General features: G+C 57.9%; 42 protein-coding genes, 1 tRNA gene and 1 riboswitch (1 of these 44 running past the window's edge). Of the genes, 16 read left to right on the forward strand and 27 right to left on the reverse strand.

Annotation, left to right across the window (positions count from 1 at the left end):
- Positions 1-150: 150 nt before the first annotated feature.
- The 5 genes from B0W55_RS10520 to ltaE form a co-directional block, all read right to left on the reverse strand.
- A tRNA-Ser gene (locus B0W55_RS10520) sits at positions 151-241 on the reverse strand.
- Between the two features lie 62 nt (positions 242-303).
- Positions 304-492: a carbon storage regulator CsrA gene (csrA, locus tag B0W55_RS10525; protein ID WP_002554426.1), complete on the reverse strand. Its 189-nt coding sequence runs from the start codon at positions 490-492 to the stop codon at positions 304-306.
- Between the two features lie 188 nt (positions 493-680).
- Entirely contained in the window at positions 681-1,922 is a 1,242-nt protein-coding gene (locus B0W55_RS10530; protein ID WP_077045934.1) for an aspartate kinase, read from the reverse strand.
- Positions 1,923-2,013: 91 nt separating this feature from the next.
- Positions 2,014-4,638 carry an alanine--tRNA ligase gene (gene alaS / locus B0W55_RS10535; protein WP_077045935.1) on the reverse strand — a complete coding sequence of 875 codons (2,625 nt, stop codon included), beginning with the start codon at positions 4,636-4,638 and terminating at the stop codon, positions 2,014-2,016.
- A gap of 146 nt (positions 4,639-4,784) precedes the next feature.
- On the reverse strand, positions 4,785-5,789 hold the full coding sequence (gene ltaE, locus B0W55_RS10540; protein WP_077045936.1) for a low-specificity L-threonine aldolase: 1,005 nt from the start codon (positions 5,787-5,789) through the stop codon (positions 4,785-4,787).
- Positions 5,790-5,986: 197 nt separating this feature from the next.
- Positions 5,987-6,158: riboswitch (FMN riboswitch) on the forward strand.
- A 103-nt stretch (positions 6,159-6,261) separates the two neighbouring features.
- Here ltaE and B0W55_RS10545 point away from each other — a divergent pair.
- Entirely contained in the window at positions 6,262-6,774 is a 513-nt protein-coding gene (locus B0W55_RS10545) for a 6,7-dimethyl-8-ribityllumazine synthase (RefSeq protein WP_077045937.1), read from the forward strand.
- Between the two features lie 129 nt (positions 6,775-6,903).
- Here the strand turns inward: B0W55_RS10545 and astE are convergent, their stop codons facing one another.
- The 7 genes from astE to B0W55_RS10580 form a co-directional block, all read right to left on the reverse strand.
- Positions 6,904-7,914: a succinylglutamate desuccinylase gene (astE, locus tag B0W55_RS10550; protein ID WP_077045938.1), complete on the reverse strand. Its 1,011-nt coding sequence runs from the start codon at positions 7,912-7,914 to the stop codon at positions 6,904-6,906.
- Positions 7,915-7,926: 12 nt separating this feature from the next.
- Complete coding sequence (locus B0W55_RS10555; RefSeq protein ID WP_077045939.1) at positions 7,927-8,217, reverse strand: topoisomerase II; 291 nt, start codon at positions 8,215-8,217, stop codon at positions 7,927-7,929.
- A gap of 61 nt (positions 8,218-8,278) precedes the next feature.
- The gene (astB, locus tag B0W55_RS10560) at positions 8,279-9,625 is read right to left on the reverse strand and encodes an N-succinylarginine dihydrolase (protein WP_077045940.1); all 1,347 of its coding nucleotides are present in this window, start codon (positions 9,623-9,625) and stop codon (positions 8,279-8,281) included.
- Positions 9,626-9,764: 139 nt separating this feature from the next.
- Positions 9,765-11,234: a succinylglutamate-semialdehyde dehydrogenase gene (gene astD / locus B0W55_RS10565; RefSeq protein WP_175645492.1), complete on the reverse strand. Its 1,470-nt coding sequence runs from the start codon at positions 11,232-11,234 to the stop codon at positions 9,765-9,767.
- Positions 11,231-12,256 (reverse strand): arginine N-succinyltransferase, encoded by a 1,026-nt coding sequence (gene astA, locus B0W55_RS10570; protein WP_077045942.1) that lies wholly within the window; start codon positions 12,254-12,256, stop codon positions 11,231-11,233. Before astA ends, astD begins: the two co-directional genes overlap by 4 nt.
- Before the next feature lie 69 nt (positions 12,257-12,325).
- The gene (gene aruF, locus B0W55_RS10575) at positions 12,326-13,345 is read right to left on the reverse strand and encodes an arginine/ornithine succinyltransferase subunit alpha (protein WP_077045943.1); all 1,020 of its coding nucleotides are present in this window, start codon (positions 13,343-13,345) and stop codon (positions 12,326-12,328) included.
- 212 nt (positions 13,346-13,557) lie between these two features.
- Positions 13,558-14,778 (reverse strand): aspartate aminotransferase family protein, encoded by a 1,221-nt coding sequence (locus B0W55_RS10580; RefSeq protein ID WP_077045944.1) that lies wholly within the window; start codon positions 14,776-14,778, stop codon positions 13,558-13,560.
- A gap of 306 nt (positions 14,779-15,084) precedes the next feature.
- On the opposite strand from B0W55_RS10580, the gene B0W55_RS10585 reads away from it, so the two are divergent.
- Entirely contained in the window at positions 15,085-22,779 is a 7,695-nt protein-coding gene (locus tag B0W55_RS10585) for a dermonecrotic toxin domain-containing protein (protein WP_077045945.1), read from the forward strand.
- Between the two features lie 130 nt (positions 22,780-22,909).
- On the opposite strand, the gene argR is transcribed toward B0W55_RS10585, so the two are convergent.
- From argR to acs, 7 genes are all read right to left on the reverse strand, one after another.
- Positions 22,910-23,902 carry a transcriptional regulator ArgR gene (gene argR / locus B0W55_RS10590; RefSeq protein ID WP_077045946.1) on the reverse strand — a complete coding sequence of 331 codons (993 nt, stop codon included), beginning with the start codon at positions 23,900-23,902 and terminating at the stop codon, positions 22,910-22,912.
- A gap of 259 nt (positions 23,903-24,161) precedes the next feature.
- A complete protein-coding gene (locus tag B0W55_RS10595) occupies positions 24,162-24,926 on the reverse strand; it encodes an ABC transporter ATP-binding protein (RefSeq protein ID WP_077045947.1) in 765 nt (254 codons plus the stop codon).
- A gap of 28 nt (positions 24,927-24,954) precedes the next feature.
- Entirely contained in the window at positions 24,955-26,067 is a 1,113-nt protein-coding gene (locus B0W55_RS10600; protein ID WP_077045948.1) for a M14 family metallopeptidase, read from the reverse strand.
- A gap of 1 nt (position 26,068) precedes the next feature.
- Positions 26,069-26,767: an ABC transporter permease gene (locus tag B0W55_RS10605; RefSeq protein ID WP_077045949.1), complete on the reverse strand. Its 699-nt coding sequence runs from the start codon at positions 26,765-26,767 to the stop codon at positions 26,069-26,071.
- Complete coding sequence (locus B0W55_RS10610; protein ID WP_077045950.1) at positions 26,764-27,453, reverse strand: ABC transporter permease; 690 nt, start codon at positions 27,451-27,453, stop codon at positions 26,764-26,766. The genes B0W55_RS10605 and B0W55_RS10610 overlap by 4 nt, the downstream gene beginning before the upstream one ends.
- Before the next feature lie 90 nt (positions 27,454-27,543).
- The gene (locus B0W55_RS10615) at positions 27,544-28,323 is read right to left on the reverse strand and encodes an ABC transporter substrate-binding protein (protein ID WP_077045951.1); all 780 of its coding nucleotides are present in this window, start codon (positions 28,321-28,323) and stop codon (positions 27,544-27,546) included.
- Between the two features lie 772 nt (positions 28,324-29,095).
- Entirely contained in the window at positions 29,096-31,051 is a 1,956-nt protein-coding gene (gene acs / locus B0W55_RS10620) for an acetate--CoA ligase (protein WP_077045952.1), read from the reverse strand.
- Between the two features lie 594 nt (positions 31,052-31,645).
- Here acs and B0W55_RS10625 point away from each other — a divergent pair.
- Complete coding sequence (locus B0W55_RS10625) at positions 31,646-31,909, forward strand: DUF2790 domain-containing protein (RefSeq protein WP_077045953.1); 264 nt, start codon at positions 31,646-31,648, stop codon at positions 31,907-31,909.
- A gap of 542 nt (positions 31,910-32,451) precedes the next feature.
- The gene (locus B0W55_RS10630) at positions 32,452-33,699 is read left to right on the forward strand and encodes a ribonucleotide-diphosphate reductase subunit beta (RefSeq protein WP_077045954.1); all 1,248 of its coding nucleotides are present in this window, start codon (positions 32,452-32,454) and stop codon (positions 33,697-33,699) included.
- A gap of 96 nt (positions 33,700-33,795) precedes the next feature.
- Here the strand turns inward: B0W55_RS10630 and B0W55_RS10635 are convergent, their stop codons facing one another.
- The 3 genes from B0W55_RS10635 to dcm form a co-directional block, all read right to left on the reverse strand.
- On the reverse strand, positions 33,796-34,311 hold the full coding sequence (locus B0W55_RS10635) for a very short patch repair endonuclease (RefSeq protein ID WP_371807264.1): 516 nt from the start codon (positions 34,309-34,311) through the stop codon (positions 33,796-33,798).
- Positions 34,312-34,337: 26 nt separating this feature from the next.
- On the reverse strand, positions 34,338-35,549 hold the full coding sequence (locus B0W55_RS10640) for a type II restriction endonuclease (protein ID WP_077045955.1): 1,212 nt from the start codon (positions 35,547-35,549) through the stop codon (positions 34,338-34,340).
- A gap of 164 nt (positions 35,550-35,713) precedes the next feature.
- Positions 35,714-37,150: a DNA (cytosine-5-)-methyltransferase gene (gene dcm / locus B0W55_RS10645; RefSeq protein WP_077045956.1), complete on the reverse strand. Its 1,437-nt coding sequence runs from the start codon at positions 37,148-37,150 to the stop codon at positions 35,714-35,716.
- A 579-nt stretch (positions 37,151-37,729) separates the two neighbouring features.
- Here dcm and B0W55_RS10650 point away from each other — a divergent pair.
- The 5 genes from B0W55_RS10650 (at position 37,730) to B0W55_RS10670 (ending at position 45,896) form a co-directional block, all read left to right on the forward strand.
- Positions 37,730-38,239, forward strand: a complete 510-nt coding sequence (locus B0W55_RS10650) for a Bro-N domain-containing protein (RefSeq protein WP_077045957.1) — start codon at positions 37,730-37,732, stop codon at positions 38,237-38,239.
- A 454-nt stretch (positions 38,240-38,693) separates the two neighbouring features.
- Positions 38,694-40,160 carry an ATP-binding protein gene (locus B0W55_RS10655; RefSeq protein WP_175645490.1) on the forward strand — a complete coding sequence of 489 codons (1,467 nt, stop codon included), beginning with the start codon at positions 38,694-38,696 and terminating at the stop codon, positions 40,158-40,160.
- Positions 40,161-42,848, forward strand: coding sequence for a Z1 domain-containing protein (locus tag B0W55_RS10660; protein WP_077045959.1), 2,688 nt, complete (start codon positions 40,161-40,163; stop codon positions 42,846-42,848). It begins immediately after the preceding gene.
- The gene (locus tag B0W55_RS10665; RefSeq protein ID WP_077045960.1) at positions 42,841-43,824 is read left to right on the forward strand and encodes a PD-(D/E)XK motif protein; all 984 of its coding nucleotides are present in this window, start codon (positions 42,841-42,843) and stop codon (positions 43,822-43,824) included. Before B0W55_RS10660 ends, B0W55_RS10665 begins: the two co-directional genes overlap by 8 nt.
- Positions 43,821-45,896: an AIPR family protein gene (locus tag B0W55_RS10670; protein ID WP_077045961.1), complete on the forward strand. Its 2,076-nt coding sequence runs from the start codon at positions 43,821-43,823 to the stop codon at positions 45,894-45,896. The genes B0W55_RS10665 and B0W55_RS10670 overlap by 4 nt, the downstream gene beginning before the upstream one ends.
- 192 nt (positions 45,897-46,088) lie before the next feature.
- Here B0W55_RS10670 and B0W55_RS10675 read toward each other — a convergent pair whose 3' ends face one another.
- Positions 46,089-47,174: a hypothetical protein gene (locus B0W55_RS10675; RefSeq protein ID WP_077045962.1), complete on the reverse strand. Its 1,086-nt coding sequence runs from the start codon at positions 47,172-47,174 to the stop codon at positions 46,089-46,091.
- A gap of 247 nt (positions 47,175-47,421) precedes the next feature.
- Here B0W55_RS10675 and B0W55_RS30965 point away from each other — a divergent pair, with 247 nt between their 5' ends.
- Both B0W55_RS30965 and B0W55_RS10685 read left to right on the forward strand, forming a co-directional pair.
- Positions 47,422-48,207: an HNH endonuclease signature motif containing protein gene (locus B0W55_RS30965; RefSeq protein ID WP_077045963.1), complete on the forward strand. Its 786-nt coding sequence runs from the start codon at positions 47,422-47,424 to the stop codon at positions 48,205-48,207.
- 189 nt (positions 48,208-48,396) lie between these two features.
- On the forward strand, positions 48,397-49,359 hold the full coding sequence (locus tag B0W55_RS10685; protein ID WP_077045964.1) for a hypothetical protein: 963 nt from the start codon (positions 48,397-48,399) through the stop codon (positions 49,357-49,359).
- Between the two features lie 9 nt (positions 49,360-49,368).
- Here the strand turns inward: B0W55_RS10685 and B0W55_RS10690 are convergent, their stop codons facing one another.
- Entirely contained in the window at positions 49,369-50,058 is a 690-nt protein-coding gene (locus tag B0W55_RS10690) for a hypothetical protein (protein WP_077045965.1), read from the reverse strand.
- A 49-nt stretch (positions 50,059-50,107) separates the two neighbouring features.
- A complete protein-coding gene (gene bglX / locus B0W55_RS10695) occupies positions 50,108-52,405 on the reverse strand; it encodes a beta-glucosidase BglX (protein WP_077045966.1) in 2,298 nt (765 codons plus the stop codon).
- 224 nt (positions 52,406-52,629) lie between these two features.
- On the opposite strand from bglX, the gene B0W55_RS10700 reads away from it, so the two are divergent.
- Genes B0W55_RS10700 through B0W55_RS10710 form a run of 3 tightly spaced genes read left to right on the forward strand, consistent with a single transcriptional unit; the run spans position 52,630 to position 53,668 of the window.
- Positions 52,630-52,947, forward strand: a complete 318-nt coding sequence (locus B0W55_RS10700; RefSeq protein ID WP_077045967.1) for a helix-turn-helix transcriptional regulator — start codon at positions 52,630-52,632, stop codon at positions 52,945-52,947.
- 45 nt (positions 52,948-52,992) lie between these two features.
- The gene (locus B0W55_RS10705; RefSeq protein WP_077045968.1) at positions 52,993-53,355 is read left to right on the forward strand and encodes a type II toxin-antitoxin system RelE/ParE family toxin; all 363 of its coding nucleotides are present in this window, start codon (positions 52,993-52,995) and stop codon (positions 53,353-53,355) included.
- The gene (locus B0W55_RS10710) at positions 53,348-53,668 is read left to right on the forward strand and encodes a helix-turn-helix domain-containing protein (RefSeq protein ID WP_077045969.1); all 321 of its coding nucleotides are present in this window, start codon (positions 53,348-53,350) and stop codon (positions 53,666-53,668) included. The genes B0W55_RS10705 and B0W55_RS10710 overlap by 8 nt, the downstream gene beginning before the upstream one ends.
- Here the strand turns inward: B0W55_RS10710 and B0W55_RS10715 are convergent.
- Both B0W55_RS10715 and B0W55_RS10720 read right to left on the reverse strand, forming a co-directional pair.
- Positions 53,661-55,169 carry an amidase family protein gene (locus B0W55_RS10715; RefSeq protein ID WP_077045970.1) on the reverse strand — a complete coding sequence of 503 codons (1,509 nt, stop codon included), beginning with the start codon at positions 55,167-55,169 and terminating at the stop codon, positions 53,661-53,663. The two genes, B0W55_RS10710 and B0W55_RS10715, sit on opposite strands and share 8 nt — an antisense overlap.
- 203 nt (positions 55,170-55,372) lie before the next feature.
- Entirely contained in the window at positions 55,373-56,431 is a 1,059-nt protein-coding gene (locus B0W55_RS10720; RefSeq protein ID WP_077045971.1) for an MBL fold metallo-hydrolase, read from the reverse strand.
- A 214-nt stretch (positions 56,432-56,645) separates the two neighbouring features.
- On the opposite strand from B0W55_RS10720, the gene B0W55_RS10725 reads away from it, so the two are divergent.
- Both B0W55_RS10725 and B0W55_RS10730 read left to right on the forward strand, forming a co-directional pair.
- On the forward strand, positions 56,646-57,257 hold the full coding sequence (locus B0W55_RS10725; protein WP_077045972.1) for a TetR/AcrR family transcriptional regulator: 612 nt from the start codon (positions 56,646-56,648) through the stop codon (positions 57,255-57,257).
- Between the two features lie 115 nt (positions 57,258-57,372).
- Positions 57,373-57,671, forward strand: the 5' portion of a protein-coding gene (locus B0W55_RS10730; protein WP_077045973.1) for a DUF1003 domain-containing protein. 250 nt of this gene lie beyond the right edge of the window; only the first 299 of its 549 coding nucleotides appear in the window; its start codon is at positions 57,373-57,375; the stop codon falls past the right edge of the window.

Genomic DNA, 57,671 nt, shown 5'->3' on the forward strand with positions numbered 1-57,671 from the left:
CGGTTCGTAGCCGAGTACTCTATCCAGCTGAGCTACGAGTGCATTTGTTGCCGCGCATTATAGGCCGTCGAATCTTTTTGTAAAGCGCTTTTTTCTAGTAATTTCAACAACTTACCGAAGAAGCCAGATTACAACGTACTACGCAAATAATGGCGGAGAACGGGGGATTCGAACCCCCGACACCCTTTTGAGGTGTACTCCCTTAGCAGGGGAGCGCCTTCGGCCACTCGGCCAGCTCTCCGCAACACGGGGCGTATATTAACCAGCTTCTTCCCCGTTTGCAAACATAAAAAACGATAAAAATTAATGGCTTGGTTCTTCGTCCTTCTCTTTCTTGATGCGCAGGTAAATTTCCTCACGGTGGACAGCCACCTCTTTGGGGGCGTTTACACCGATACGCACTTGATTTCCTTTGACGCCGAGCACGGTCACGGTGATTTCGCCATCACCAATAATCAGGCTTTCTGCGCACCGACGAGTCAGAATCAACATACCTTTCTCCTCACGCCTTACATTTCAGGGACAACAGTCTGCAAAAAAAAGGCACTCGACCTACAACCAGAATCGGTCATGGCCTACATGCCTGAGTATTGACTAACGCGAGCAAAAGAACAGCCTTGGGGTCACGCCATTCAAAAAAACAAAGGGCGCGGTTCAGACCGCGCCCTTTGGCGAACGCATCACTCGCCCTGGCGGGCCGGTGCGTCCAGATCGAAAGCCGTGTGCAGGGCGCGCACAGCCAGTTCCAGGTACTTCTCTTCGATCACTACGGAGACTTTGATTTCCGAAGTCGAGATCATCTGGATGTTAATGCTTTCCTTGGCCAGGGATTCGAACATGCGGCTGGCGACGCCTGCGTGAGAACGCATGCCAACGCCAACGATCGACACCTTGGCGATCTTGGTGTCGCCGACGACTTCACGGGCACCGATCTCGCGAGCGGTGTTTTCCAGCACGCCCTGGGCGGCCTGATAGTCGTTGCGGTGCACGGTGAAGGTGAAGTCGGTGGTGTTATCGTGCGCAACGTTCTGCACGATCATGTCGACTTCGATGTTCGCGGCGCTGATCGGGCCGAGAATCTTGAATGCAACGCCCGGGGTGTCTGGCACGCCACGGATGGTCAGCTTGGCTTCATCGCGGTTGAAAGCGATGCCGGAAATGATCGGCTGTTCCATGGTTTCCTCTTCATCAATAGTAATGAGGGTGCCCGGACCCTCCTTGAAGCTGTGCAGTACGCGCAGCGGAACGTTGTACTTGCCGGCGAATTCCACCGCACGGATCTGCAGCACCTTGGAACCGAGGCTGGCCATTTCCAGCATCTCTTCGAAGGTAATCTTGTCCAGGCGCTGAGCCACGGACACTACACGCGGGTCGGTGGTGTAGACGCCGTCGACGTCGGTGTAGATCTGGCACTCGTCAGCCTTCAAGGCTGCCGCCAGCGCCACGCCGGTGGTGTCGGAGCCGCCACGACCGAGGGTGGTGATGTTGCCGTGCTCATCGACGCCCTGGAAACCGGCGACGACCACCACGCGACCAGCCTTCAGATCGCCGCGAATCTTCTGGTCATCAATCTGCAAGATACGCGCTTTATTGTGCGCGCTATCCGTCAGAATCCGCACCTGGTTGCCGGTGTACGACACCGCAGGCACACCGCGCTTGATCAGCGCCATGGCCAACAGGGCAATCGTCACCTGCTCACCGGTGGATACGATCACATCCAGTTCGCGCGGAACCGGTTGGCCGTCACCACTGATTTGCTTGGCCAGATCGATCAGACGGTTGGTTTCGCCGCTCATTGCAGACAGCACAACCACCAGGTCATCGCCGGCATCGCGGAATTTCTTAACCTTGTCGGCGACCTGCTCGATTCTCTCGACAGTGCCGACCGAGGTGCCTCCAAATTTCTGTACGATCAAAGCCATTTCAAAGCCGCCTCTGCCCATGAAGGGCGCCCAAATAATCACTCAAACAGCGTTGCGACCCGCCACTAGACTGCGGGCCGCAAGCACTGCCTTATAAACCCTGCTCTACAAACGGAACGGTCAGGGCCAGCGCGGCATCCAGAGCGCCAGCGTCGGTACCGCCGCCTTGCGCCATGTCTGGACGCCCACCGCCCTTCCCGCCCACTGCCGCAGCGGCTTGCTTCATCAAATCACCGGCTTTGAGTTGGCCAGTCAGGTCTTTGGTTACGCCTGCAACCAGAACGACCTTATCCTCATGGACACTGCCGAGCAGGATCACTGCGCGGCCGAGTTTGTTTTTCAGCTGATCGACCAGCGCCAGCAGCGCCTTGCCATCCTGGCCATCCAGACGCACCGCCAGCACTTTCACGCCCTTGACGTCCAACGCCTGAGCCGACAGATCGTCGCCCGCCGCGCTGGCCGCCTTGGCCTGCAACTGCTCCAGTTGCTTCTCCAGCACACGGTTGCGCTCCAGCACAGCCGACAGCTTGTCGATCAGGTTGTCGCGGCTGCCCTTGACCAGGTTGGCCGCTTCCTTGAGTTGTTCTTCCGCCCCGTTCAGGTAGGCCAGTGCCGCTGCACCGGTGACGGCTTCGATACGACGCACGCCAGACGCCACACCGCCTTCGCTGATGATTTTCAGCAGGCCGATGTCGCCGGTACGGTTGGCGTGAATACCGCCGCACAGCTCGACGGAGAAGTCGCCGCCCATGCTCAGCACGCGCACGTTGTCGCCGTACTTCTCGCCGAACAGCGCCATCGCGCCCTTCTGCTTGGCAGTTTCGATGTCGGTTTCTTCGGTTTCAACCGCGGAGTTCTTGCGAATCTCGGCGTTGACGATGTCTTCCAGAGCCTTCAGTTGCTCAGGCTTGATCGCCTCGAAGTGGCTGAAGTCGAAGCGCAGGCGCTGACTGTCAACCAGCGAGCCTTTCTGCTGAACGTGCTCGCCCAGCACTTTGCGCAGCGCAGCGTGCAGCAAGTGAGTGGCCGAGTGGTTCAACGAGGTGGCGTGACGCACTTCAGCTTCGACGTGGGTTTCAACCGGTGCACCGATGGTCAGGCTGCCCGATGCCAGCACACCGTGGTGCAGGAACGCACCGCCGGTCTTGGTGGTGTCGCGCACGTCGAAACGGCCACCGCTGGCTTGCAGGTAACCGCAATCGCCGATCTGGCCGCCGGATTCAGCGTAAAACGGGGTCTGATCGAGAACGACCACGCCCTCTTCGCCTTCGCTCAAGACGTCGACTGCCTGACCTTCTTTATAGAGGCCGACAACCTTCGCCGAACCGCTGGTGGCTTTGTAACCGGTGAATTCGGTGGCGACGTCAACCTTGACCAGGCTGTTGTAGTCCATGCCGAACGAGCTGGCGGAACGGGCACGGACGCGCTGGGCTTCCATTTCACGTTCGAAACCTTCTTCGTCGAGGGTCAGGCTGCGCTCGCGAGCGATGTCGCCGGTCAGGTCCATCGGGAAACCGTAGGTGTCGTAGAGTTTGAACACCACGTCGCCCGGCACCACGTCGCCCTTGAGCTCGGCCAGATCCTGCTCGAGGATCTTCAGGCCCTGCTCCAGGGTTTTGGCGAATTGCTCTTCTTCGGCTTTCAGCACGCGCTCGATGTGCGCCTGCTGGGATTTCAGCTCAGGGAAGGCTTCACCCATCTCAGCGACCAGGGCCGCGACGATCTGGTAGAAGAAGCTGCCTTTGGCGCCCAGCTTGTTGCCGTGACGGCAGGCGCGACGAATGATCCGGCGCAGCACGTAGCCGCGGCCTTCGTTGGATGGCAGCACGCCGTCGGCAATCAGGAAACCGCAGGAACGAATGTGGTCAGCCACCACTTTCAGCGAAGCCTGGGCGTCGTTGGTGCAACCGATGGCCTTGGCCGATGCGTTCAACAGGCTCTGGAACAAGTCGATTTCATAGTTGGAGTGAACGTGCTGCAGCACCGCACTGATCCGCTCCAGGCCCATGCCGGTGTCGACCGACGGTGCTGGCAGCGGATGCAACACGCCATCGGCGGTGCGGTTGAACTGCATGAACACGTTGTTCCAGATCTCGATGTAACGGTCGCCGTCTTCTTCCGGCGAGCCCGGTGGGCCACCCCAGATGTCGGCGCCGTGATCGTAGAAAATCTCGGTGCAAGGACCGCACGGGCCGGTGTCGCCCATGGTCCAGAAGTTGTCGGACGCGTAAGGCGCGCCCTTGTTGTCGCCGATGCGCACCATGCGCTCTGCCGGAACGCCGATTTCCTTGGTCCAGATGTCGTACGCCTCGTCATCGCTGGCGTAGACGGTGACCCAGAGTTTTTCCTTCGGCAGGTTCAGCCACTTGTCGGAGGTCAGGAAGTTCCAGGCGTAGGTGATGGCGTCGCGCTTGAAGTAATCACCGAAGCTGAAGTTGCCCAGCATTTCGAAGAAGGTGTGGTGACGGGCGGTATAACCGACGTTTTCCAGGTCGTTGTGCTTGCCGCCGGCGCGCACGCATTTCTGGCTGCTGACGGCGCGGGTGTACGCGCGCTTTTCCTGGCCCAGGAAGCAGTCCTTGAACTGGTTCATCCCCGCGTTGGTGAACAGCAGGGTTGGGTCGTTGCCCGGAATCAAAGAGCTGGAGGCTACACGGGTGTGGCCTTGCTCTTCGAAGAAGCGAAGGAAGGCTTCACGGATTTCTGCGCTTTTCATTAGGTTCTTCCACGGAGGCTGCGGCCAAAGGCCTGTTCGAAACGTCAACAGACGAAGCGACGGCAAAGGGCCGCATTATATCGGCCCTGCGCGCGGGGTACAGCGTGTTTATACGATAGAAACAGTCAATTGGAGCGCTAACGCTATCACTTGCGCGAAAAGTCGACGAATGTCGCGACGACTTGCTCGATTTGTTCGCCGCTGACATCCATGTGCGTGACCATGCGCAGGCGTGCCGCGGCACTGAGGGTGATCCCGCGCGCGGCGGCAAACGCTTTGATCGCCTCGGCCTGGCCGCCCATGTTCACGTACACCATGTTGGTCTGCACCGGCTCGACTTCATAACCCGCCGCACGCAAGCCTTCGGCCAGCCGCTGGGCGTTATTGTGGTCATCGGCCAGGCGCTGGACGTTGTGCTCCAGCGCATACAGACCGGCCGCCGCCAGAATCCCCGCCTGACGCATGCCGCCACCGACCATCTTGCGCAGGCGGCGGGCCTTGGCGATCAACTCTGCCGAGCCGCACAGTACCGAGCCCACCGGCGCCCCGAGGCCTTTGGACAGGCACACCGAGACCGAATCGAAATGCTGGGTGATTTCCCGGGCATCGACACCCAGCTTGACTGCCGCGTTGTACAGCCGCGCGCCGTCCAGGTGCAGTTGCAACCCCTGCTCACGGGTCAACGCGCGGGCGCGCGCCAGATACTCAAGCGGCAGGACCTTGCCCTGCATGGTGTTTTCCAACGCCAGCAAACGGGTGCGAGCGAAGTGGAAATCATCCGGCTTGATCGCCGCGGCGACCTGGGCCAGGTCCAGCGAACCGTCGGCCTGCACTTCCAGCGGCTGTGGCTGAATCGAGCCGAGCACCGCCGCACCACCCCCCTCGTACTTATAGGTGTGGGCCTGCTGACCGACGATGTATTCCTCACCGCGTTCGCAGTGCGCCATCAAACCCAGCAGATTGCTCATGGTGCCACTCGGCACAAACAGCGCGGCGGCAAAACCCAGGCGCTTGGCCAGGTCGGCTTCCAGGCGATTGACCGTCGGATCTTCGCCATAAACGTCGTCCCCGGTGGCGGCGGTGGCCATCGCGTCGAGCATGCCGGCGGACGGTTGGGTGACGGTGTCGCTGCGAAGATCGATAACGCTCATGAATCTGGCCTCGGTAAGCAGGGGAAATCCCTTTCAGGGGAGAATTACTGCGGTCATGGCGATGAATAATCAACCCTTGGGCGAGGAAAAGGCTGATTAATACAGTGAAAAATTCGATGGCAATCATCTGAAAGCATCAATGCACCCGTAGGAAATATGTGTTAAAAACGCTTCGCCGCCAAACATTGTGACGGCAAAAACGTTCTCAGGGCGGGGTGCAACTCCCCACCGGCGGTAATTGCGCGCAACGCGCATAGCCCGCGAGCGCTTGGTGACGAAACGCCTTTGGGCAATGATCGGCAGCAAGGTCAGCAGACCCGGTGTGATCCCGGGGCCGACGGTCATAGTCCGGATGAAGAGAGAACGGGATTGTTGCCAAAGGGCCGAGCGCCGGCATTCGTGCGAGCGTGCGTACCCTCAAATCCCATTCGATTCATAACGCCCTGTTTTTCACACAAACAGGAGTCAGAACATGCAACCCACCGCAATCGACAGCAAAAGCAAAAACCATCAGGGCGAGCGCGTTGCGTTCATCCAGGCCTGCTGGCACAAGGATATCGTCGATCAGAGCCGTAAAGGCTTCGTCGCTGAAATGATTGCCCAGGGTTACCACGAGTCCGACATCGACTTCTTCGAAGTCGGCGGCGCCTTTGAAATGCCCCTGCACGCCAAGTTGCTGGCCAAGACCGGTCGCTACGCCGGCATCGTCGCCGCAGCCCTGGTGGTGGACGGCGGGATCTACCGTCACGAGTTCGTTGCCCAATCGGTGGTCAGCGGCCTGATGCAGGTTCAGCTGGAAACCGAAGTGCCGGTATTCTCCGTGTCCCTGACCCCGCACCACTTCCATGCCGGTGAAGAGCTGCATCACAAGTTCTTCTTCGACCACTTCGTGCACAAAGGCCAGGAAGCGGCGAAGACCTGCGCCGATACGCTGGCGAAAATCCGCAACCTGCGTCGCAGCGAGCCGCGTGCGGTAGCCGTCTAAACACCGCTTCCCCTGTAGGAGCGAGCACGCTCGCGATAGACCCGAGAACGCTGCGGTGTATCAGACGCCCAGCGTTATCGTTTGCGACCATCGCGAGCAAGCTCGCTCCTACAGGGGATTGCAGGTTGTTCAGGCCAGGTTTTCGTCGGTGGTCGGCACGATCAGGATGCCGGCGCGCAGGCCGTTCTTGACCTTGGGGTTCGGGAAGATGATCCGCGCCCCCTCTTCTTCGATGATCCAGCGGGTGTTGGCGATGTCTTCGGCCAACAGATACCCCACTTCCAATTCCGAAAAATTCTCGATGTCCGCCGGCAGGTTCAAGCGGAAGCTGTCGCTGTGCTTGATGATTTCCCGCGCCACGCTGAACAGCTGCAAACCATCGAGTACTTCTTCAGTCGATTCCGGCTCTTTGCCTTCAATGATCTGTTTAAGGCGGCTTTCCAGCAGCGAGACATTCACCCCGTCGTTCTGTCCAAACGGTCGCGCCTTGCCCAGTTCAAGGGTGAAAGCTTCGGCGCCGAGCTTGTCGTAGGTGTAGGAACTGAAGACGATGGACGGCTTGTTCTGCAGCAGCACCGCTTCCATGCCCGCGGCACGCAAGCGCGCCAGCTCGCGGCGTGAGTGCTGGCGACCTTCTTTCCAGGGGTACAACGCGAACTGCTCGATTTTCGAACCACGGATGGCCGTGTGCAGATCGTAGTGCAGACGCTGGCGGTCCGGCAGGCTGAAGAAACTGGCGGCCAGTCGCTCCAGCTCGCAGGCGCGCAAGGCTTCAGACCCGCTGCTTTGTTCGTGACGGCCATTGAACAGCCGGTTGACGTCCTGCTCGACGAAACGCTCGCCGCGACGGATGGCGTCGGGGTTGCCGAACAGGAACAGAATGCGTGCACGCGGCTTCAGATCGCCGCGAGCGATGTCGTGCAACAGCCGGTCGAGCAACTCGATCGGGGCTGTTTCGTTGCCATGGATCCCCGCCGACAGCAGCAGGTCCAGGCCATTGTCACGGGCTTCGGGCGGTCGGACTTCCAGCGCCCCCTCGCTCAACCAGCGCATGCGCACGCCTTCGACAGTCAGTTGAGTCTTCTCCGCCGGTTCGCGGCCGGCGAGGGTCAGTTCAAGCAGTTTGCCGAGGGCGAGCATAGAGCGGTTTCCTTAGTGGTCGTGATTGCAATCCGGGCCGTGGACATGTTCCTCGTCGTCGCCGAGGTCAGCCGGTTCCATCTCCAGTTGCAGACTTACCAGATTAGTCGCCAATGGGCGCAGCAGCAGGTTGGCGTACTCTTCGTCACCCTCTTCGACGTCCACGCCGATCAACAGTTGGCCGCGGCCGTCCTGCTGGATCCACAGCTCTTTGCCTTGCCACATGACCGCGACGCGGGTGCAGGAGGTTTCCAGTTGCGTGCCGTCGGTGTCTTCAAGGATCAGCTGCAGGGTATCGCTCATGTCTTTACGCTCTCATTGGAGATGAACCGGCGTGCTGTCGGGCCCGACAGCGCGCCGTCGATCAATTGATCTGGAATGGATAAACCGCGCCCAGTTTAAGGATTTGCGTCAGTTCATCCAGTGCCGTCCGGCACTCAATCAGCAACTGCGGGTCCGCAAGATCGGTTTCGGCCATGCGGTCGCGGTAGTGCTTGTTCACCCATTCGGTCAGGGTGCCGTACAACGGTGCCGTCATGATAACGCCTGGATTGACCGCCGCCAGTTCGGTTTCGTTGAGCGCCACGCGCAACCTCAGGCAAGCAGGGCCGCCGCCGTTCTGCATGCTTTGCTTGAGATCGAACACCTTCACTTCACGGATCAGGCCGCCAGAACTGGTCAACGCCTGCAGGTATTGCCACACGCGCTCGTTGCTGCGGCATTCTTCCGGCACGATCAACAGCATCGAGCCGTCAGGACGCGACAGAAGCTGGCTATTGAACAGGTAGGACCGAACCGCGTCTTCGACGGTAACTGCCGAACGCGGTACGCACACCGACTGAAATTTCCCACCGACCCTGGCGAGTTTGGCCTGCAATTCGGCCAACATCTTATCGGTCTCGAGGAAAGCATCCTCGTGATAGAACAGCACCTCGCCATTACCCACGGCGATCACGTCGTTGTGGAACACGCCCTGATCGATCACTGAAGGGTTCTGCTGGGCGTAGACCACGCCCTCATCCTTCAACCCGTGCAAACGCGCGACGGCCTGGGACGCTTCGAGGGTCTGACGGGCCGGATATTTCTGCGGCGCCGGGTAGCGGGTGTCGAAGGCACTGCGACCGAACACGAAGAACTCGACGCCGGCTTCGCCGTATTCACGGCAGAAACGGGTGTGGTTGGCTGCGCCTTCGTCACCGAATTGCGCCACAGCCGGCAACGCGGCGTGGTGGGCAAAGTGCTGCTGGTCGGCGAACATCGCGCCCAGCACGCGGCTGGTGGTCGGGTGTTCGATGCTGCGATGGTATTTGCAGTTGAGGTTGGCGGCGGTGAAGTGCACGCGGCCGTCGGCGGTGTCGGCACTCGGGCTGACCGTGGCGGCGTTGGCCACCCACATGCTCGACGCCGAGCAACTGGCGACCAGCAACGGCATCGCGTCTTTGGCCGCGCGCTCGATCACTTGAGCGTCGGTACCGCTGAAGCCCAGGCGACGCAGTGCAGCCACGTCCGGGCGCTCCTGCGGTGCCAGCACGCCTTGCTGGAAACCCATGTCCATCAGCGCTTTCATTTTCGCCAGGCCTTGCAGCGCGGCTTCCTTGGGGTTCGACGCCTGCTGGCTGTTGCTCTGGGACGCGACGTTGCCATAGGACAAGCCGCCGTAGTTATGGGTCGGCCCCACTAGACCGTCAAAATTGACTTCATAGGATTTCATCAGCGAGGCTCCACGAGAATCTGTTGTTATAGGCTTCAGGTAACAATTCAGTAAGACCGAGTCGCGGCCTTCGCGAGCAAGCCCGCTCCCACATTGGAATGCGTTCCCCTGTGGGAGCGGGCTTGCTCGCGAATGGGCGCTACGCCATCTTCACGCCAGGCGTCAAAGTGGCAGGCAACACCAGGCTCGGCGTTTCCAGCGACGCCACCGGGTACGCGCAATAATCCGCTGCGTAAAAGGCACTGGCGCGGTGGTTGCCCGAGGCGCCGACGCCGCCAAATGGCGCGCTGCTCGCGGCACCGGTCAGTTGCTTGTTCCAGTTGACGATACCGGCGCGGCTCTCCAGCCAGAATTGCTGGTAGCGCGCTTCGGAATCCGACAGCAAACCGGCCGCCAAGCCATAGGCGGTGTCGTTGGCTTCTGCGATCGCCGCTTCGAAATCAGCGTAGCGGATCACCTGCAACAACGGCCCGAACAGCTCCTCGTCCGGACGCTCGGCCACGGCGGTCACGTCGAGAATGCCGGGGGTCAGCAAAGCGGCCTGGGCTTGCGGCTGGGTCATTTCCAGCAACGCCACCGCGCCGCTGGCCAACAGATGCGCCTGGGCGTCCATCAGCGCCTTGGCCGCGCCGAGGGAAATCACCGAGCCCATGAACGGCGCCGGTTGCTGGTCGAAAGCACCGACATCGAGGGTCGCACTGACCGCCACCAACCGTGCCAGTAACGCATCGCCCCAGGCGCCCTGCGGCACCAGCAAGCGCCGCGCACAGGTGCAGCGTTGGCCGGCAGAAATGAAGGCCGACTGAATGATGGTGTACACCGCCGCATCGACATCGGCGACCTGATCGACCACCAGCGGGTTGTTACCGCCCATCTCCAGCGCCAGGATCTTGTCTGGACGGCCGGCGAATTGATTGTGCAAATGATTGCCAGTGCGACTGGAACCGGTGAAGAACAGACCGTCGATCCCCGGATTCGCCGCCAGGGCGATACCGGTTTCGCGAGCGCCCTGCAGCAGGTTCAACACACCCGCCGGCAGACCGGCTTCGATCCAGCACTTGACCGTCAGTTCGGCGACTTTCGGCGTCAGCTCACTGGGCTTGAACAGCACGCTGTTACCGGCCAGCAAAGCCGGCACGATATGGCCGTTGGGCAAGTGGCCCGGGAAGTTGTAAGGGCCGAACACCGCGACCACGCCGTGCGGCTTGTGACGCAATACCGCAGTGGCGTCGCCCAGCGGGCCGCTCTTCTCGCCGGTACGCTCGCGGTAGCTCTGCACCGAAATCGCAATCTTGTTGACCATGCTGGTGACTTCGGTGGCCGCTTCCCACAGGGGCTTGCCAGTTTCCTCACCGATGGCGCGGGCCAGATCGTCCGCGTTGTTTTTCAACGCAGCGGCAAAAGCCTCCAGCACCGAAATACGCTCTTCGAGTGTGCGCCGAGCCCAGCCCGGGAACGCCTGACGCGCCGCCTGCACAGCCGATTCAACCTGATCGGCCGTGGCACCGTTACCGGACCACAGCACTTGCTGGGTCACCGGGTTCAGCGATTCGAAGACTTCGCCCTGACCGGCCAGCCATTCACCTGCAATGTATAGCGACTTCATTATTTCGACTCCCGAGCAGCGGACAACGGAACGGCGCGCACCTGATCGCCGGCGTTGAGTTGAAGACGTTTGGCGGTCAGCGGATCGACCACCAGCGTGCCCGCGGCGAAGCGTGCCGGTGCGGCAGTGATGCGGCAGTCTTCGCGCTTGCGGTTATGAATAATGAACGGCGTGGCGTCATCGCCCGGGGTGCCGACGGCCAGCACCAGCGCCTGGCTGTCGCGCACCGCGCGGATCTTGCCGGTTTCGCACTCGATGGCCGGGCCGGCGTCGAAGATGTCGACGTAGCCTTGATAGCTGAAACCTTCGCTCTTGAGCATCGACAGCGCCGGCTCGGTGTCCGGGTGGACTTGGCCGATCACGTTGCGCGCATCCGGCGACAGGAAGCAGGTGTACAGCGGGAATTTGGGCATCAGTTCGGCGATGAAGGCCTTGTTGCCCACGCCCGTCAGGTAGTCGGCCTGGCTGAATTCCATCTTGAAGAAGTGCCGGCCCAGGCTTTCCCAGAACGGCGAACGCCCGGCGTCATCGGACACGCCGCGCATCTCGGCGATGATCTTGTTGCCGAACAACTGCGGGAATTCGGCGATGAACAGCATCCGCGCCTTGGACAGCATGCGACCGTTGAGGCCGCTGCGGTAATCGGCGTGCAAAAACAGCGAGCACAACTCGGAGTTGCCGGTCAGGTCGTTGGCCAGAAACAGCGTCGGGATTTCGCGATAGATGTTCAGCTCCTGCGAGGCGCTGACGGTCAGCCCCACGCGGAAGTTGTACCAGGGCTCGCGCAGGCCCACGGCGCCCGCGATGGCGGAAATGCCCACCACCCGACCATTGTCGTCTTCGAGCACGAACAGGTAGTCCGCATCGCCTCGCCCGGCTTCGCCGCGAAAGGTCTTCTCGGCCCAGCCGACCCGATGGGCCAGACGCTCTTCGTTGGCCGGCAAGGTGGTCAGGCCGGTGCCGGTGCTGCGGGCCAGGTCGATCAGAGCGGGTAAATCGCTGCTGCGTACGGGACGAACGATCATGCTATCTCCTCAAACGGGCCGCCAACGCCACCCGCGAAACATCTTTCCAGGATACTTGCCAGTCAGGCGTTAAACCGCCACCAGGCGCACGCTGGCACCTTCGCCGACGCCCAGGGCTTCGGCGGTTTCCAGGTCCAGGGTCACGGGTTTGCCCGGCGCGTAATCGAGCTCGAGCAATACCGCGCGGTAATCCTGCAACTGCGCGTTGGCCACCAGGTACTGGCGACCGACACCCTTGACCGGCTCGCCGATCTTCACCGGCACCACGCGGCTCTGGGCGATCGAACGGATCCCCGAAACGCGGGCATGCAAGGTCGGGCCACCGTCGAAAATATCGATGTAGTGATCGGTCTCGAAGCCTTCGCGCATCAGGATGTCGAAGGTGATCTGCGCCCGCGGGTGCACCTGGCCCATGGCCTCCTGCGCAGAATCGGGCAGCAGTGGCACATAGATCGGGTAGTGCGGCATCAACTCGGCGAGGAAGGTCCGGCTCTTGAGGCCACACAGGCGCTCGGCTTCGGCGTAGTTGAGGTCGAAGAAGTTGCGGCCGATGGCATCCCAGAACGGCGAGTCGCCGTTTTCATCGCTGTAGCCAACGATCTCGGTCACCACCGAATCGGCGAAGCGCTCCGGATGGCTGGCCACGAACAACAGGCGACCACGGGAGTTGAGCTCAGCCCAGGGCGAACCCACCAGCTCGCGCTGCACGTAGAAACTGGTCAGCAGGCTGTTGCCGGTCAGGTCGTGGCACTGCGAGAGCACGTGAATCTTGTTGTGGATCTTCAGCTCGCGGGAAGCGTGGACGAAGGTCTCGTTGCGGAAGCTGTAGAACGGCTCGGAATAACCGGCCGAGGCGACGATGGCCGAGCAACCGACCAGTTTGCCGGTGGCGGTGTCTTCGAGGACGAAGAAATAGCTCTCTTCACCGTTGAAGCTCACTTCGGCGGCGAACGAGGCTTCGCTCGCGGCGATCTTGTCGCTCAGGCGTTCAACGTCATCCGGCAAGGAAGTGACACCAATCGGGCTGTCCGCAGCCAGACGCTGTACCTCGCCCAGATCAGCCATTTGCGCGGGGCGCATCACCAGCATGGTGTCACTCCTTTTCAAAACTCTTTGAGGAAAAATAGTCCAGACCGAGCACTGCAACACTGTGGGAGCGGGCTTGCTCGCGAATGCGCTGTGTCAGACACCAACGAGGCTGACGCATACACCGCATTCGCGAGCAAGCCCGCTCCCACATTTAATCCGGTCCGGCAAAAAATGGGGTTCGACGCCTGAGTAGTCAGGCGCCGAAAGGTCTATCAGGCTTGTGTCAGCTTAGCCGCCGCACGCTCGAAGCGGTCCAGGCCGGCATCGATGTCGGCGTCTTCCACCACCAGGCTCGGGGCGAAACGCACTACGTCCGGACCAGCCTGCAACACCATCAGGCCTTCACGTTCGGCGGCGTTGAAGATGTCCTTGGCCTTGCCCTTCCAGGCATCGCTGAGCACGCAGCCGATCAACAGGCCGATGCCACGCACCTGGGTGAACAGGCCGTACTTCTCGCCGATCTGCTCCAGGCGCGCCTTGAACTTGTTGTGCTTGGCGGTCACGCCGGCCAGCACCTCAGGGGTGTTGATCACGTCGATCACCGCTTCGGCGACGGCGCACGCCAGCGGGTTGCCGCCGTAGGTGGTGCCGTGGGTGCCGACGACCAGGTGCTTGGCCAGGTCTTCGGTGGTCAGCATGGCCGCGATCGGGAAACCGCCGCCCAGGCTCTTGGCGCTGGTCAGGATGTCCGGGGTCACGCCGTAGTGCTGGTAGGCAAACAGTTTGCCGGTACGGCCCATGCCGGTTTGCACTTCGTCGAAGATCAGCAGCGCGTTGTGCGCGGTGCAGAGCTCGCGGGCGCCTTGCAGGTATTCAAGTTCAGCCGGGATCACACCGCTTTCGCCCTGGATCGGCTCCAGTACCACCGCGCAGGTCTTGTCGGAAATGGCGGCTTTGAGCGCGGCCAGATCGTTGTACGGCACGTGAGTGATACCGGTGATTTTCGGACCGAAACCGTCGGAGTACTTCGACTGGCCACCGACGTTCACGGTGAACAGGGTGCGGCCGTGGAAGCTGTTGAGCGCGGCGATGATTTCGTACTTCTCGCTGCCGAACCGATCGAAACCGACACGACGGGCCAGCTTGAACGCGGCCTCGTTGGCTTCGGCGCCGGAGTTGCAGAAGAAGGCACGCTCGGCAAAGGTGGCGTCGACCAGCTTGTGGGCCAGGCGCAGGGCCGGCTCATTGGTGAACACGTTGGACACGTGCCACAGCTTGTTGGCCTGCTCGGTCAAGGCACCGACCAGCGCCGGGTGCGCGTGGCCCAATACGTTAACGGCAATCCCGCCGGCGAAGTCGATCAGCTCGCGACCGGACTGGTCCCAGACGCGGGAACCGGCGCCACGTACCGGAATGAAAGCGGCAGGCGCGTAGTTGGGAACCATTACCTGGTCGAAATCGGCGCGTTGTACCGCAGCGTGCTCAACGGACATCGGAGTCTCCTGAAGAGAAAACACTCGCCTGAAACTGGCGAGCGATGGGGGGATTGTAAGGACAGTTTTCAGCCCGGCCTTGCCGCCAAGCGACAACTTCTTATAGCGCAAACCCCGGATTTTCCCGGGTTTACGGCGATGCGACATATAGGGTCACAAAGGCGCAGTTTAACTGCCCCGGGGGGATAGCGGCAGGGTGGCCGGGATTTGATTTGCGCAAACGGTACATGCCCTAACCATGTACCGCACAGTGATTGCACCGATCTGATCTGCTTGAACATTCTTCAATGCTCAAGGACTGGCACGATGAAATCCCCGGCAACCCACGACACGCATTATCCGCAGCATCACGACAGCCACTATCACACCCTGCAGAACGCCCTGCCCGAATGGCTCGCCCAGGCTTCACCGGCCAGACGCCAGGCGTTAAAAGGCACGCCGCCGCGCCTGTTCAATCACCTGAACCCGGCGCAGCACCGCAAAATCAAGGCACTCAACACCGCCCACTGGACCGCGCAAAACGATGTCGACCGACGACTGGCCCACCTGCAGGACGCCAGCGCCTTCGCCGAGCCCTTGCTCAAGGAGGCCTTGAACAGCCGCTTCGGTCTGGATCTGGACGTGAGGAACACCTTCGTTCACCTCTACGTACCCGAGACCATCCCCTGGTTCCCGGTCAAAACCGGTGCTCGAGCCTGGAGCGTGTCGCTGCTGGACGCGGCCCTGCATAACTTCGAGGCGAAAGAAGCCGAAGACGACGCCTATGAACCCCACTCAACGTTCATCACCGCGCCCACGGCGACCGGGCAGTTCGACGCTCTGCCAGACATCCAACAAACACTGAGCATCCCGACGTTCATCCAGCTGTGCCGGGAGCTGGACATCGGCGCCCAATACGTAACCTATCTCGACGAAAACCTCGGCCTCTCGCAACCGGTGGCCGCCGCAGTGTTGCAAGCGAAGGTCAGCGCCAGCCAAAAAGCCGCGATCCGGGCGGCCCTGCACTGGGCGCGCATACACGGGGATATCGGCAAGGAATACGTGCGCCTGATCAGCGGGCTGCTCGACGGATCGCAAGCCATGCAGATCGATGGACAGCCGTTGCGTTGCCACGACCTGACGATGCTCGGCGCCCGCCTCACCGGCATCGTGATCTTCGCACCCGATCTTGAGCGCACGCGGCAAGTGGCCCGGGTGGTGGCGTACGTGCCGGATGACCCGGATCATCCGATCAAGGAATACGCCTCAACGGCGCAAATGGCCGCCGAACTGATCCGGCAACTGCGCTCCAAGGATTACCAGCAATTCTTCAGCCGCTTCGTCGATCACGAACAACGGGGGCTGTTCTTCGGCACGCTCAACCAACGCCTGAGCACAATGACCTGGCATGAACCGACCCCGGGAAGCGCCCTGCCGGCCTGGCGCGAAACGCCGATCGATAACCCCAACCTGCAATTTGCCGCCACGCCATTCAACACTGAACTGTGGCAGCACCTGTTTGAAACCCGACTGAACAAGATCCTCAATGACGCGCGGACCATCGCCGTTTCGACCGCAGCCGCCGATCAGAAAGCGCGCTGGGCGCTGTGGGATTCTTTCGTCAACGTGGCGTCGGCCATTGTGCAGACCGCTGCGTTCATCATCGCGCCGTTCGTGCCGGTGCTGGGCGAATTGATGATGGCCTACATGGCGTATCAGCTGCTCGACGAAACCTTCGAGGGCATCGTCGACTGGGCCGAGGGGCAGACCACCGAAGCTTTCGAGCACCTGATGGGCACCGTGGAATCCCTGGTTCAGCTGGGCGTTTTTGCCGCCGCGGGCGCGATTGGCGCCGGAGAGTTTCGCAAGGTACTGCCCAGGGAGGTCGTGGCCTTCATAGACCGCTTCAAACCCGTGGAACGCCCCGACGGCCAGACTCGCTACTGGAAACCGGACCTGACCCACTACGAACACAAAGCGCCCCCCGGTTCACGCCCCAATGAACTGGGTCTGCATGCGCACGAGGGAAAACACCTGCTGCCCATCGACGAAGCGCACTTCGCGGTGAGCAAAAGCGCCGGCCAGTACCGCATCGAGCACCCCACGCGCCCCGACGCCTACCAACCCTTGGTCCGCCACAACGGCGAAGGCGCCTGGCACACTGAGCTCGAGCAGCCGCTGGAATGGGACACCGCCACCGCCCTGCGCCGTATCGGTCCTGCGGTCGAGGATTTCACGCCCGCCCAGCGCGAACAGATCCTCAAGGTCAGCGGCTACACCGAGGACGGGCTGCGCAAAATGCACGTCAATCAGGAGCCGGTGCCGCCGCTGCTGGCCGACAGCATCAAGCGCTTCAGGATCGACCACGACCTGGAACAGTTCATCGAACAACTGGACAGCGAACAACCCGAGCAATACCGGCGCGCCGATCCGCTGACGCAACTGCAATGGCTGACAGCACACGACCGCTGGCCAGCCGGCAAACGGCTGCGTTGGGTCAACGAACAGGGCGAAATCGCCTGGGTGTCTTCCACTGACCCAACCCTGCCCCTGACCGAGATTCGCCAGGACAGTCTGTTGAACAGTGACCCACTGAAGACGCTGCTCGGTTCACTGAGCGAAAGCGAGATCAAGGCGCTGCTGGGCGAAGAGTTCGCAGGGCCGACCCTGGCCCTCGATGTACGCACCCGAACCCTGCGCAAACAACTGGTGACCCTGGCCCGGCGGCAGCGCAGCGCGATGTTCGAATCCCGCTACAGGGCGCTCGAACACCCTCAGGACTCACTGGCGCGACAGCTCGCCAATCACGATCCGCAATTGCCCACCAGCGTCACCCGGGAACTGCTCAACACCGCCTCCAACGCCGAACGCCAACAGATCAGCGCAGGCCAACTGCCGGAACGCCAACAGACGCTCATGCTGCAGGCCAGCGAGGAAGTTCGCGTGAGCCGCGCGTTCGAAGGGCTGGCACTGGATTCGGTGAGTAACCCGGACACCGACACCCTGGCCTTGCACAGCCTGCAACGACTGCCGGGTTGGAGCGGCGATGTGCGGATCGAAATCCGCGATCTGGACTACGAAGGTACACGCCTGGACAGCACCGGCCGTGCGGATGCGCCCGAGCAAAAAGTCTTGGTCAAACGAGCGGATGGCCGCTGGCAGCCTTTCGACGACCGCGGACAGGAACTGAGCGCTGCCACGGATTTTTACGCCAGCGTGTTGTTCGCCCTGCCGGATACCGAGCGTCAGGCGCTGGACATTCACATCGGCCAGGGGCAGCAACTCAAGGCGGTCATCCGCGCACACCCCCTGGAACGCAGCGAGCTTCGCCTGGCCATCGATCTTCCCGCCATCAACAAAGGCGCCCCGGACAGCCTGCGCCTGGTGGGCACGGACGGTTATCGGCGGCTGGTCAGGACCCAGCCCTACACCCTCGAACAGCGGGCGCAAGAGGTGTACCCACGCCATACCCTGCATGAAATCGGCGAGCTGGTTAATCAGCTGCGACGCCACCCCGCGGGCGTGCGCGCGGAACTGTCCCGGCTCAACAATGAATTCCTGCGGCTCGCCCAGGACCTGCATCGCTGGGCCAACGATGTGCCCACCCACGACCCCGTCACCGGTCGCCCGCTGACCGCCGACCAGCGCCAGGCGGCCCTGCTCAATCGCGGGCAGATCAAGGAAGCGCTCCAGCGCTGCTGGCGCAGGGAAACCCGCGGGCTGTCCGGTTACACCTTGCAGATACAAGGACCGGTGGTGGGTGATCTGCCGGTGCTGAACGCCGACTTCAGCCACGTTTCGGTGTTGTCGATCCAGGGTGGTGCCAATAGCGCCGGCATCGATGCCTTCCTGCAACACTTTCCCGGGCTGCTGCACCTGGATGTCAGCCACATGGCCCTGCGCGACCTGCCCCACAGCCTCAGCTCGATGCGTGTGCTGCGGCAACTGATCGTGCGTCAAAGCGGTATCCGACTGTCCCCGGCAGACCAACTGACCCTGGCGTCATTGCCCTCGCTGTCCCTGTTGGACCTGCAAGGCAATCCGTTGGCGGCCTTGCCCGATATTCGAAGTTTGCCCTTGCTGCGCCACATCAACCTGAGCGACACCGGGATCACTACAGTGCCCGCCGGTTTACTGGACCATCCCTATCTGCTCACCGGCAGGTTCAACGGCAACCTGATCAGCGAACTGCCCCCGGCGTTCTTCACCCTGCACGCCGACCTGGGCGGCGGATTCGAGTTCGCCCACAATCCGCTGTCGGCCGCCATGCGCGAGCGAGTGAAGATTTACTACGCCCGCACCGGCAAACATTTCGGGATCCTGGCCGAACAGGCGGACATCGATCGGGTCATCGCCCTGTTTCCCGACCGCGATGCTCATCTGGCCACCGACCTGCTGTACCGCTTGCCCGGGACACTGGCGCAGGGGCGGGATCAACTCACCCTTTGGGAAAACGAAATCGCCCAACTGACCCAGGACCTTGCGCGCTGGTCGGCCGATGTTCCGTATAGCCACCCCACCACCGGCCAGACGCTGAACATCAACGAAATCTTCACCGAACAAGTCGCCAGGGAATCCTTCGGCCAACGACTGGAACTGTTCTGGCGCCGGCGGCTGAGTAACCACCCGGAGCAGTTCAAAGCGGAGCTGAAATTCATCGGCGCCCTGCCCGAACTCACGGCGGATTTCGGCCATATCGCCACCCTGGGCTTGACCGGCAACACGGCGATCACCGCCGTCGAGCCCTTCCTGCAGCGTTTCACCGGGCTGCGCAGCCTGCACCTGAACGACTTTGCCCTGGAAACAATCCCCCAAGCGATCACCCGCATGCCGCGGCTGGAAACCCTGATCCTGGACCATTGCGGTGTGGTGCTCACGCCCGACGGCCAGGCTGCGCTGGCTTCCCTGCGCAACCTCGATGTGCTGGAACTGACCCATAACCCGCTGACAACGGCACCGGACCTGAGGGCGCTGCCCGCTCTGACGTACATCGATCTGACCGACGCCAACCTGGCCGCCGTTCCCAGCGGACTGATCGAAAACCCCCGTCTGAAAACGGCCATCCTCAGCAGCAACCTGCTGACCGAGCTGCCTGAGGCAATGTTCAATCTCCCCGCCGACCGCATCGACGGGATGGACGTTGCCGACAACCCCTTGTCCTTGGCGACCCGGGAACGGATCAAGGCGACCTTCCAGACCACCCGGCAAGACTTCGGGGTCTGGGCTGACCAGGCCGACATTGACCTGGCCATCGAATTGTTTCCGGCGCTCGACCAACAGGACGCCAGCGAGATGATCTACGGCCTGCCCGGCACCCTGGAACATGGCCGTGTCCAGCTCAGGCACTGGAAAGCCGAGCTTGCGCAACTGACTCACGACCTCAACGCCTGGGCCCGCAACGTGCCCGCCCATCACCTGGATACCGGAGAACCGCTCAGCGCCGATCAACTATTTAACGAGTACGTGGCCAGGGCTGAATTCCAGCAAACCCTCGAGCAGTTCTGGCGGCGCCGCTCGGATACCTCGCACCTGCGTGACGACTCGTTCGAATCGAACCTTAAATTCATGGGTGAGCTGCCGTCGCTGACCGCGGATTTCAGCCATGTCGCCACCCTGACCCTCAACGGCGGCCGGGGGATCCGTGGCGCGGGACCGTTCCTTGAATTATTCCCGAACCTGCACAGCCTGGAGCTCAACCGGTTTGCCCTGGACCACATGCCCCAGGCCCTGACCCGCATGCCGGCGCTCAAGGAACTGCGCTTGCGCGATTGCCGCATGCCCCTTACCGCCGAAGGTCAGGCAGTGCTCTCGGCCATCAGCACGCTGGAGACACTGGACCTGAGTGAAAACCCGCTGGCCAGCACGCCGGACCTTTCCACCCTGCCGCTCCTGAACGATGTGCGCCTGTCCGACACCGGTATCACCCACCTGCCCATTGGATTCACCTCACTCGAACATTTAAGCAATGCCCATCTGGGCGGCAACCAGATCACCGAATTGCCCGACGCCTTCTTCGATCTCAATATGGATTTCATCGAGGAAATCGACCTGGGCAACAACCCCTGGTCTGCCGTCAGCCGCAACAGGATAAAAGCCTTCTACGGCATCAGCGGCAATGACTTCGGTGTATTGGCGGAGCAGGCAGACATCGAGCGTGCTCAAGCGTTGTTTCCGGCGCTGGACACCGAAGACGCCAGCCACGTCATTTATAAACTGCCGGGCACCCTGCAAGAGGGGCGCGTTCAACTGTCGCGCTGGGAGGCGGAAATCGTTCGGCTGACACGCGATCTCGGTGTCTGGGCCGACAGCGCGCCGCCCCATAACCCCAAGACGCGCGTACCTTTGAACGCCATCGAACTCATGGCCGAACGCAGCGCCAGACAGGACTTCGCGCAAAAACTGGAACAGTTCTGGCGCGAACGAATGAACGAGACACCGGAGCGGCGGGTTGAGACGCTCGACACGCAATTGACCTTTATCGGTGACCTGCCGGCCTTGACCGCCGATTTCAGCCACGTCTCGGTGCTGTCCCTCGGCGGCAACGACGCGCTGGGCATACCTGCACGCTTTCTTGAATGCTTCAGTGGCCTGCAGCATCTGGAACTGCGCGATTTCGCCCTCGGTCGGGTACCCCGGGCCATCACCGCCATGCCGTCCCTCGAAAACCTGGTCCTGACCCATTGTGGCGTGGTGCTGGACGCCGAAGGCCAGTACCTGCTGGCCTCGCGCTCGCGCCTGGAAATGCTGGAGCTGTTCGATAACCCACTGGGGATGATTCCCGATGTGGCCAGCCTGCCGAAGCTGAAATTCATCGACCTGGCCCGCACCGGCATCGACCGGGTGCCCAACGGCCTGCTGCAGCATCCGAAGCTGGAAACGGCCATCCTCAGTGACAACCGAATCCGTGAGCTGCCCCGTGAAGTGTTCAACCTGCCGATGGACGACGAGTCCAGCAAAGGCTTTGATTTCGGCAACAACCCGTTGTCCAGCGCCGTGCTCGAGCAGATCAAAATCTATTTCAGCCAAACCGATTATGACCTGGGCGTCCTGGCGCCCCAGGAAGATATTGACCAGGTCATGGCGCTGTACCCGACGCTGGACGTCGAGCAAGCCAGTGAAGTCGTCTACCGCTTGCCCGGCACCCTGGAAGATGGCCGGATCGAGCTGTCGCGCAAACACGCCGAACTCGCCAGCCTGATCAGCGAACTGACCGTGTGGAGCACCGACATCCCCGATCATCCGTTGACCGGTATGCCGCTGGACGGTGAAACCTTGCTGCAGGAGCAAAACAAAAGGCGGGCGTTCATGGACAGCCTGGAACGCTGCTGGCGGCAAATTCCGACGCCAAACGCCTCCAGCACTGAGTTTGGCTTGGTGTCCAACCTGTCGATCATGGGCGAACTGCCGGTACTGACCGCGGATTTCGGGCACGTGCTGGAACTGGAGCTGATGAGCACCGGGGACATTGTCCCAAGGCTCGGTCGCTTCCTCGATTACTTCCCTAATCTGCAGGCCGTTGCCATCCGCGGTTATCAGTTGGGCGACTTGCCCGAAGCGGTCTTCAGCATGAAAAGCCTGACGGCGCTGAGCCTGCCCGAGTGCCGCATCACCCTGACCCGCAAGACTGCGCATGCGCTGGCCGGGATGGACAACCTCGACAGCCTCAACCTCAGCGGCAACCCCCTGGGGCTGACGCCCGACCTGCGCAACCTACAGGGATTGTCGTCGTTGAACCTGAGCAACACCGGGCTGCGCGACGTGCCCAGGGGCGTGTTCACCCACAGCAGCCTGACCCACGCTGATTTGTCCAATAACTCGATAACTGAAATGCCGATCGAACTGATGGAAGCCGACGCGGACAACACCGCGGACTTCAACTTCAGCGGCAATCCGTTCACCGCGCAGAGCCTGCAGCGGATCGCGGCGTACTTTCATGACACGGGGAACACACTGGGCATCGCCGCGGTAGAGGGAATGCCAAGGCCTGACGACATCGCCCCGAACGTAGAAATGGAGAGCTAAAGCAACCACACCCCTGTAGGAGCGAGCATGCTCGCGATGGTCGTCAACGATTACGCGGGATTTCTGGGTGAACGCGGCGCTCTCGAGTCCATCGCGAGCATGCTCGCTCCTACAGGGGTATTTTTGGCGGTTAGCCGCGCTCGGACGGCACCGACGACAATTCGAATGGGCTGCTGCTACGCCGCTGGTTGCGATCTTCCCGTGGCGTGGCGCCGAAGAAGTTGCGGTAGGCGCTCGAGAAATGCGGGCCCGAGGAGAAGCCGCACGACAGGCCGATCTGGATGATCGACTTGCTGGTCTGCATCAACATCTGCCGGGCCTTGTTCAGGCGCAGCTCCAGGTAGTACTGGCTCGGCACGCGGTTGAGGTACTGCTTGAAGATCCGCTCCAACTGCCGACGGGACACGCACACGTGCTGGGCGATTTCGTCGGTGGTCAGCGGCTCTTCGATGTTGGCTTCCATCAGCAGCACGGCCTGGGTCAGCTTCGGATGGCTGGAGCCGAGGCGGTTCTGCAACGGAATGCGCTGACGCTCGCCGCCCTCACGAATGCGCTCCACCACCAGTTCTTCCGACACCGCACCGGCCAGTTCCGCGCCATGATCCCGGGCCAATACCGCCAGCAACAGGTCGAGTACCGACATGCCACCACAGGCCGTCAGGCGATCGCGGTCCCAGTCGAACAGGTGGCTGGTGGCGATGACCTTGGGAAAGCGTTCGGCGAAATCATCCTGCCAGCGCCAGTGCACCGCCGCGCGATAACCATCGAGCAGACCCAACTGCGCCAACGGGTAGACCCCGGCCGACAACCCACCAATCACACAACCGGCACGCACCAGTTGCTTGAGCGCACTGCTGAGCGCCGGCGCGAGGGCGGTCGGCGGCTCGTCGGCGAGCAGGAACAGTTTCTGGAAGTTTTCGAGCTTGCCGGTCCAGGGTTCACCGGGCAATTGCCAGGCGCCTTCACCTGGGGCGTCGACCACCGCTTCGGCCTGCAGGAACGACAGTTCGTAAACCACCTCCGGATGCACACGCTGGGCAACACGCAAGGCCTCCTCAGCCAGCGCCAGCGTCAGTGCTTTAGTGCTGGGCCAAATCAGGAAACCAATTCGATGGGCAGTCATGGCGGGCAATCCGAAACGAAGAACAGTGATGAAGGCATGGGCCAATGCTAGCCCGTAAATGAACGCAAATCTTCAAACCCGAACAGATCCAGGCAGGGATCTGAATGTGGGAGCGGGCTTGCTCGCGAAGAGGGAGTGTCAGTCAACAGTGATGTAACTGATACACCGCCTTCGCGAGCAAGCCCGCTCCCACAAGGGATCCGGGTCGAACGCCAGGCTGCGAAGCATGCACTAACCCAGTGCACAACGGCAGCCCTGTTTACTTCAAGCTGCCGGACAGGAACTGCTGCAAGCGCTCGGACTGCGGGTTGACCAGCACTTCACGCGGGTTGCCGCTTTCTTCGACCACGCCTTTGTGCAGGAACACCAACTGGTTCGACACTTCACGGGCAAAGCCCATTTCGTGGGTCACCACCACCATGGTCCGGCCTTCCTGGGCCAGGGCCTGCATCACTTTCAGTACGTCGCCCACCAGCTCCGGGTCCAGCGCCGAGGTCGGTTCGTCGAACAGCATCACCTCAGGCTCCATGGCCAGGGCACGGGCAATCGCCACGCGCTGCTGCTCACCACCGGACATGTGGCCCGGGTAGGCGTCCTTGCGATGGGCCACGCCGACCTTGTTCAGATACAGCTCAGCCTTTTCCCGGGCTTCGGCCTTGGACATGCCCAATACGTGCACCGGGGCTTCCATGATGTTTTCCAGCGCGGTCATGTGCGACCACAGGTTGAAATGCTGGAACACCATCGACAGGCGCGAGCGCATGCGCTGCAGCTGTTTCGGGTCGGCGGCTTTCATCGCGCCGTCCTTGTTCGCCACCAGTTTGAGCTCTTCGTTGTTGAGCAGGATCTTGCCCGCGTGCGGCTGTTCCAGCAGGTTGATGCAGCGCAGGAAGGTACTTTTGCCGGAGCCACTGGAGCCGATGATGCTGATCACATCGCCAGCCGCCGCTTTCAGGGACACGCCCTTGAGCACTTCGTGACTGCCATAGCGTTTATGCAGGTCTTGGACTTCAAGTTTGTACATGCGGTCGGTTCTCACAAAAAGCAGTCAGTCAGTCGTTGAGCAAGCGCCCGTGACGCAGCGCTTCGCGCCCCGCCACCTTGGCCAGCCAGAAACCGGGTTGGGCGTAACGCAGCCGTTCAATGGCAAACAGCACCCCGGATGTACCCGCACATACTGTGCTCACCCGATCCGAAAGCGGATCGATCACTTCGAAAATCTCGTCGCCGGCTTCGATCCACTCGCCGGGTTGACGCAGAAAACTCACCACACCGGGGTGCGGCGCGAACAGCAATTCGGTGCCTTCGAACGGCATGCCTTCACAGGCGTCCCGTTCAGGTTTCGGCCATTCGCCGCTGATCAAACCCTGCTCGGCGAGGAACGCCAGAATGCCTTCGGCGTGCGCCTCGGTCTGCTCGCGCGTGGTGTCGGCCTGGCCACCCAATTCGAGGGTCGTGGCCAGGCATGCCAGCGGGATTTGCGCGTCCGGGAACTGGCGCGACAACCGCAGCCATGGCAGCGAGCAGGCTTCGTCAAAGGAACTGCCGCCAGAATCTTCCGCCAGCAACCCCACTTTCATGCCCAAGTGCGCAGCCAGCGAGCGCCACTGCGGCCAGTGCTGCGGCAAGGCGTACATGTGCAGCGCGGCTTCGGCATCGCAGTGCAGGTCCAGCACCACATCGGCGGTGCAGGCGTGGCTCAGCAGGATGCGCTGCATGCCCTGCAACTGGCTGCCGGCCTCGGGCAAGGCCGCCAGGTGATCGCTCATGGCCTGACGGATCAAACGGATGTTGGCGTGGGGATCGTCACCCAAGCGCCCTTCCAGCGCAGCGGCCACCGGCGCGCTGAGCTCGACGAAATCGCGGTTGAAATTCTTGCCGCTGCCGGCCTCGAAACGCCCCTGGTGATTGCCCTGCAACAGCTGGCCCAGCCCCAGCGGGTTGGCCACCGGCACCAGTTCAATCACGCCGTTGAGCAAGCCCTGGGCTTCGAGTTCGGCCAGGCGTTTCTTCAACGCCCAGGCGGTCCGCATGCCCGGCAATTCATCGGCGTGCAGGCTGGCCTGGATGTAAGCCTTGCGCTCGCCTGTGCCGAAGCGGAACACCGAAATCCGGCGTTCGCTGCCCAAGTGGCTCCACGGCAACACATGATCGATGCGTTCCATGTCAGTGCTTCCGCGGGGCCAGGTAGCCCAGCCAACGGCGCTCGGCCAGTTTGAACAGCTTGACCAGGATGAAGGTCAGGCACAGGTAGAACACGCCGGCGGTGATGTAGGCCTCGAACGGCAGGTAGAACTGGGCGTTGACCGTGCGCGCCGCGCCGGTGATGTCGATCAGGGTCACGATGGAGGCCAGACTGGTGGTCTGCAGCATCATGATCACTTCGTTGCTGTACTGCGGCAGGGCCCGGCGCAGGGCCGACGGCAGCAGAATGCGCTTGTACATCTTGAAGCGCGACATGCCCATGGCCTTGGCCGCTTCGATCTCACCGTTTGGCGTGGCCCGCAGGCTGCCGGCGATGATTTCGGCGGTGTAGGCGCTGGTGTTGATGGCAAACGCCAGGCATGCACAGAAGGTGGCGCTGGACAGCCATGGCCAGAGGAAGCTTTCGCGTACCGCTTCGAACTGCGCCAGGCCGTAGTAGATCAAAAACAGCTGCACCAGCATCGGCGTGCCGCGGATCACGTAGGTGTAGAGCCAGGCGGTCATGTTGACCACGGCGTTTTTCGAGACGCGCATCAAGCCCAGCGGCAACGCACACAGCAGGCCGAAGAACAGCGACAGCGCGAGCAGTTTGAGGGTGGTCAGCAGGCCGCCGAAGTACAGCGGCAGCGCCTCCCAGATGATGTTGTAGTCGAAGATCATAGCTCAGCCGCCCTTACGCCTACCGAGTAGCGCTTCTCGAGGTGACGCAGTGCCAGCAACGACACACTGGTGATCACCAGGTACATCGCCGCCACTGCGAGGAAGAAGGTGAAAGGCTCACGGGTGGCGTCCGCCGCCTGCTTGGCCTTGAACATCATGTCTTGCAGGCCCACCACCGAAATCAGCGCGGTGGCCTTGGTCAACACCAACCAGTTGTTGGTGAAGCCCGGAATCGCCAGGCGAATCATCTGCGGCACCAGCACACGGAAGAACACCTGGAAACTGCTCATGCCATACGCCATGCCCGCTTCAGCCTGGCCCTTGGGGATCGCCATGAACGCGCCACGGAAGGTTTCCGACAGGTAGGCACCGAAGATGAAACCCAGGGTGCCGATACCGGCGGCCAGCGGGTTGAGGTCGATGTATTCGTCGAAACCGAACATCGGCGCCACGCGGTTGAGCAGGTCCTGGCCGCCGTAGAAAATCAGCAGGATCAGCACCAGGTCGGGAATCCCGCGAATCACCGTGGAATACAGATCGCCCAGCCAGGCCAGCCAGCGCACCGGCGACAACCGCAGTGCCACGCCGATCAGGCCCAGGACGATGGCCAGGGCCATGGAAGACAAGGCGAGCTGAAGCGTCAGCCAAGCGCCATCGAGGATGACAGCCCCGTAGCCTTTCAACATGATTCAGGTCCTCGAAAGTTGGGATGAAAAAATGGCGCAAACCTCAGTGATCCTGCTGCTTGCGCCATTTCGGACTTGTCGCCGGGAGTGTTACTTGCCGTAGATGTCGAAGGCGAAGTACTTGTCCTGGATCTGCTTGTACTTGCCGTTTTCGCGGATGGCCGCGATGGCGGCATTGAGCTTGTCCAGCTCAGCCTTGTCACCCTTGCGCACGGCGATGCCTACGCCGTCGCCGAAGTATTTGACGTCGGTGAAGGCCGGGCCCACGAACGCGAAGCCTTTGCCGGCGTCGGTCTTCAGGAAGCCGTCATCCAACAGCGTAGCGTCGGCCACGGTGCCGTCGAGGCGGCCAGCGGTCACGTCCAGGTAGATTTCGTTCTGCGAACCGTACGGCTTGATCTCGGCACCCAGCGGGGCCAGGACTTCACGGGCGAAACGCTCGTGGATCGAACCGCGCTGCACACCGATGTTCTTGCCCTTGAGCTCGGCCAGGTTATCGCCAACCTGAGTACCGGCCTTCATCACCAGACGCGCCGGGGTGTTGTAGTACTTGTTGGTGAAGTCCACGGACTTCTTGCGATCTTCGGTGATCGACATCGACGACAGGATGGCGTCGATCTTGCGCACTTTGAGCGCCGGGATCAGGCCGTCGAACTCTTGCTCGACCCACACGCACTTGACCTTCATCTCTTCGCACAGGGCGTTGCCGATGTCGTAGTCGAAACCGACGATGCTGCCGTCCGGTGCCTTGGAGGCGAACGGAGGGTAAGCCGCTTCGATACCGATTTTCAGAGGTTTTTCATCAGCGAAGGTGGGCAGGGACAGCACGGCGGACATTGCCAGGGCGCCAAGCAGCACGAGTTTCTTCATCTTGGGACTCCATCGGTAAAGGGCTAAAACGGCAGAGTGAGCGACAGCCCAATATGCGAGTGAGTGAAACCGGAAAATGGTTGCTACGTCCTGGGCGGCCTGTACGAATTTTCAACACAGGCAACGACGAGCGAGTGATCGGCATTCTAACGACAGGCCCGAAGCCGATATTTCTTCAATGCGACAACTAGTTACAGAAGCACCGAGAAAGCCGTTTGGGCACGTTGACAGCCCTGCAAAATCATGCAAGAGCAAAAGAGGATAAACCGATCTATGTAGCAAATTGCGGGCCTATTATTGGCAAAGCCTTGTAATACGGCAAGCAGAGCGTTCGGTCTTATTTTTTGGCGGCGTTTTTGCAGCCCGTTCACTGGGGTTCGCGTTTCCCAATGCCCCGTCGCAGCGCCAGCGGTTACACATTCAGTTACTTGAAGGGTCGCGGGTAACAGCAGCGAGCTTCCTGCCGATGAAACCGATAATTATTGGGCGCCTGACAGGCCGCCTTCGCAAGCAAGCCCGCTCCCACTTTTGGAATGCGGTCCCCTGTGGGAGCGGGCTTGCTCGCGAAAAGGCCCGCCCTGCCAACACAAAACCCAAAGCAATAAAAAGCCCCACCAGGCTCACACCTGGCAGGGCTCCCACCTTTGGAATGCGGTCCCTGTGGGAGCGGGCTTGCTCGCGAAAAGGCCCGTCCTGCCAGTACAAAACCCAAGGCAATAAAAAGCCCCACCAGGCTCACACCCGGCAGGGCTTCAATGACGCTGAACGCTACTTAAGCCACATTCATCGTCTTGTGCGTATCAATCAAATGCTGCACCACACCCGGATCGGCCAGGGTGGAGATATCCCCCAACCCATCGTATTCCGCCGTGGCGATCTTGCGCAGAATCCGGCGCATGATCTTGCCCGAGCGGGTCTTCGGCAGCCCCGGTGCCCACTGGATCACATCCGGCGAAGCAATCGGGCCAATCTCTTTACGCACCCAGTTCTTCAATTCCAGGCGCAGCTGCTCGCTCGGCTCTTCACCATTCTTCAACGTGACATACACATAAATGCCCTGCCCCTTGATGTCGTGCGGCACACCCACCACAGCAGCCTCGGCGACTTTCGGGTGCGCAACCATCGCGCTTTCGATCTCGGCCGTGCCCATACGGTGGCCGGACACGTTCAACACGTCATCCACACGACCGGTGATCCAGTAGTAACCATCGGCATCGCGACGCGCACCGTCACCGGTGAAGTACATGCCACGGAAGGTCTTGAAGTAGGTGTCGACAAAGCGGTCATGGTCGCCGTACAGCGTGCGCGCCTGACCTGGCCACGAATCGAGAATCACCAGGTTGCCCTCGGCCTCGCCTTCGATGATGTTGCCCAGGTTATCCACCAGGGCCGGCACCACGCCGAAGAACGGACGCGCCGCAGAACCCGGCTTGAGCGCGTGAGCGCCCGGCAGCGGGCTCATCATGTTGCCGCCGGTTTCGGTCTGCCACCAGGTATCGACGATCGGGCAACGGGACTTGCCGACGTTCTTGTAGTACCAGTCCCAGGCTTCCGGGTTGATCGGCTCGCCCACCGAACCCAACAGGCGCAGGCTGCTGCCATCGGCGCCTTCCACAGCGGCGGTACCGGCGGCCATCATCGCGCGGATCGCGGTTGGCGCGGTGTAGAGGATATTGACCTTGTGCTTGTCGACGATCTTCGCCACCCGGGTGATGTCCGGGTAGTTCGGCACGCCTTCGAACAGCAGCGTGGTCGCGCCATTGGCCAGCGGGCCGTAGACGATGTAGCTGTGACCGGTGACCCAACCCACGTCGGCGGTGCACCAGTAGATTTCGCCCGGGCGGTAGTCGAACACGCGCTCGTGGGTCATGGCTGCGTACAACAGGTAGCCGCCGGTGGTGTGCTGCACGCCCTTCGGCTTGCCGGTCGAGCCCGAGGTGTAGAGGATGAACAGCGCTTCTTCAGCGCCCATCTCTTTCGGCGCACACACGGTGCCGGCCACTTTCATCAGGTCCTCGAACCAGATGTCGCGATGCTGGTTCCACTTGATGTCGCCACCGGTGCGCTTGCACACGATGACCTTCTGGATGCTGCTGGTTTCCGGGTTGGTCAGGGCGTCGTCGACGTTGGCCTTGAGCGGGATCTTCTTGCCGGCACGCACGCCTTCATCGGCGGTGATCACCACTTTCGAGCGGCAATCGATGATGCGGCCCGCCAGGGCTTCCGGCGAGAAACCACCGAACACCACCGAGTGAATCGCGCCGATCCGGGTGCAGGCCAGCATGGCGACCACGGCTTCGGGGATCATCGGCATATAGATAGTTACCACGTCGCCGCGGTGCACGTCCTGGCCACGCAGGGCGTTGGCGAATTTGCAGACTTGTTCGTGCAGCTCGCGGTAGGTGATGTTGCGGCTTTCGGCAGGGTCATCGCCCTCCCAGATGATCGCGACCTGATCGCCGCGCTCGGCCAGATGACGGTCCAGGCAGTTGTAGGAAACGTTGAGGGTGCCGTCGGCGAACCATTTGATGTCGACGTGGTGATCGTCGAAGGAAGTCTGCTTCACCGTGGTGAAAGGCTTGATCCAGTCCAGACGCTTGGCTTGCTCGCGCCAGAAACCGTCCGGGTTGACGACCGACTGCTGGTACATGGCCTTGTAGGTCGCCTCGTCAGTCAGTGTATTGGCCAGAACCTCGGGACGAACGGGATACAGAGAAGCCGCACTCATCTTTCTTACCTCGGTGGAATAGTTGTTTTTGTATGGCCCCCGTTTTAACGGGGCTGGCGCTATAGAACCATTCGACGATGGTAGTAACAAGCCCACACAATTTGTCCTGAATAGCGCAATAGCCTGCCAAACCCACCTTTCCCGCACAAACACACACCACCCCCTGTAGGAGCGAGCTCGCTCGCGATGGCCGCCAACGATAACGCCGGCAACCTGCCCCCCCAAGAATCCCGAGGCTGCGATAACCCCCCTGTGGCGAGGGAGCTCGCTCCCGCTCGGCTGCACAGCAGCCGCAAAACCTGCCGACCGGCTCTTCCTGACACACCCAACGGGAGCAAGCTCCCTCGCCACAAAGGACTCGACCACACCACCCTTCAAGGATTGTTACAAAAACCACTAAAAGTGTTTATCAAAACCCCATCTATATGAATTCCACCCCCCTCCCTAAAATCCACCTCGCCAACCCGGCAACCTGAGTTAACCCAGTTACAGCCCCCACGAAGGCAGTTAACCCAAACCCCAAGCAGTACAGATTCACACGCAACCCCAAAAAGGTTGCGTGACCCCTTTCGCCCTCAAAAAGGTAAACATTAGATGAAAGCTTTATTGGTACTGGCCCTCAGCAGTCTGTGCGTAACCGCCATGGCAGACGAGGCCCAGGCTGATGTCGCACAGCAACAACCGCCCATCGAGGAATACACTTACTCAATGAACCTGGACATCGCCAAAGTTGTGTCCATGAGCGAAGTACCCAACGTGTGCGAAGTGGTTCCGGCAAAAATGGAATACGAGGATTCCAAGGGACAGCGTCATATCCTGCGTTACAGTGTTATGGGTAACGGCTGCTCCGGCGGCTGATCAAAACTGCACCGAGTCGGCCCCTTTCAGCCATGGGCTGAGCGTCGATTTCAGCCCGGCTTCGGTCGGGCTCAGTTGTGTCTGGAGTCGTCGAAAAGCTTCGCCAAACACAAGATGTAGTAAAAAACGCCTTTTTTTGATCGATTTTTGATCAAAAGCCGAATCAAGCGTTTTTTACGAAAAAATTTCTTCACCCGCCAAAGCCCCATAAAGCCTCGCTCTGGCCGAAAAACCTCCCCCCTCGACCGCCCTGTGCGCGGATTCGCCCCACCACGCCCGTAAAAATTTCCCTATAATGCCGCCTTAAACGGGGCTGCAATATTCCCTTACAGGGACAACAGCCAGTCTGAAGCCCACGCCGAAGTCCTCACCGATTTCAGCGCCCCTCAGAGGCTCTCGGACCCCCGTGCAAAATTATGTTTATTTGCCTGCGTGCAACGCTGCAAAGAACGCTATCCAACGCGGCCAGTAAGGCCGTGTGAAAAACCAACCGACGCATTTTCACACGGGCACTCTGGCCCTCACGCAGGAGACGACACGTCATGCTGAGCTGGGACGAATTCGACAAAGAAGACACGGAAGTAGTGGCCAAGAGCGCCAACGCCGGCCACGCCACCGAAGCCAATATGGACCGTCTCGACAGCGCCGGCGGTGCCGCCGCCCTGGAAGCCCGCGCCGTGACCGCCGCTGACTCCGCCGCCGTCGCCCGCGCCAAGGCCGCCCTGGATTCGCTCGACGTGGCCGAAGGTCTGGCCGAACTCGAAGGCGCCTCCGCCCGTGTCGCCGTTGACGAAAAGCGCATGATCAACTGCCGCGCCGACCTCAACCAACTCGTGCCTTTCAAGTACGACTGGGCCTGGCAGAAATACCTGGACGGCTGCGCAAACCACTGGATGCCGCAAGAAGTCAACATGACCGCCGACATCGCCCTCTGGAAAAACCCGGAAGGCCTGACCGACGACGAGCGCCGCATCGTGATGCGCAACCTCGGCTTCTTCTCCACCGCCGACTCCCTGGTCGCCAACAACCTGGTCCTGGCCGTCTACCGCCTGATCACCAACCCGGAATGCCGCCAGTACATCCTGCGCCAGGCGTTCGAAGAGGCGATCCACACCCACGCCTACCAGTACTGCATCGAATCGCTGGCCATGGATGAAGGCGAGATCTTCAACATGTACCACGAGATCCCATCGGTCGCGAAAAAAGCCACCTGGGGCCTCAAATACACCCGCTCGATCTCCGATCCGAAGTTCGAAACCGGCACCGTCGAAACCGACAAAGAATTGCTGCGCAACCTGATCGCCTACTACTGCGTCCTGGAAGGCATCTTCTTCTACTGCGGCTTCACCCAAATCCTCTCCATGGGCCGCCGCAACAAAATGACCGGCGTCGCCGAGCAGTTCCAATACATCCTGCGCGACGAATCCATGCACCTGAACTTCGGCATCGACGTGATCAACCAGATCAAAATCGAAAACCCGCATTTGTGGGATGCCGAAATGAAGGAAGAAGCAACGCAGATGATTCTGCAGGGCACTCAGCTGGAGATCGAATACGCACGTGACACCATGCCTCGTGGCGTGTTGGGCATGAACGCGGCGATGATGGAGGATTACCTGAAGTTCATCGCCAACCGTCGCCTGTCGCAGATTGGTCTGAAGGAAGAGTATCCGGGGACTACGAACCCGTTCCCTTGGATGAGCGAGATTATGGACTTGAAGAAAGAGAAGAACTTCTTTGAGACTCGGGTTATTGAGTATCAGACTGGTGGGGCGTTGAGCTGGGATTGATTTAATTTGTTTAATCAATCGACACATAAGAGGGCTGCCAACGATGGCAGCCCTTTTTTATATAACCATGCCACCTCAATTCAAAATCCTTGAAAACTAAAAGACGGGTCTGGGAGGATTTTCTGGCCAAACTTGAAATTTTTTATCTAGATCCTCAATCATCCCTCTCAGAACCTCGATATTAGTCAACAGATGTTTCAGCCCGCACTCCCAAATAAAGAGCACCCTCCATCCTTCCGCACGCAGTTGAGACGTTTGCCTTTGATCTCTCAATACATTCCCGTTTAGCTTCGCCTCCCAAAATTCGCGACGATTATTGGGAGTAGTTGCATATTTACAGTTCAGATGACGATGCCAAAAACATCCATGAACAAATATGGCCAGCCTGTACTTCGTCAAAACCAGATCAGGCTTTCCCGGCAAATCTTTTCGATGAAGCCTGTATCGGTACCCGCAAGCATGCAAATAACGCCGAACGATCATTTCGGGCTTTGTATTCTTACCAAGAATCCCGGCCATCATTCGTGATCTCGTAACGCTATCCACGACATCTATCATTCGGCACCTACTTAAGAATTCATAGCTAGTCTTGATCCAGTAATTGCGGTTCATCTTGATTATCCATGAACGCAATCACCTTAGCGCAGGCTCTTTGTCTCCACGATAAAATCGCTCAAGCTCAATAACTTGTCACGCAACTTCTCCGGATATTTCGTGTGCAATGGCTTCGGAACTACCAACTTAACGTTTTCGGTTGTCATCTCGGCAAACTGGTGCGGAGAAACTCCCTCTTGAAGCGTGAACAGATGAATTGTTTCTATCCTGTTAGCTTCGTTCAAAACCTGACGCCAGCGATCCTTACAGGTTGTTTTGACAGCCAGCATACGAAGATTTTCATCCGGAAATGAAGGGTCATGATAGTCGGCACACGAAGGAAATATGAAATCTGGCTTTTTATTGCCCTCGGTTTTGCACTGAATACTGAATGACGAGAGGCCAAATTGTCGAAACAAATGCTCAAGATGTATTTCTAGAGACTTTCCCGATCTTGATTTTCGACGATTACTAACGGAATTCGCCATTTGCATGAATTCATCGACAGAAGCGAATCCTTTCTGCACCTGGTGCAAAATATGGATTTCCTCGATTTGACGGAAAAGCTTGTACTCGTTGTCGCGCCGCTCAATGATTAGCTCGTCGGGAGTTGTCTTACCTGAGCGAAAAACCTTGAGAAGATGGGTAATAACCTCTTCACCGCTGGGAAAAATTTCGGCCCACGCTGGAGGAATTTCTACGCAACTAGGTTCCACAGCCGGGCTCTGAGCAAAACCGGCAAAGAGCTGGTCCCCCCGCTCAAAAAGCAGGGCCCCTGGGATTACTTCACCCGTCTTGTTTTCAAAAAACTCCTCTTCTTCCAGGTTTTTGCATATCCAGACATCCAAAAACTCAGCATCCCTCCCAGCATGAGGCACATTGAAGGCGAAGACTGCCAATGCTCCAGTGTTTTCCGGGTCTTGAGCTGGATTGTTTTTTACGTCTGTATTCCATCTCGTCAAGCGATGCTCGTTGCGTGACCCTGGCCCATCAAAATGACGGTTGTTGTAATAGATACCTCTTAGCGTTTGCTCTGGAAAACCGTGCGAGGTGACTCGCGTCGTCAAATTGCAGTCGGGATTTAGAGATGAGGTGTTGGAAATAGAAGGCAGCGCTTGAGCTACGGCAGCTTTAGGTAGATAGATACCTGCCCCGTGACCACCTGTAAGCCCAGTATCATTGGCCGAAAGGCGCTTTATGTATATCCACCAATCCGCTTGATTCTTGCCGTCAATCCATTGCAGTAAACTTGTCATGGGTAGGATCACTGACCAATTTAGAAGTCGAAACAAAAGTGTATCCGACAGTCTCGTAGAATTGCTGCAGTGGTAAGCACTCGGAACCGAGAATTCTATAAAAGCACGAAGGCCTGAGTCATGACTCAGGCCTTCGTATAGCAACGTCTGGATAGCAGTATGGGTCACTCCGGGAGAGCGAACTCCAATTGTGGCCGCTCCTTATCAGCAATTTTTTCCTTTGCAACCAGGATCCGATCCTTCATCAACCGGGCCACGGCCTCAAATACAGGCACGGCAACCGAGTTTCCAAACTGACGATACGCTTGCGTATCAGATACGGGAATCACGAATTTGCTTTCACTTGGCTTATCGAACCCCATCAAGCGAGAGCACTCACGCGGCGTCAATCTACGAGGACGATTGAGCTGATTCAGCTCGCTGTCAAAGTCCAAACTATCCACAAACCCTCGATCAACCAGAATCTCCGACCCATCCTTGTGATATCTCGCAGAGAGGGTACGAGCCACATCGTTTGGACGGGTTAAGCCGAAACCGAAGCCATTCCCCTTCTCACGATGCTTTTCGGCATACCGGTAGAGGTAGTCCCAAAGCTTCGGAGTGAGGATGTATTTGTCGTCCACTTCTTTATCGAGCAAATCACCGAAGCTAGGTCGTTGCTTGGGTATCAGCTTGCTGATGTCACTCAACGTGAAGCCTTGATGGACGTTCAGATCACGACGGAAGCCAACCAAAACGATGCGTTCACGATGCTGCGGAACGAAGTGTTTCGCATCGATAACTTTGGGATCTGAACCTTTCGGGGCGTTTACATCTGCAACCTCGTAACCCAGCTCATCCAGAGCTTCGCAAATGATCCGGAAGGTATTGCCCTTGTCATGGCTCTTCAGGTTCTTCACGTTTTCGAGCAGAAATGCGGCTGGACGTTTGGCAGCGATAATTCGCGCCACATCGAAAAAAAGAGTGCCTTGGGTTTCACATTCGAAACCGTGCTTGCGCCCCAGGGAATTCTTTTTGGAAACGCCCGCAAGTGAGAATGGCTGGCACGGAAAACCCGCCAACAAGACATCGTGATCAGGAATTTCGCGGTCGATGTTTTTGTACGCTTCGTCTTCACTAATCTCGGGCTTGTCCGACAAGGTGACCGAGCGAATATCCAGATTGAAGCGATGGCGAACCGGATCGCAGAAGTGATTGGCTTTGTAGGTTTTGACTGCGTACTTGTTCCATTCGGACGTGAATAGACACTCACCGCCTATGGCTTCAAAACCTTTTCGGATGCCGCCGATGCCGGCGAATAGGTCGATGAAGGTAAAGGAGGGCTTGTGATTCAGACGCTTCGGAAGCAACGCCTCCAAGCGGGTGAACTCAATGTGAGAAAGCTTTGGCGAGGCCTTTCCTTTGACCCAGCGATTAATGGTTTCCCGGCACCAATGAGTAGGGCTGACATCGTTAAGAATTTCAGCAAGCTGTCCTTGATCATAAATCTCAAGAAGCTTGTTCAGCAGCACCAGGTCGGTCGCAGGATGGGTTTCAGACTCATGGAAGCCCGAACCGGTTTCGCTCAAGGATTCAAAGGAGGGTGTTTCAAATAGATTCATGAGCCCGAAATTCCTCTGGGTCAAAGCTGTGACGAATGGTCACCATTCTAGCCCTGTAAATTTCAAAGTAAATGAAATTTGCTGGGTGTAATGAGATGAAACGTAGCTAGCCAGATTGGTACAAGGATAAAACAATCAAGACCAAATACTGGATATGCATACAGGATAATTTAACCACTACCATTGTCCAGATTTCATTTTGTTTCGTCGTGGAGGTGGTATGAGAGGTAGCGGGTTGACGACTCCTTCCTGCTCCATTTACCCTCGGTTCCGAGCCTAAGAAACTCTACAAACCAGAGCGGTCCTCCGCACCCGATAGTCATGCGGCTTTTTTTCGTCTGCGGTTTCTCTACGCCTGCGAAAAAGTCCCGTTATGTCGGGAGTGGGCGAATATAAGACCCGAAAGGGGAATATGTCCGGCCCGTCTCTGGTGGGTTTCTTAGCTCCCGACACCCTTAACGAATGCCCTAAGAAAGCAGCCAGAGGTAAAGGAAATGCCTGACTATCGGACCTTCACGATGAAGGTGAATCGTCGTACCCACAGTTCCAATCCCACGCTTCCGTTCCTGGAGGCACGCCATGACTGATGCACCCAAACCTGCCCGCTTCGCCCGACACAATTCCCATCTGCATGCCCTGCTTTTAGAGAACCAGGCCTGGTTCTGTGCGCAGGACCTGGGGCGAATGATGGGTCAACACCTTGATGAACGTACGACGCGCAAGCTCGATGCGGACCAGCGACAGATGATGCTCGTCAATTTGTACGGCATCACGAAAGAGCGTTTGATGGTGAGTGAGTCAGGCCTGTATGCATTGTTGATTTATTACTACTGTCCTGAGAATCGATTGCTGCGTGAGTGGCTGACGCATCAGGTGGTGCCTGCGCTGCGGGATGCGCAGCCGTCACGCATGGTAGAGCGTCCGACGCTGAGCGTTCTCGATTGGCCGAAGATGTCGTTGTGCATGTTGCATTGGCAGGATGAGCCGTGGATTCGGTTGCGGGATATGCCGTGTGTGTTGGCGGATGATCCGTTCAATCGACAGGAATCCTGGTGGCGGAAGGCGTCTCGGTTGATGCGTGGATTCTGAGTGCTCGAATGCATCAATTGATCCGTTGCTTAAGCTTTCAATAAGCGGATTTTTTCTGCGCTAATTGCTGCACACTGAATCGCAACTTCACAAGCTCAATACAATTCGGCTCTCCACCGCCCTAATCGATTTCACCCAAATGCCGACGCTGCCCACCTCGCCCCCCCTCAACACAAAATGACTGACGAGGTATCTGTATCCAGTAAGGCTTGCATCAGAGTTGGGATGTTGCGTTAGCTTTGGTGATCGAGCACAGGCTCGTTCCCACACGTAGGCGCCTGCGAACAGCCAAAAAGGCAATTTGCTACTATATTCGGATTTAAAGTGGCAGATGTCAGATTCGAAGGCTATCAATAGGCGCCAACGTTTCAGGTTTGCTTGAGCTGATCGAAGACAAAAAAATCTTAGGCAGGGGCTTTTCCCCAGCGTCTTGTGGCGAATGAAGTGGGGAAACATGAGACATAAAAAAAATCCTCCTGATGCGTCTGCGCTGATGACGTCAGCGCGTAGCTTTGGGAACTACGACCTGTCGAGCGCACTTGCGGATCTTCTCGACAATAGCATTAAGGCAAAAGCCTGCTGCATCGATATAAAGTGCATCCGAAAGGATGATGGGTCTGAGGTTAGAATTCTGGACGACGGATCCGGAATGACTGAGGACGAACTTCACCGGGCGATGAAGCCAGCCAGCACCAATCCCAGTGAGGAGCGAGCTCCTGATGACCTCGGACGGTTCGGATGGGGCATGAAGTCCGCATCCCTATCACAATGCCGACATTTGACCGTCGTCACCAGACAGAATGGCGCCCTTTCTGGAGCGTCTTGGAACTTGGATGATATTGCCGACTGGAAGATGGGAATCCTTGAATCCCATGAGATCAAAGCTCTAGCCAATCAGCAACTGCTTGAACACGATGGGACGGAGATCATCTGGCGGGTGTGCGATAGATTGTCCGAATATGGTCAGGTTGGCGGCAAGGGATTCAATGATCTGGTAGCGCATGCCCAGAAACAGCTGTCGCTCATCTTCCATCGTTACCTGGCAGGTGAGGAAGGCCTTCGGAAGCTCAGAATCACTTTCAACGGTAGCGCGCTGAAGCCGATAGATCCTTTCTTGCGCCTCCATGATGCGACGCAGGCCCAACCGAAGGAAACGCTTAACCTAAATGGCCAGCCTATTGAAGTGCAGGCTTTCATCCTACCGCACTATTCTAAGATTACTGCGGGGGAACACGACCAGCTCAGTGGTGAAGAAGGTTTAGTTCGCAATCAAGGCTTTTATGTCTATAGACAGCACCGTCTCATCATACACGGCACCTGGTTTCGATTGGTGAGGCACGGTGAGTTGTCTCAACTTGTCCGAATCGCCGTCAACATCCCCAACTCCCTCGATGCGATATGGAAGATCACGCTCGACAAGGCAGACGCGCAGCTTCCTTCGGGGCTCAAGAGCCGTTTGAAAGACATCGTCGGCGGGCTCAAGAGCAGATCAGGAAAAGTATTTCAGTCACGCGGGGGACGCATCCGCGAAGGAGCTGGAAAAACGTCAATCTGGGCGAAATATGTGCGAAACGGTGAGGTCCGCTACTATGTCAACCGAGAGCATCCGCTTATCGCCGGTATGCTAGAGGACGAGGATAGAAATAGAGCCAAAGCCTTTGCGGCAGCGCTCGGAGTCATCGAAGACTACTTTCCAATTGTAAGTATTGGCGAAGACTATTCGTCTCGTCCAGAAATGATGAATCAGGGAGTACTAGACAAGGAAAGGTTCCTCGAAAACCTCGACACAGCCCTCCCCTCTCTGCTGCTCCACTCAGGAGGCGATATGAAAGCGTTGCGTGAACTCCTGACATCAACTGAACCGTGGGCCAGTCAAACCGACATCGTCTTAAAACACATAAAGAATAAGGGGTGGTTGTAAATGTTTGACAGCGAACTTGCGTATTTCCGCTCGGTTATCAATAAGCAATATGGAGAGGAAATTGCCTTAGGACAAGGCTTACCCGAAAGTGCGATCACTTCGGTCGTTCGCGACGGCCCGTTTAAGCACATTGATGAATCAGCCATCAATACTATTATTCGCGAGTTGGAAGCAAACTTTACGGTTACCCAGAAGCGGGGAGCGGTTATTACAAAAGGCCATAGGCCTTGGCTCACTACAATTAGGCCAGAACTTGACTCCTATTATTGGAACCGCCTTCGTAAATACTACCTCGAGACGGGTATTCTCCCGTCGCACGTACTTGCTACTCTCGACTCCGACACGGATGAAATTCTCGACCGATGCGGCAATCCGAAAGATGAATCCTATGGCGCAATTCGCGGCATGGTCATGGGAAATGTCCAATCGGGGAAGACCACCAACTACTCTGCTCTAATCTGTAAAGCAGCCGACGCAGGCTACCGTGTAATTGTCCTGCTCGCTGGGATAACCAATTCGCTGCGCGCCCAGACGCAAGAACGAATTGATGAGACATTCATTGGCAAGGTCTCGATGTTTGGTGCAGCTGCACAACAGTCGCTACCCATCCAGAATTATGCAGCGACGCGACGAATTCCTTCCTACGGCACAACTCGGGTAGCCGATTTCTCCAGCGGCAGGGACGGAATTTATTTCGACCTGTCGGGACATCAGGAGCCGATGATTTTCATAACAAAAAAAAATAAGTCCATCCTTGAACGTCTCGCACACTGGATAGAGAAGCAAGGAGAGACCGGCGGCTATGACTTGCCACTACTGCTGATCGACGACGAAGCAGACAATGCATCTATCAACACAGCTAGTGACCCCAAGCGCACTACAGCCATCAACGGCGTCATTCGGCAGATTCTGTCGCGTTTCCCTCGTTCGGCATATGTCGGCTATACCGCTACACCGTTCGCCAACATATTCATCGATCCGGAAACGACAGAGGAAATGGAAACAGATGATCTTTTTCCTGGAAACTTTATCAAGGCACTTGATCCGCCTACCAATTATGTAGGTTCACATCGGATTTTCCGCGAGGGCGGTGACTTACTTCCGAGTATGGTCAGAGTAATCGATGACTATCGGTCGCTTCTGCCGTTGAAACACAAAAGTGGAGACAATGTTGCCGATATCCCAAATAGCCTGCGCCATGCGATCCGTGTCTTTTGCATAACCAGGACCTTAAGGGTGCTTCAAGATAAGGGCACAGCACACTGCTCAATGATGATCAACGTTAGTCGATTCAATGCCATCCAGGACAAAATTCTCGGACTCGTTTATGAATATCTTACGGAGATCAAAGACGCGGTTTCAGTCCATGCGTCGCTTCCGTTTGATGAGATCAACGATGACATAATGAATGATCTCGAAAATAGTTTCATGGTCGAATTCAGTAACAGTGGATTCAATTGGAACGATCTACTTGAAGTCCTCAATGAGGGCGTACAGTCCATCGAAGTCCGGACTGTCAATATGCGGGGCGGGAAGCTCGATTACTCACTGCACAAATCAGAAGGTCTGCATGTCATCGCCATCGGCGGCCTTGCGCTTTCTCGCGGCTTAACGCTCGAAGGACTTACAGTCTCCTACCTCCTGCGGAACGCCTCTGCCAGCGACACCCTTATGCAAATGGCGCGCTGGTTCGGCTACCGACCCGGTTACGAGAAATATTGCCGTCTCTATTTGCCACAGGTCTCCTTCGATCACTACGAATTTGTAGACGAGGCGACAGAAGAATTGAGAAGTGAAATCAAGCGCATGCAGGCCGCAGACCGCACGCCGCGCGATTTCGGCCTAAAAGTCCGACAGAGCCCACTCGCCATCCGGGTAACCGCTGCAAACAAGATGCGAACGGCCGAGAAACTCAAAATTGCGCAGGACTATTCCGCACGTCATATCGAGGGTTTCGCACTTCCAAATGATCCTGTCATCGGTAGGGCACATCGCAACGCGGTCGAAGAGTTTCTCACCGCGCTCGGAAACCCTACTGAAATGCACAAGGGCTACATTCGCTGGGCCGCAAGCGGTCGTGACGTACTGGATATCATGCGCGAATTCCGTTTCGTGGATCATCCTGACCTCTCCGTAATTTCCGATACCTCCCTTCTTGGAGACTATATTCAGGACCGCATTACGGATGAACTCGAAAAATGGGACGTGGTGCTTCCCATGCGCCAGTCAGGCGACTCCATTTCATTTGCTGGTCAGAAGGTCAATCCAAGGTCTAGGGATCAAGGAACAGTTCAGAAGGGTACCTATCGAGTGTATGGCAGCAAGAACCGCGTAGCCGATCCCGCGGATTCGCTGATCGGCCTGTCCGAATTACAGAAGGCGGCGGCGGATGTGGCTTATCGGGCTGAAACTTACAAGAGGGAACGCGCCGCTTGCTCCGTACGCGAACGACCTATGATGCTGGTGCATGTCATCAGTGCGAAGCTGCGCGATGACCGAAAAGATTGTGACAACACTCTCAAGCTTGATGATCTCATTGTCACGCTGTCCTTCTGCATGCCCGAGACCAGTAAACCCGCCAAAGAAAGAACCTACCAAGTAAACGCTGTCTATCGACAGCAACTTGAGCAATTTGCCGCGGAAGATGACGATGACGCCGAAGCGATGATGGAGGCACAGGATGCTTAGTGAATGGAAAACGATCGTCCCGCCGCTTGAGCCAGGCTTTTACAACATACGACTTGCCGACAGCAGCCATCCACTCGACTTCAGGATTGGTCGCGACTTTCATGGATGTTTTATCTTCCAGCTCGATGTCCACTGTGCGGAACCCAGGGTGATTGAACTGCCGAAAATGTCGGCAGTGACCTGTGAGGTCCATTCCGTGGCCGCCGGGCGCGTAAGATTGGTGCTAAGTCTGAGTGATGCAGCCGATTTCCGAAATTTCGCCCTTATGTGCAAGAGCCTCATGCTTGCGACCGATCAAATATCACCAACACAGTCTGGAAAGGGACTGCTGCTGGCAATCAAGGAGATCCACCGATGGCAGGAAATGCTGCGCCATACGGCCGAACGCCTACTGTCAAAAAGCGAGAGGATTGGCTTGGTTGGCGAACTGCTGTTTCTTCGAGATATTCTTAGTGAGCGTATCGGCTGGAGTGTAGCCATCAAGTGCTGGAATGGCCCTAGCGGTCATGAGCAAGATTTTGTAATCGCCGGAACCATTTTAGAGGTCAAGACTCAGGTGGTAACGGCCGACCGGCGCATCCGGATTTCTTCCGAGGACCAACTCGATCCGGTTCAGGGACTTATTCTGCTCTGCAATCAAGGCATCGCTCCACTTCCATCGGCGGCCCCGTCGGCTCGAACTCTCAATACATTGATCTTAGAGATTCGAGATGCTATTGCCGAGGCTTGCCCAATCGCGCTAGAACTTTTTGAGATAGGTTTGTTGGATGCGGGATATCAAGAACGGCCGGAATATGACGAGGAAAGTTGGATTCTCGTTGATCGTATTTTCTATGAAGTGACGGGTGAATTTCCTCGTATCGAGCGTATGGATCTCCGGCCCGGCGTAGAGATGGTTAACTACAGCATTCGCGTGAGCGACTGCACGCCCTTCATTATCAACCATGATGATGTCTTCGAGAGAATCGAATTATGAGTGAGTTGCAGCAAGCATTCGACGCTCTGCGAGAGGACATTCTTCTTGAAGCAGAAGCACGAGGCATTTTCCAGCAAGAGGCTTTTTTCGAACTCTATGCCGCAACGGCGTCAGAAAACGGTGACACCATCGACTTGGAGTACACCCACAGTCACAAGGAAGGTGGGCGGCAGCCATATCGAATCGACGGATACGGATTTGATAACGATCGAGGAACGCTTTATCTAGCAGTTTGCGATTACCGAAGCGGAGCGGAACTGGAATCTCTAAACAATGACCGTCTGACCTCAGCTCTAAAGCAAGCCACCACCTTTCTCGAGAATGCCTGTTCATCGGTGTTTATCAATTCAATTGAGGAGACAAGCCCTGCGTTTACAGCAGCCTATCCGATCTATTCAGCACGTGATCTCATCAAGAGAGTACGCATTATCCTTTTTTCCAACGCCCGTCTGGTGACCAGACGGCCGCCGCAACTCTGCGAGCAAGTGGGTGGCCTGCCAATTGTTTATAGCGTGCTTGATACGAATCGTTATTTCGAAATCCAGAAAAGTTTTCGAATATCAGAGTCTATCGAGGTCAATATCGCTGACATTGCCGGACAGCCCCTTGCCTGCCTCAAGGCTTCGACAGATACCGAGGAACATCAATCCTACCTTCTTGCCATCCCAGGCTCAGTGCTCGCTGAAATCTACGGCCTATACGGAGCGCGACTACTTGAACAGAATGTCCGGACATATCTCCAGGCTAAGACGAAAGTAAACAAGGGTATCTTGGACACGATCAAGAAGACGCCTGAGATGTTCTTCGCTTACAATAATGGCCTAACCGCAACAGCATCGGGAGTTAAGCTCGAGACACTCAAAGACGGGCAACTTGGAATAGCAGCTATTCAAAACCTTCAGATCGTCAATGGCGGCCAGACGACGGCGTCTATTCTGTACGCAAAGGATGTCGCAAACTCACCGCTTGAACGTGTTCACGTGCAAATGAAACTTTCAGTAATTCCACCTGCCCATATCGAACAGGTCGTGCCAAATATTTCGCGGTTCGCCAACACGCAGAATCGCATCTCAGAAGCTGACTTTTTCTCGAGCCATCCATTCCACCTGCAAATGGAGCGTTACTCCAGGATATCGACCGCACCGCCTCAGGACGGTGCGATGACGGGCAACAAATGGTTCTATGAGCGCGCGCGCGGGCAGTATCGTGACGGAATGGCTTACGCTTCCGAGGCAGAAAAACGAAAATATCAGCTGGAGTATCCTCGGGACAAGCTTATCGAAAAAACCGACCTTGCCAAATATCTCCTAAGTTTTGAAAGGAAGCCTTACTTAGTATCGAAAGGCGCGCAGAAAGCATTCATGGCTTTCGCTGATCAAACCGCCAAGGCTTGGAAGTCTGCACCTACTCAATTTAATGAAATTTGGTTTAGAAATGCTTGCGCCATGGGGCTGATATTTCGCTGGACCGACAAGTATGTTGCTGGCTCTGACTGGTACAGAGATGACCGTGGCTATAAATCCCAGACAGTTGCCTATACACTTTCTTGGATCGCTGAGAAGATTATTCATCAAGGGAAGGCAAGCCTCGACTGGCAGAACATCTGGAATACTCAATCCGTCCCGGAGGATCTTCAGGAGTTAATCGTGTCTCTTGCACCACAGATTTCCACCGCTCTCAGAAGTACCTCTGCAAATGTTAGGAACGTCGGAGAGTACTGCAAACTGGAACTTTGCTGGCAAAATATCAAGGCTACAGAATTTAACGCTCCCGCAATACCAGATCATCTAGTTCTCGACATTAATGAGATGACGCAAGAGAAAAAAGAGGCGAAGTCGTCTGCAAGGATTGATCGTGAAATAGACTTCGATGTACTCCTTCACATGCTCGTGCCAAAGGCGGAAATCATTCGCCGAACTGCCGAGCAGCGCAGATTTCTGTCGCCAAAGGCTGACAGGGCCCTTCAGAAGCTTGGATCGGGAAATCTTAACTTGGCGAGGCCGGATAAAAATGCCGTTAAGCTCCTTGTGAAGCGAATGGCGGATGAAGGAATGCCAGTCGAAGACATGTAGGAAGCCAAAATCGCTCCGTCCATGCGCCGTGTAAATAAGGTGGAGAAATCGGAAATTTAACAAGCGTACTCGTCAGCCTGCATTTCACTACTCAAAAGAGTACTGATTGCAGGCGTGAAGAGAGAAAAACCATTGGGCCCTCGGAACAGGGATACGCCTAACAACATGCAGCATTAATTTTCGCAGAACGAATTAAGTAATGCGAGCAGTCCTAAGATTGTCATCCTCGCAGCGGTGTTCTAAGCTACCGTTCATCAACTGAGCGATACCACGAGCCACTGAGTCAGGATCAGCCAGATTCGACAACAGGGCGAAATCGCTCGCGATTAGGGGTTTGTATTTAAGCTTCCCGTCTCCAGTCATAGTAGTATGTCCAGGAGAACGGGCGGTCGTAGATCCTATTATTTTCTCAATTGCTGCCATATCAACCGTTCGACCAACAACGATTGCATTCTGCTTGGCTTTGTAATTGTTTATGAGGTACGAAGAGCCGACATTCATGTCCCAGTATGGCTTTACTACGATGCTATGAATGACATTTATCCCGCCCCTCACCAAATCTCGAATTAAGTAGGCTTCGCCGTTATTGAGTCCGAACTGCAATCGTCCCGAATGTTCGTAGGGAAACTTGTGCTTTGCCTCCAGCACCCAAAGCGAATCGCCCACCAGCAAGACCCGGTCAATATTCCAGACGGAGCGAAACCATGGCTGTATACCCCAGTTGACAAGCAAACGAGGAACTGCAACCTTCTGCGCCAAACGGCCGCCATAAGTTTCGCGAAGATAGCCCCAGAATGAGGCCAACTGGCGGTCCTGCTTACGTACCCGACTATCAACGGTATAGTTCGTGGCGCTTCTGACTGATAGCGTATCCAACAGGGCTTCCAGTTTCTGCCATTCGCTTGCAGGTCTCCCCTCCCTCACTAGTCTCGCCCTAAACCCTACTCTTTCTACATATTCAACTTGATAGGTAGTGAAGACCTTGCCGAGCGCCATTAGATATCGCTTGAGACCGGTCTGCTTTGGTTCCTTCCACGATAGAACAAACGCGTAGCCCTGTGCGAACACCTTCGAATTACGCACAACGAATGTATCCACATCCAGAACACGCACTTCCTCACCTTCCACCAGCGAAGGAATGCGCTCGATTATTTGATCGAACAAACTTTCGACTACCATTCCTTCGGCAACCTGATGCTTGTCGTAGGAAAGGATTTCAAAGCACGTGTTGGGGTCTGTCAGGTCAAGCGACTCAAGCGCTCCCAGCGGCGTAATCATTCAAGGCACTCTATGATTTTTTCGATGTGCACGACAGGGTTTGAACCCATCAGGTGCTGATTTTGACCGAGGGAGTGCACCAACTACCGAAAAATTACTTGCCCCCCCCGCGGTAAAGTACAGGCAGATTTTTCATTAAGCATCTTGTTACCTGAGAAGCAGAGAGAATACCCATAAGCCATAAGCATAGACAAGTGGCATGTTGCCATATAGGCTGCGATCTACTTTAAACGGGGTTGAGCAAGGAATGGCGACTGTCGACTGGAGTCAAATTTTCCACAATTGGGGCATCAAAAGCGTAGCCCCGACCGACAAGAACAAGCAGGCTTATGTTCTTTCGTCAGAGCAACTTGCAGCGGTTTTGGGTGCCGGTATCGCACCCTCTCTGGAGCGACCAGCCAAGCCCTTCGAAGTGCTCACACCTCTGGACGCTTGCAAACAATCGGTCAAGGGCTCTTTCTACTTCGCTAAACGATCGACCAACGCGAACAGAGATCCGGAACCTAGAATGGGTCGTGAACTCATCAGGGCTTGGCTACAGCTGAATGATAGCGTGCTTATTGGCAACATCGGGCAGACGCTGTACGCAATCAAGCTCGACTCCGTCGCAGACATGACAACCGAGGAAATCACACAAGAGATCGCTCGCAGATCACCACCCTTGTTGGTTTTGACGCTCGCCTTAAAGGCTAAAGCCAAGCCTACAAGTAAGGTCGTTAAAAAAAATGAGTTTGCTCGTAACCCTCACGTTGTGGGGGCAGCCATCCATAGGGCACAAAACACCTGTGAAATGCCCGATTGCACCGCGAAGCTGTTTCAAAGAGACGACGGAAGTTCTTATCTGGAGGTGCACCATGTTGTCCCTTTGAGCGAAAAAGGCCTAGATAGCCTCGATAACGTTGCAGCTCTTTGCCCCAATTGTCACCGCCAGCAACATCACAGCAGGGACCGCATCAAATTACGCAGAAAGCTGAAAAATCACATTGAGTTTATTCACGAGCCTTGGATTAGGCTGCTGCTCAATAAGAAGTAACTTTCTTGGTCAATAAAAAACAGCGTTCTCCGCAGTACAATGACGGGTGGTGGGCTTTGGAATAAGCTGGTCGCACGTAATTACTCGTATTGGGAAATTCCAAGGATTTAGGGTGCGCTCAAACAATGGGTGCAACTTAAGTTGTTTACCGTTATTAATATTCTCCCCATCCAAGCATCCGAGTCTGTCATGAAATTCGACCTCGCCTACTGCCTGAGCCTCGACACCAAACTGTCGATCTACGACGTGCGCGATCTCAATTTCGACGAGACGATGGCCTTCGATTCCGCCAAGGAACACTTCCAGTGCCCCAACGATGCCTGCCGTTACGCAGTCGACGCGGCCAATGCGTTAGGCACGTTCAACGCCAAGAATGTGAATTACATCCGCACCCCGCATTTCAAAAACCTGCCCAGCACGCGGCACGTCGAGGATTGCCCTTACGTGAGCCTGAAGACGCCAGCATCAGAGGTGGACGGCGCGGAATCGGATGAAAGTCGTGAGGAGCATTTTCCGTCGGAGTTGTTGCTGACTCGGCGTGCGTATGTGCGTAAGCCGTCGCAACCGACCGTGGCTGGGGTTAGTCAACGTGAGGAGCCATCAACACCGACACCGGCCAGCACCGAAGAAGCACCAAATCGGGATTCCGCGCCGGACAAAACCAGCGTTTTCGCCCACCCCGTCGAATGCTTCGTCTCGAATTTCGAGGACAAGGACCTGCTCAAGCGCATGCCCCTTAAAATCGGTGAGCACGCGGCAACCTACAGCGCCTTCTTCAAGAAAATCGAATACCTGCAAGACAACAAGGGCCTGATCTACTGGGGCAAGGTCAAGGAGATCAAGGATTACACCCAGAGCTTTCGCATCGATTTCGAGAAGAAGGTCTGGTTTGAGAAGAAGCCATACTCGGTCAATGTTTACCTGAGCAAGAAGCTGATCGACGGCTACCGCAAGCGCAAGGCGTTTCTGGAGGAGATCAAGCATGCCATCGACAGTGGGCGTGAGTTGTATTGCTTCTTTTATGGGGTGACGCCGGTGTTGAAACAGGTACCGAGCAAGAAAAACCCCGAGCAGACGTTCGGGGTGTTCAGTGCGAACATTGAGAATCTGGATCACTTTATTGTGCGGGAGGCGCCGGGGTTGGAGGGTTAGCCAACGGCGTCAATGGCTCGCTTGAGCCTCTTCGAACTCCCTAATTTCCCGCCTGATTTCTTGACGCCGACTGCGTGCTTTCTGAATACCGGATTCATCAACGTCGCAGTACTGGCGTAACCAGTGAGCCATCATTTCTTCATCCGGTAGCGAGTAACCTTTAGTGCTTTTGTTTCCTCGGACGAAGCCGTTGATCAGTGCGTCAAAGCGGCCTGCCAGGATTTCGTCTGGCGGCAAACTCCCCCACTCAGCCACATAGTCCTCGAAGATCCAGGCTATTTCCTTGATATGGCCCTGTGCGCTTCGATGACCGCGTTTGTACAGCCGATACTCATGGCTGCCTTCGGCAAATCGCTCCTGCATGACGTCAGGAGCCATCCATTGCACGGCGTCATGTTGCGTCGCATCACGCATCACTCCGTACTGCCAGCGATCAGTAAAGCGTTTAACAAAACCCTCGATATCCGCCTTTTTCGCGTCCGCGAAAATCATGCAATACCGGGTTGGCACGTGGATGACGTACAGCACGTGTTTGCGTTGCACGATGGTGGCGTGGACCAGCCATTGTTCGGCGGACTCACCGCCTTTATCGTCTTCGATAACGGTGGATGGTGGTTTTTCCACCGGGGTGATTTTTTTGCCTTTGTGCACGCGGCCGAAGAAGTTGCTGGCCGCTTCGGTGCAGTTGAAGATCAACATGCCTGGTCTCATCTTCGATGATTCGAAAGACGCAAGCTTGGCAGGGTCCTCAAAACAACTCAAACCGCGCCTCTTTCACATCCCGCGAATCCAGGCCGATCATCACGCTGAACGCCCCCGCCTCCGCCGCGTATTCCAGCTTTGCGTTATAGAACTTCAGGTCCTGTTCGCTCAGGTTGAAGGACACGGTTTTTTCTTCCCCCGCTTGCAGCATGATTCTGCGATAGCGCTTGAGCTCTTTGACCGGGCGGCTGATCGAGGCGCTGATGTCGCGGATGTAGAGTTGCACCACGGTGGCGCCGGCGCGTGGGCCGGTGTTTTTTACGACGACGCTGGCGCCCAGGACTTCGCCGCGGTTGAGGTTGTGGCGGGTCAGGGTAATGTCCGAGACGCTGAATTGGGTGTAGCTCAGGCCGAAACCGAAAGGGTACAGCGGCCCGTATTCTTCATCGAAATAGCGCGAGGTTTGCGCGCGTGGGTCATTGGCCTGGTAGGGTCGGTTGGTGTTCAGGTGGTTGTAGTACGTAGGCACCTGGCCCACCGAGCGTGGGAAAGTGACCGGTAGCTTGCCGGAAGGGTTGTAGTCGCCGAACAGCACGTCGGCGATGGCGTTGCCGCCTTCGGTGCCGCTGTACCAGGTTTCGAGCACCGCATCGGCCGCGTCGTGTTCCTTGCCGATGGACAGGGCGCGGCCGTTCATCAACACCAGTACCAGGGGCTTGCCGGTGGCTTTGAGGGCCTGGATCAGCCGTGCCTGGTAAGCCGGCAGGCCCAGGCTTGCGCGACTGGCGCCTTCGTAGGACATGCCGCGCGATTCCCCCACGACTGCCACCACGACATCGGCATGGCGTGCCACCTCGACCGCTTCCTGCAGCATGCTGGTGGGTGAGCGCGGGTCGACTTCCACGTCGGCGGGGTTGGCGCCGGGGGCGTTGAGGAAGTTGAGCACTTGCGGATCATCGGTCACATCCGCGCCGCGGGCGTACAACAGTCGCTCGGGTGCGCCCAGGGCGTTGGCGATGCCGTCGTACACCGACACGGCCTGTGCAGCGGAACCGATGGCGCTCCAGTTGCCGAGGATGTCGAGGCGGCTTTTTGCCAGGGGACCGACGACGGCGATCACAGCGGTCCTGTCCAGCGGCAGGACGTTGCGCTGGTTTTTCAGCAACACCAGGCTTTTGCGGGCGACATCGCGGGCTTGCTCACGGTGCAGGCGACTTTCGTCGTGGATGTCTTGCGGGTCATCGCTCACCGCGCCGATGCGTAGATAGGGGTCGGCAAATAGTCCCATGTCGTACTTGGCGCCGAGCACTTCTCTGACAGCGTCATCGATTTCTTCCTGCGAGACCGCGCCTGAGCGCACCAGGTCCGGCAGCTCATCTCGAAACAGCGTGTCGAACATGCTCATGTTGAGCCCGGCCTTGATCGCCAGCATCGCCGCCTCGCGCCCGTTGCTGGCCACGCCATGGCTGACCAGATCGGCCACGGCGTTGAAGTCGCTGATGATCAGGCCCTTGAAGCGCCATTGTTTGCGCAGCAGGTCGCGGATCAACCAGGTGTTGGAGGTGGCAGGCACGCCGTTGATGGCGATGTAGGTCAGCATCATCGCGCCGACGCCCGCCCTCACCGCCGCGCGGTACGGCGGCAGGTAATCCTGGTACATGCGCGGCAGGCTCATGTCGGCCGAGTTGTAGTCGCGCCCGCCTTCTGCGGCACCGTAAAGGGCGAAGTGTTTGGCGCTGGCCATGACGTTGCCGGCCACGCCCAGGTTGCTGCCTTGCAGGGCCTCGACCATGGTTGCGGTGTAGCGCGCCGACAACCAGGCATCTTCTCCCCAGCCTTCCGATGCCCGGCCCCAGCGTGGGTCGCGGGTGATGTCGACCATGGGTGAGAAGACCATGTCCAGGCCGTCATCGCTGGCCTCTTGCGCGGCTGTGCGACCGGCGAGCGTGACTGCGTCCATGTCCCAGGTGGACGCCAGGCCGATGCCGATCGGAAAAATCGTACGGTGCCCGTGGATGACGTCGTAGGCAAAAAACAGCGGGATTTTCAGGCGACTGCCCATGGCGGCGTCCTGGAATTCGCGCAGGTCGGCGCGGCCCACGGCGTAGAAGATGCCGCCGACCCGCGATGCCGCCGCCTCCTGGAGCAATTGTTCGCGCGGGGATTGCACGCCGACGCAATTCAATCTGAGTTGGCCGATTTTTTCGTCGAGGGTCATCTGCTGCAGCAGGTTTTCGATGAAGTGGACTTTGGCCGACGCCGACGTCTGGTCAGACAGTCGCTGCGCCAGCACCGGGGCACTCGCCAGCAGAGTCATCAGCACTAGCCAGGCAATTTTGCGCATCGTCCTACGTCCCGAGGGGCCTGTGGGGTCAGCGTCCCCCAAAGGCAAAACAGCGTCTACTGTCATTTGTGACAGGTGCGCATGGCTTTTTTCGAGATTTGCGAATGGCTACCGCTTGTCAGGAGAAGGGGGGAGCGCTGAAAAATCAATTTGATCCGGACTCAAAACAACTGTACAAAAACACAGTAGATTTTTGACCAACACTCTCGAGCCCGGAGAACACCATGGCCTCTCACGCGATGAAAATTACCCTGGAACGTATCGCCCTCTTCCAATTCACCCCCACCCACTGCGCCCAGGCCCGAGCGATGCTGGGCTGGAGTGTGCAAGAGCTGTCTCGGGAAGCCGGGGTATCGGTGGAGGCCATCGAGCGCTTTGAAGCCAAGCGCGAAGTGCTGGACGTGACGCGCCTGACGCTGGCGTACCGGTTCGAGTCGGAGGGGTTGGTGTTCTTCCCCGGGTTTGCGCCGGGGCGTGGGATGAATGTGAAGGGGGCAACGCCGAATCCGGTGGGGCGGGCGGATTTTGCGATGGTGGAGTGAGCGAATCGCTGATTGACGATTATTCCCAAATAGGTATATTTTCGCATGAGTACAAGGAAGTCACTCCTGTGGGTTAGCAGCAGCAAGAAAGATCTCAAACAGATGCCCTCAGATGTACAGGACGTTTTTGGGCACGCTCTCGATCTGGCGCAATGCGGTAAGAAACACCCGGACGCCAAGCCTCTGAAAGGCTTTGGAGGTGCGGGGGTCCTCGAGTTGGTCGAGGACTTTGATACCAATACTTACCGCGCCGTTTATACCGTCAGTTTTGGCAATGCCATTTATGTTCTGCACTGTTTTCAGAAAAAGTCGACTACCGGTATCAAAACCGCCCCGTGCGACATTGATCTCATCAAACAGAGACTTCGAGCAGTGCAGGATCATGCGAAAGGATTTAGGAATGGTTGAATTCGAAGAAAGCAGCGGGAATGTCTACAAGGATCTCGGGACAGCGAACGCCAGCGAAATGCAGGTCAAATCCCAGTTGGCTGCAAAAATTGGTGAAATCATCAAGGCCCGCCATTTGACCCAGGTTCAGGCTTCAGAAATTCTGGGGCTGTCACAACCCAAGCTTTCCGAGATGCTTCGCGGAAAATTTCGAGGGATCAGTGAGGCCAAGATGATGGAATGCCTGCTGCTACTGGGACGTGACGTACAAATCGTTGTCAAGTCGGCCCCCCGTTCTCGAAAAGAGGGCAGACTCGAGGTGGTGTTTACTTGAACGCAGGCACACGACGGGCGTTGGACACCTGCTCATAACCGTAGGCCAACGCCAGAAGTCGGGCTTCGCTCCACCGGGGGCCGAAGAAGAAGATCGAGGTGGGCACGCCTTCGTCGTCGATTCCGGAAGGCACCATGACGCCGGGGTATCCGGATAACGGTACGACGTTCATGGCGGGTGATGCGACGTCGGAGACGATGGCATCCAGTGTATGGGTTGCCAGCAGTCGCTCGATGGCGGCGGCGTTTTCACTTTGGATTTTTTGCCAGAGCTGGTTGTAGGTCTGTTCGTTGAAGGCAACTTTGCTCGCGGCGATCAAGGTGTCCTGGCCGTGGCCTTGGTTGTTGGCGGCATTGAACAGCAGAAGGTCTTCCAGGGTCTGGGCGGGTATCCCCGTTCGGGTTGCCAGGTAACCCGACAAGTCCCGCTGGATGCCCATGTGAAACGCGTCATCTACGCCTTTTGAGCGGGGGTCTTTCAGGTCTACGGGGATCAGTGTTGCTCCGGCGGCCTGCATGAGTTCCAGGGCTTGAGAAAACTGAGGGTCGAGCAGTCGTGGTAGCGCGCTACGATCGAATTTGGCGGGGTAGCCGATTCGCTTTCCGACCAAGGCATCGGGTTGCAGCGCTGCGGTGTAGTCCAGCCCGTTCAGCGTGCGCGGTTTTTTGATGGGGTCGGCAGGATCATCCCCGGCCATGGCATTCAACAGAAGCGCCGCGTCGCGCACCGTGCGCGCCATGGGCCCGGGTGTATCGAGTTTGTGAGTCACGGGAATGAGGCCGCTACGGCTTAGTAAGCCTACCGTAGGTTTGAGGCCCACTACGCCATTGAAAGACGCGGGGCAGATGATCGAGCCGGCGGTTTCAGTTCCCACCGACAGCGGCGCAAAACCTGCAGCAACGGCAGCGGCGGAACCTGAGCTGGAGCCGCAGGGATCACCGCTCAACAGGTGCGGATTTTTGGTCTGCCCACCGCGCCCACTCCAGCCGCTGGGAATACCGGGATCACGAAAGTTGGCCCATTCACTCAGGTTGGTTTTGCCAAGAATCACCGCCCCTGCTGCCCGCAGGCGCTGCACGATGAAGGCATCCTTCGCGGCGGGTTGCCCGACCATGGCCAGGGAGCCGGCACTGGTCTGCAGCTGGTCGGAGGTGTCGATGTTGTCTTTGAGCAACACCGCAATGCCGTGCAGCGGCCCTCTGATGTAGCCGCCCTTGCGCTCCTGATCCATGGCCTCGGCCATGGCCAGTGCATCGGGGTTGAGTTCGATGATCGCGTTGATCGCCGGGCCGTTTTTGTCCAGCCGCTCGATGCGCTGCAACAGATGCCGGACCAGCGTCGCCGAAGTCAATTGACCACGATCCATCCGCTGATTGATTTCATCGACACTCACGTATTCAAGCCGGGTTTCAGGTGTCTGCGCACAGGCCGTGCCCGCGAATATCGAAAACAGGGCAATCCCCGCCAGCCGCTTCATGCGGCCGTTTAACGTTACGTCCATGTACAACATCCTTATGACTGATGGCGGGTGAAGGATTTCACCCGTTTTTCAGCCTACCGAAGCGGCCGGAATTGTCCGTCATCACCGCTCACAGTCGTTCGTAAGAATGTTCGTTCTGATTTGTAGTTAATGCTGCCAACTGACGCGAGATACCTTCGTGGTGAGGGGATTTATCCCCTCACCACGGTCTTACCGAACGGTCCTCAACCAACACTCTGCTGATCCGCATACACCTGCTGTTCAACCGCCAACCACCACGCCTCGCCGCGCTGCGGATGCATCAGGTTGAACGCCTGGCCCATCTGCGGTGTGGTGATCGATACACTGCGCTCCCACGCCAGGGCCAGTATGCGATCGAAGGGTTCATACCAGGCATGCATCGACAAGTCGAAGGTGCCGTTGTGAATCGGCAACAACCAGCGGCCTTTGAGGTCGAGGTGGGCCTGCAGGGTTTGCTCAGGTTGCATGTGCACATGGGGCCATTCGACGTTGTAGGCACCGGTTTCCATCAGGGTCAGGTCAAACGGCCCGTACTGTTCGCCGATGCGTTTGAAGCCATCGAAGTAGCCGCTGTCGCCGCTGAAGAAAATCCGCGTGTCGCCATCGATCATCACCCACGAAGCCCAGAGGGTGCTGTTGCCGTCGAACAGACCGCGCCCGGAAAAGTGTTGCGACGGCGTGGCGATGAAGCGCAGGCCCTCGACTTCCGTTTCTTGCCACCAGTCCAGTTGCCGAACCTTGGCGGGGTCGATGCCCCACTTGGTCAGGGTATCGCCCACGCCCAACGGCGTCAGAAAGTGCCTGGTCTTTTCGGCGATTTTCAGCACCGCCTGATAATCCAGATGGTCGTAGTGATCGTGGGACAGGATCACCGCTTCGATCGGCGGCAGTTGCTCCAGGCTGATGGGCGGCTGGTGAAAGCGCTTGGGCCCGGCCCATTGCACCGGCGAGGCGCGCTCGGCGAACACCGGGTCGGTGATCCAGAATTTATCGCGCAATTTCAGCAATACAGTGGAATGGCCGAGGCGATAGACGCTGTGGTTCGGCGCGGCGATCAGCGCCGCCTGCGTCAGGGGTTGCACCGGCACCGGCGCGCTGGGGCGGGTATCGCGGGGCTTGTGGAAAATCACGTTCCACAGGATGCGCAAGGTTTTGCGAAAGCCTTCGCGTTTAACGGGCGCATGGTTGCGGTATTGCCCTTCTGTCTGACGGGACGCTTCAGGTGTGGCAGCGCTTTGCGCCGGGGAAGTTGAATTGGCCATGACGGAATGACTCCAGAAAAACCGCACGTTTGCGGTTTTCCGCTTCGGGACGATAAAGGCCAAGGCACGCACGCATCAGCCGAACACTCTAATTTTTGCCGTGCAGGATTAACAAAACATTACACTGCACAGTGTAGTTTCAAGGTTGCATCAAAGCCGATCACAAGTAAACTGCTGAGTGTAATTTTCCTTCCCTTCCTGCCGAAGCGTATTTATGACAGCTCCACAGCGCCTCACCGACCGCAAACGCGAAGCCATCATTCAGGCGGCGATCGCCGAATTCCGTGCCAACGGTTTCGACATCACCAGCATGGACAAAATCGCTGCCACCGCCAGCGTGTCGAAGCGCACGGTGTACAACCATTTCCCCAGCAAGGAAGAGTTGTTCGCCGAGATCCTCAATCAACTGTGGGCCCGCGTGACGGCGGAGCAAGAAGCCCCCTATCGTCCCGAAGCGCCCCTGCGCGATCAGTTGCGGCCCTTGTTGCTGAAAAAGGTGCAGATGCTGGCCGATGACAATTTCCTCGACCTGGCGCGGGTGGCCATTGCAGCGACCATCCACTCCCCCGAGCGCTCGCAGAGCATGGTGGCCCGCATGGGTGAGCATGAAGAAGGTCTGACGGTGTGGATTCGCGCCGCTCAAGCCGACGGTCGCCTGAAACCGGTCGCCCCCGAGTTTGCCGCGCAACAGGTGCAGGGCCTGCTCAAGTCCTTCGCGTTCTGGCCGCAGATTTCCATGGGCCAACCGAACCTGGCGCTCGAGATGCAAGGCACGGTGGTGGAGTCGGCGCTGGACATGTTCCTGGCCTGTTACCAGGTGCAATAAATGACAACTTGAGCCCGGATCTCCCACGGGCGGAAACCCATCGCAATGTGTTTCAGAATGAAACTGGCGCCGGGGCTATAGTGAGCCTCTGCCCCAGCGACATTCAGAGATCACCATGAACAAATCCACCAGCGAAACCAGCGCCACACCCCCCGCCGATCACCTGCGTTTTCTTCGTCATCACGCCCACTTGGGACCGACCTTCGGCAACGACAAATTCGCCCTGCGCGCCGAAGCCTTCGCACGCTTCTTCGGCACCCCGACCTTCCTCGGTGCTCAGACGCTGATCGTGGTGATCTGGGTGTGCATCAACCTGTTCGGCTTCACCCACTTCGACGTCTACCCGTTCATCCTGCTCAACCTGGCGTTCAGCCTGCAATCGGCCTACGCCGCGCCGCTGATCCTGCTGGCCCA

It is taken from the genome of Pseudomonas sp. KK4 (assembly GCF_001984065.1).
Taxonomy (GTDB): domain Bacteria; phylum Pseudomonadota; class Gammaproteobacteria; order Pseudomonadales; family Pseudomonadaceae; genus Aquipseudomonas.

What these genes read in the sequence shown, in the direction of transcription:
- acs (WP_077045952.1), bottom strand. Translation starts at nt 31,051, where the DNA reads ATGAGTGCGGCTTCTCTGTATCCCGTTCGTCCCGAGGTTCTGGCCAAT.
- dcm (WP_077045956.1), bottom strand. Translation starts at nt 37,150, where the DNA reads ATGAATCTATTTGAAACACCCTCCTTTGAATCCTTGAGCGAAACCGGT.
- B0W55_RS10665 (WP_077045960.1), top strand. Translation starts at nt 42,841, where the DNA reads ATGCTTAGTGAATGGAAAACGATCGTCCCGCCGCTTGAGCCAGGCTTT.
- bglX (WP_077045966.1), bottom strand. Translation starts at nt 52,405, where the DNA reads ATGCGCAAAATTGCCTGGCTAGTGCTGATGACTCTGCTGGCGAGTGCC.
- aruF (WP_077045943.1), bottom strand. Translation starts at nt 13,345, where the DNA reads ATGCTGGTGATGCGCCCCGCGCAAATGGCTGATCTGGGCGAGGTACAG.
- argR (WP_077045946.1), bottom strand. Translation starts at nt 23,902, where the DNA reads ATGACTGCCCATCGAATTGGTTTCCTGATTTGGCCCAGCACTAAAGCA.
- B0W55_RS10710 (WP_077045969.1), top strand. Translation starts at nt 53,348, where the DNA reads ATGGTTGAATTCGAAGAAAGCAGCGGGAATGTCTACAAGGATCTCGGG.
- B0W55_RS10685 (WP_077045964.1), top strand. Translation starts at nt 48,397, where the DNA reads ATGAAATTCGACCTCGCCTACTGCCTGAGCCTCGACACCAAACTGTCG.
- B0W55_RS10660 (WP_077045959.1), top strand. Translation starts at nt 40,161, where the DNA reads ATGTTTGACAGCGAACTTGCGTATTTCCGCTCGGTTATCAATAAGCAA.
- B0W55_RS10650 (WP_077045957.1), top strand. Translation starts at nt 37,730, where the DNA reads ATGACTGATGCACCCAAACCTGCCCGCTTCGCCCGACACAATTCCCAT.
- B0W55_RS10630 (WP_077045954.1), top strand. Translation starts at nt 32,452, where the DNA reads ATGCTGAGCTGGGACGAATTCGACAAAGAAGACACGGAAGTAGTGGCC.
- B0W55_RS10640 (WP_077045955.1), bottom strand. Translation starts at nt 35,549, where the DNA reads ATGACAAGTTTACTGCAATGGATTGACGGCAAGAATCAAGCGGATTGG.
- B0W55_RS10705 (WP_077045968.1), top strand. Translation starts at nt 52,993, where the DNA reads ATGAGTACAAGGAAGTCACTCCTGTGGGTTAGCAGCAGCAAGAAAGAT.
- B0W55_RS10635 (WP_371807264.1), bottom strand. Translation starts at nt 34,311, where the DNA reads ATGAACCGCAATTACTGGATCAAGACTAGCTATGAATTCTTAAGTAGG.
- B0W55_RS10675 (WP_077045962.1), bottom strand. Translation starts at nt 47,174, where the DNA reads ATGATTACGCCGCTGGGAGCGCTTGAGTCGCTTGACCTGACAGACCCC.
- astE (WP_077045938.1), bottom strand. Translation starts at nt 7,914, where the DNA reads ATGCTCGCCCTCGGCAAACTGCTTGAACTGACCCTCGCCGGCCGCGAA.
- astB (WP_077045940.1), bottom strand. Translation starts at nt 9,625, where the DNA reads ATGAAATCCTATGAAGTCAATTTTGACGGTCTAGTGGGGCCGACCCAT.
- astA (WP_077045942.1), bottom strand. Translation starts at nt 12,256, where the DNA reads ATGATCGTTCGTCCCGTACGCAGCAGCGATTTACCCGCTCTGATCGAC.
- B0W55_RS10720 (WP_077045971.1), bottom strand. Translation starts at nt 56,431, where the DNA reads ATGGCCAATTCAACTTCCCCGGCGCAAAGCGCTGCCACACCTGAAGCG.
- ltaE (WP_077045936.1), bottom strand. Translation starts at nt 5,789, where the DNA reads ATGAGCGTTATCGATCTTCGCAGCGACACCGTCACCCAACCGTCCGCC.
- B0W55_RS10700 (WP_077045967.1), top strand. Translation starts at nt 52,630, where the DNA reads ATGGCCTCTCACGCGATGAAAATTACCCTGGAACGTATCGCCCTCTTC.
- B0W55_RS10580 (WP_077045944.1), bottom strand. Translation starts at nt 14,778, where the DNA reads ATGTCCGTTGAGCACGCTGCGGTACAACGCGCCGATTTCGACCAGGTA.
- B0W55_RS10715 (WP_077045970.1), bottom strand. Translation starts at nt 55,169, where the DNA reads ATGGACGTAACGTTAAACGGCCGCATGAAGCGGCTGGCGGGGATTGCC.
- B0W55_RS30965 (WP_077045963.1), top strand. Translation starts at nt 47,422, where the DNA reads ATGGCGACTGTCGACTGGAGTCAAATTTTCCACAATTGGGGCATCAAA.
- B0W55_RS10530 (WP_077045934.1), bottom strand. Translation starts at nt 1,922, where the DNA reads ATGGCTTTGATCGTACAGAAATTTGGAGGCACCTCGGTCGGCACTGTC.
- B0W55_RS10625 (WP_077045953.1), top strand. Translation starts at nt 31,646, where the DNA reads ATGAAAGCTTTATTGGTACTGGCCCTCAGCAGTCTGTGCGTAACCGCC.
- alaS (WP_077045935.1), bottom strand. Translation starts at nt 4,638, where the DNA reads ATGAAAAGCGCAGAAATCCGTGAAGCCTTCCTTCGCTTCTTCGAAGAG.
- B0W55_RS10600 (WP_077045948.1), bottom strand. Translation starts at nt 26,067, where the DNA reads ATGGAACGCATCGATCATGTGTTGCCGTGGAGCCACTTGGGCAGCGAA.
- B0W55_RS10690 (WP_077045965.1), bottom strand. Translation starts at nt 50,058, where the DNA reads ATGTTGATCTTCAACTGCACCGAAGCGGCCAGCAACTTCTTCGGCCGC.
- B0W55_RS10615 (WP_077045951.1), bottom strand. Translation starts at nt 28,323, where the DNA reads ATGAAGAAACTCGTGCTGCTTGGCGCCCTGGCAATGTCCGCCGTGCTG.
- csrA (WP_002554426.1), bottom strand. Translation starts at nt 492, where the DNA reads ATGTTGATTCTGACTCGTCGGTGCGCAGAAAGCCTGATTATTGGTGAT.
- B0W55_RS10605 (WP_077045949.1), bottom strand. Translation starts at nt 26,767, where the DNA reads ATGATCTTCGACTACAACATCATCTGGGAGGCGCTGCCGCTGTACTTC.
- B0W55_RS10545 (WP_077045937.1), top strand. Translation starts at nt 6,262, where the DNA reads ATGCAACCCACCGCAATCGACAGCAAAAGCAAAAACCATCAGGGCGAG.
- B0W55_RS10555 (WP_077045939.1), bottom strand. Translation starts at nt 8,217, where the DNA reads ATGAGCGATACCCTGCAGCTGATCCTTGAAGACACCGACGGCACGCAA.
- B0W55_RS10655 (WP_175645490.1), top strand. Translation starts at nt 38,694, where the DNA reads ATGAGACATAAAAAAAATCCTCCTGATGCGTCTGCGCTGATGACGTCA.
- B0W55_RS10670 (WP_077045961.1), top strand. Translation starts at nt 43,821, where the DNA reads ATGAGTGAGTTGCAGCAAGCATTCGACGCTCTGCGAGAGGACATTCTT.
- B0W55_RS10585 (WP_077045945.1), top strand. Translation starts at nt 15,085, where the DNA reads ATGAAATCCCCGGCAACCCACGACACGCATTATCCGCAGCATCACGAC.
- B0W55_RS10595 (WP_077045947.1), bottom strand. Translation starts at nt 24,926, where the DNA reads ATGTACAAACTTGAAGTCCAAGACCTGCATAAACGCTATGGCAGTCAC.
- B0W55_RS10610 (WP_077045950.1), bottom strand. Translation starts at nt 27,453, where the DNA reads ATGTTGAAAGGCTACGGGGCTGTCATCCTCGATGGCGCTTGGCTGACG.
- B0W55_RS10725 (WP_077045972.1), top strand. Translation starts at nt 56,646, where the DNA reads ATGACAGCTCCACAGCGCCTCACCGACCGCAAACGCGAAGCCATCATT.